Origin of the sequence: Paenibacillus profundus (assembly GCF_021369635.1) — a bacterium.
GTDB lineage: Bacteria > Bacillota > Bacilli > Paenibacillales > Paenibacillaceae > Paenibacillus_B > Paenibacillus_B profundus.
Map to the genome: position 1 here is coordinate 1 of NZ_JAJNBZ010000006.1, position 57,671 is coordinate 57,671.

A 57,671-nucleotide genomic window follows, 5' to 3' on the forward strand; every position below is an offset into this window, starting at 1 on the left:
CAGTCTGTTGCTTAAACTCTCCATTGCGGTCTCGTGGAATGTTGAGATGCAGATCGCCATACTCCGTGTGCAGTGTACGAGTATATCCACCATTACGTGAGTTTCCTGAATTCACCCCAATACGGTCGTACTTTTCATAATCTAGAAACGAAGTTAATTCGGTTTCCAACAAACGATTCATAGCCAATTCGAGATGAGCACGAAAAACTTCTGTCACATCTTGTTTCGTAACTAGAGCTTGGACTAAATCTGATGTAAAATGATTCATAGGGAAGACCTCTTTTCTGTGAATTGTGTTGTGGTGACTTAATTCTACAAGAAAAGGTCTTCCTTTTTGCTATTTATCTATTTACACAAGATATTTTACGCTCTCAAATAGATGTTGAAAATTGATATATTAAATAGAAGACATACTATAATTAAGCCATATATACATACAGGTTTGGAGGTATTATTATGGCAAGTGTTAATTCTTTGATTTCAGATATTCAAAAACTATCAGTATCTCAACAAGAACAGTTGCTTTCCTATTTAGAAGAACTGCTTGTATTAGGTACACAAGTAGGTCAAGTAACACAAGAAGTCAAGGAATTTAGATTTGCCAAGGGAAAAATCTGCCCACATTGTAGTGCTGAAACTGTATCAAGAAACGGCAGGTATAAAGGGAAGCAACGATATATTTGTAAATCCTGCAATAAGACTTTTACTGACTTCACAAACTCTGCCACTTACAAAAGCAAGAAAACATTAGATAAATGGCTTAAATACGCTAAATGTATGATTGCAGGTTATTCCATTAGAAAGAGTGCTAAAATTGTAGAGATTAATATTGCAACAAGTTTCTTTTGGAGACACAAAATACTTGATTGTATAAGGTCATTTTTTGGTGTAGGCTCTGTTGAGGGAGTAATTGAGGCTGATGAAGTATTCTTTGCAGAGAGTTTCAAAGGTACAAAACCTTCTAAAATGCCGAGAAAATCTCGTGAAAGAGGCAAACAGATTAAAAAGAGAGGTATATCTAACGAACAGGTTTGTATTGCTACTGCTATTGATAGACAGGGTAATCTAATTATGGAGTTACTATGTAGAGGTAGAATGACACACCAAGAAATAGAAAGACTCTATGACGGTCGTGTAGGGGATAACTCTATCTTTTGTACTGATAGTCATAAGAGTTATGTTCAGTTTGCCAAAGATTGTTCATTGGAACATAAACGTATACAAAGAGGAAAACATAAAGAAGGAATTTACCATATTCAACACATTAATGCTGTACACAGCAAATTAAAAAAGTGGATGAATAAGTTTAATGGTGTTGCAACTAAATATATTAGCAATTATTTGTATTGGTTTAAATGGCTACAATTATTTGAAACTGACAAAGAAGTTGTTAAAATCAAGAACTTTATGGTTCAATGCAATGTAGCCCATGCTTATACAAGAATAACAGATTTTAAAGAAAGAGAGCCAATATTTATTTAGGTATATACATTTGTAATATTTGGAATGACGAATTATTTATATTTTAGGAGGATAAATTGTAATGATAAAAAATAATTTTAAAATAGAAAACATTCCAGCAATTTTGTGGGGTGACAAATCAGATAAGTTATTTGTGGTGGTGCATGGTAACATGTCAAATAAGGCAGATGACTCGATTATTGTATTTGCAGAAGAAGCAACAGCAGTAGGTTATCAAGTGCTTAGTTTTGATTTACCTCAACATGGTGACCGTAAGGATGATACTTATCTTTGCAAAGTTCAAAACTGTGTTCAAGACCTTAATACAATTATGACCTATGCAAAATCGTTATCAAATAATATAAGCATTTTTGCTTGTAGCATGGGAGCATATTTTAGCCTATTAGAATATAGTCATGAGCCGTTGAAGCAGTGTTTGTTTCTCTCTCCTGTGGTAAATATGGAACGTATCATAAATAATATGATGACATGGTTTAACGTAAGTGAGAGTAGACTAAAAATAGAAAAAGAAATTTCTACACCTATTGGACAAACTCTCTATTGGGATTACTACTGTTATGTGAAAGAACATCCTATTGTTGCTTGGAATAATCCAACTTCAATTCTCTATGGTTCAGAAGATAACTTATGTGAGTTTGACGTTGTATCTGAATTTAATAAACGTTTTAACTGTAATTTGCAAGTAATGGAGAATGGAGAACACTATTTCCATTCTGAGGAACAGTTGCAGTATTTCAGACAATGGCTGAAAAAACATATTTACGTTTAATGATAATAAAAAATGATTGATGTATAAATTTCTTTAAAAGCGAATTAAGGGAAGTCAAAATGGCTTGTTGGGGATATCGGGCTAATCGTTTTTCAATGCCAGGCATTCCAATTAATATCATCGCAATGTCATTACGATCGTAGATATCCCTGAGCTGTTCTAAATTTTGCACTTTTAGTCGATCTATTTCATCAACAATTATTAAGTCGATATCCTCGTAAGCATCGGTGGAATAATTTTCTTCTTCTCCTTTAGTAAGCACTTTATACATAGTTCTTGTCAACCTCTTAGGGAGTAAAAAGTTGCGTGTTCAGAAAAGGACGAGTTTTGTAACATATATCTAGCTTGTAAGATATTAACATGTTATTATTTTGATTAAAGGGCGCTTTTTAATTTTGTTCAGCAATCTTTTGCGGAACAAGGATTAGAAATCGCAGGAGAAAAAGAGTTAGCATTGGTGAATAATTTGTGTACCCTATTTTGAGAATTATGGAAATGATATTTGGAATGTTTTAGGCCATGTATGAAAGTGGCTTGTCTTAGGAGAGGAGATAAAAAAATGATTGAATTACGAAAAATAACCGGGGATAACATAGACGAAGTAATAGCACTTGAAGTTGGAGAAAACCAGAAAGACTTTATACAAACTACTAACCTCAGAAGCTTTGCAGACGCTCATATGTTGAACGCAGACGGGATACCAGCGACTCCCATTGCCATTTATGCCGATGGAGCTGCGGTTGGATTTTTGATGTATATTTACGATACGTTGGATCATGAATCATTTGAAAATGAAGTTTTTTACGGGAAGAAGAGCTATTTTATATGGCATATTATGATTGAAAAGAGTTATCAGGGGAAAGGATATGGCAAACTTGCCTTTGAAAAAATGTTGTTGGATATTGAAAATATGCCATATGGGGAAGCAGAATATGTAACCCTCTTTTATCGAACAAGTAATGTCATAGCTAAAACATTATACGCTTCATTTGGTTTCGTAGATACAGGAATCATTCAGGATAATTCGATGTTGGCGATTAAAAATCTAGATGGGAAAATAACAGAAGCCGTAGTGGAATAGGCTCTCTCGGAAAGCCGGTTTTGTTAACTCTGTCTAAGCAAAAATATGATATTTACACCGCAATCGGGCGCGTTTGTGAAGTAAGCAACTGGTCCAATTTCTTAATTTTAATGTTGAGAAATTGGACTTTTTATATTTATTCATAGTGCAAAATAGCACTTAAAACAGGTGCAAAATAACTCCAAAAGTGACACGTAAGATGCTCCCAAATAACGCCATTAGGGAAATAAAACAGAAGTGACTGCAACAAATCGAAAATAAACTGCTCCATCAGCGATAACGGCTGGCCCAGCACCCTGAAAGAAAGAAGGGGTACAATAATTCAAATTACATGTACTCATGGGATTCAACGAAAGCAAGACCTAAATAGAAAGAGAGTATCGGCACTGCCCAAAACGGAAATTCTATCATTAGATTTATCGTAAATAAATATAAAAGCACTGATGAGGATGATGATTCGACATCAGATACAGTCATTCCGTTTCAAGTTGCGTATGCTGTATCTATCCATAAAGCACAGGGTTTGGAATATAACTCTGTAAAAATTGTTATTACGAATGAGATCGAAGAGCTCACTCGTAATAACATTTTATATACATCAATCACGCGAGCAAAAGAAAATCTAAAGATTTATTGGACACCTGAAACAGAGCAAAAGGTATTAAATAGCTTAGAATTTAAAAATGGGAGAAAAGATGTTGCGCTTTTAAAATCAAAATATAGTTTATGAGTATTTTGGTGTTACTACCAAAACGTTATGACCACCAGTGGACGACAAAATAATAAAAGTTACCAGTAATCGATAGACAGCATAAACCTGGTAAAGAGGAGGAGCTTTTTTAAATTGAATAGTGGTATATCTAACATTCAATTAAGCATTAAATTTAATCCTGAAAGGGACGCCCTTTAATCAAAACTACAATTTCATATGTGAATAGTCATTTAGTTAACTTAAGTGAAAACTAAAAAGTATTGCCATCTGCAAGAAAGACACAATCATATAGGCTGTGTTTATTATTGATTAAATGTGTAACATCTTAATTCTAGAAAAAGGAGCAGTTTGCCACGGCAGCTGCTCCTTTTTGTGTGCATCTAGAAAGGGACATTGAACAAAACTCCACAAAGTAATGTTAATAGAGAGAAAGTTAAAATCACGTACTAAAGTAATGGGTTATATGATGTGACACATCATATCTTATTTTTTCATCCGAAAAGAATGGGGTATATAATGTGTCACATCTGTCACAGGACTAGAATATAGTCCCATAAGAACCCGCGCCCAGCGCGGGTTTTCTTTTTTAAGGGATCAAGTTCTTGTCCTTTGTCCAGGACAAGAACTTGATCCCTTAACCGATAATGGACAAGAACATGGTCTCATTGCCGATTAGATAGTTATTAAATTATTTTAAGGGAAAAATCAGTCGGTTTACCCCACACATCATGGATTCTTAACTTAAAACAAGCATACTTCTCACAAGGTAGTCGGGATTAACCTGTTTACTTTTGTATAGGCAGGATATGTTGATATCCCTATCGAATAATTTCCTGAAAGCAGAATTCTCTCACAATTCAACAAAAGGATGGATCACACTAATGTTCTTACAAGACTGACCCATCAACTAATTTTCACATGAGCACGAATCCTTGGCTCCAGGTAAACAAGAGTTTTATCCTCTCCGGAGACAATCCCTTTGCTCACCCCATAAAAAGGCTCTCTTTTCTTTAGGCCCTGGTCCATGATCAATGATTCCAGTCGGCGTATTTCAAGGAGTGTGAAACAGCGTATAACACCATATTCACGCTTTGGTTTATTGGATTCTCCCATAGTATTTCGAGGATTGAAGTCAGTTCTTCATTAAGCTAACGGGACACGATAGTTCAATTCTGATGGTATGCAAACAACCGCCAACATCTTGCAAACAGCCCCAGCCCATCCACCCTTTGTGGGATAAGAAGCTAGAGCGATTGGATTAGTTATGAGGGGAATCCGGTGGCAACCTGACTAAGCATATGATTGCTAGACCGGTAAGAATAAATGGGAATCTTATCAGCAGTGGACTCACAAACCCATTAAAATATGTTACACTATTCCATATTTGTTCATCCATGGAGGAACTTATGAAGCTGTTGATCGTAGAGGACGATATTGGGATATCGTATACAATTGCAAGAGTTATGCAGGATGAAGGGCATAAGGTTACGGAGTGTCATAACGGAGAAGAGGGCTTGCATCACGCATTGTACGGCGAGTTCGATTTAATTATTTTGGATATTATGCTGCCTAAGGTTGATGGATTTACGTTCATCCAAGAGCTGAGGAAGCAAAGAGTGGATACCCCGATTCTTTGTCTGACGGCAAAAGACGGATTGAACGACCGGGTAAAGGGGTTAACGATCGGAGCGGATGATTATGTGGTGAAGCCATTCGAGATTCCAGAGCTGATCGTCAGAGCTAAAGTGCTGCTGCGCCGTTATGGCAAAGTTAATCAAGAAGAGCTGATTAGCTACGGCCCGATTGCTATTCAAGTTAGAAATCGAGCAATAACGGTCACAGGAGAAGAGCTGACTTTGACAGAAAAGGAATATGAGCTGCTTGAGTACCTGCTCATGAATAAAGAGCAGATCGTGACGAAGGAGCAAATCTATAACCGAATTTGGGGACTCGATTCGGAAGCGGGAATTGGCATCGTGGAGCTCTATGTCCATTATCTTCGGAAGAAGTTGTCTTCATGGCATGCCGATCAATATATCCAAACCGTAAGAGGTTTGGGCTACATACTCAGAATAAACGAGTAGTTTTTCAAAGGGAAATCAAAGGTTCATCTTATATATTCTTCTTATACTCTACAAAGGGGAGATTAATGCATGAACCTTGTAAGACAGATGTTTAAGAACACCAGATTGACTATTTTATTGGTAGCAGGATTACTTGTCTTGCTGACTGTAGGTGGTTTGTTATGGCGGGCTCAACATAAATCAGAGGACTTCGGCACCATGATTCAAAAGATGGCGGTTGCCACCCTGAATGAGGACCCCGAGTTTCAGCTTTATTATGGTGCGGAAGAAGTGAATGGTCTTCGATGGGATCCCACTAAGCTTTCCGACTACTCGGATGCCTATTACCAACAAATAAACGATGATACCGAAGAATTTTTGAAAAAGTTGAATGCATACGACGCTGCCAAGCTTTCCTCAGAAGACAAGCTTACCTACGATATCTTCAAATGGCAAATAAGCACGGCACAACAATTGAACAAATATTCGGATTTGAACACAGGCGGATATCATTCCCTAATCAATTTCTCGCCGTTTTTCGCTAACAACTATCCGATTCGTAACCAAGCAGATGCAGAAAATTATATTGTTGCGCTGAATGGGTTTTCGGACAAGGTCGCACATTTCATAGACAGAATTCAGGACAAACAAGAGAAAGGATTCATCCCCACTTCTGAATTTTTGAAGGAAATACTCATGGGTTATGATAATTTGAAGAACACAAAACCGGAAAAAACGGTTTTGTACACTTCATATGTAGAGAAATTATCGGAGATAAAGCTCAAACCGTCCAAAGAACAGGAACTGAAAAAGGCGTTACTACAGACTTTAAGCGATCATGTACTTCCTTCTTACGGCAAACTTGCCGATTTGATCCAAAACGATCTTCTGAAGCAAGCATCCGTGGGTCAGGGGGTTTGGAGTCAGCCGGGTGGCGGCGAGTATTATTCTGCTCTGCTTAGACTTACTACGGGTACGGACCTCAGTCCTCAGGAAATTCACGAGATCGCCAAACGCAAAGCGGAAGAGATCGTAAAGGAGCTAAGAAGCCCAGTCCCGGAGAAAGCACAAGAGACTACAGTTGTAAACCAACGCGTAGCAGGAGATGAATTACTGCAAACGGTTAACCGCAGTTTGTCGGAAATAAAGCCCAAATTGTCCGATTGGTTTGAAGAAGCGCTTATTCCCAACAATCCAGTGGATGCGCGGTTATATCCGGCTCCGGTCTCGAATGTAGGCGCATTTTATATCCCCCCATCTATTAATGGCGATAGGAATGGAAGATTTTTTTTTCCGCCAGGCAGACTGTTTTTCGAAGAGGAAGCTAAAATGTTTGCGATGCATGAAGGCGTTCCAGGACATCATTTTCATTTTTCCATCGAATACAACCAACCGGCAATTCCATTAGCCCGTAAAATTACTAATTTACCCGGATTCTCAGAAGGATGGGCAATCTATGCGCAAACTTTAGGCGTAGAGATGGGCTTGCTTGATCAGAAGACGGTACAAAATCATTTGCTTTATTTTTACCTTGAAACCGTTATCGACACGGGTATTAATGGGCTGAAATGGACAAGAGAACAAGCTTATGAATATCTGGTGAGCATGGATAGAACGGAATTCAGTGCCTTGATTGACAGCGCCATTGCTTTTCCCGGACAAACAATTTCCTATGCCATCGGATATGATCAATTTCAATCTCTTCGAGAGAAAGCGGAAAGCGAGCTCAAGGATCGTTTCGACATTAAAACTTTTCATTCCGTTCTTCTTCGAAACGGTAAAATGCCATTTCCGATATTGGAGCAGCAAGTGAATCAATACATCAAGTCCGCCAAATAAAAGGAGTTCAGACCCCGATATGATTAAACGCACGCTAGTACGAATGACGATATGGAACAGCACGGTCGTATTTTGCTTGCTCATCATACTGGGGGGAGCGTTATACGGGCTGGCGCGTTATCGGATATATTCCGACATTGACCGTCAGCTGGTTTTTAATATTGACCACATGCATCAAATTACTCTAAGTAGTGGGGCTCAAGTCATTAACATTGATTCGAAGGAACCGGAACGTTTTATGATGTTATTTTATTGGGATTCCAACGATACCTTGCTTCAAAGCTTATATTATAAATGGCCATTTATCGAATTGAGTTCGATTCTTCGGGAAAAACAAAACCACATGGGACCCGAGTCAATACGCGTGGATAAGAAAACCTATCGATTCGTAAGCAGACCCTATCAGGGCAATTTGCCAGTAGTCGAGGAGCTGTCTAACACGCCTTTGAAAACAGTTCAGTTATATACGGAAATTTCTGCCGAGGCGTATTATTTGAATCGGTTATTATGGAGTATTAGTATCGGAATCGGTATCGGCGCGTTAATATCTATCATCGCAGGTTACGCATTGGCTAGACGGGCGCTCATTCCGATTCAGAAGGCTTGGGACAAGCAGCAGCAATTCGTTGCAGATGCCTCTCACGAGTTGAGGAGTCCGCTTTCGGTCGTCCGAGGGCAAACACAAATATTGTTACGCCATCCCGATCATACGATCGAGGAAGAAAGCGCTCCAATTTCAGCCATTCTGAAAGAAACCAAAAGAATGAGCAACATGGTAGACGGGCTGCTTCTTCTGGCAAGAGGCGATTCACATGAGGAAGTCATCTCATGCAAACCTGTGCGAGTTGACGGGATCATTAAAGAGATTGCAAAAAATATAGAGCCGATAATGGATTACAAGCAGTTGCGGTTACAGCTTCATGTCGAAGGCTCGGAATTGCTCATGAATGGAGATGAGGATCGTCTCATACAGTTGTTCATGATTTTGTTGGACAATGCTATTAAATTTACTCAGGCAGATGGGCAAATCGATCTTGAGTGTCTTAGGCAGGGGAAGTCAGTTCTCGTAACCGTCAAGGATAACGGAGTGGGTATTTCGGAACACGAATTGCCACTCGTATTTAATCGCTTTTACAAGGGAGATTCCTCTAGAAATAGAGGGGATCATGGAGCGGGTCTAGGGCTATCGATCGCGCGTTGGATCGTCGATCAACATCAAGGTTCTGTCCACATTAGCAGCGGGGTAGGGTGTGGTACGACCGTTATGATTCGTTTTCCAGTGATTAGTTAAATAATAGAGTTGATAGGATACCGCGGCAGCCGACCAGACAATCGGCTGCCGTTTTCATTAAGCTAAAGGGCAAATAAGTTGACGATCAATTGCGGTGAACCTTACCTCGAGTCAGTGGTTGTAATGCGGAAAATAGAATTGAAGGTTGAAGAAGGAGCAAATCTATAACCGAATTTGGGGACTCGATTCGGAAGCGGGAATTGGCATCGTTGAGCTCTATGTCCATTATCTTCGGAAGAAGCTGTCTTCATGGCATGCCGATCAATATATCCAAACCGTAAGAGGTTTGGGCTACAGACTCAGAATAAACGAGTAGTTTTTCAAAGGGAAATCAAATCCTAAAACACATATAAAGGGGATATAAGCTATGAACCTTTTACCACAGGTATCTAAGAAAAATCGTCTGGCCTTCTTATTGGCTGTGGGACTTCTCGTATTGCTGATTGCAGGCGGTTTGTTATGGCAGACCCAACATCAGTCAGAGAGTTTTGACGCATTGATTCAGAAGATGGCGTTTGATACGCTTAAGGATGACCCTGAGAAACAGCTTTATTTTGACTTGAAAAATGTGGAGGGAATCCGATGGGATCCCACTAAGCTTACGGACCTGTCGGATGCCGATTACGAACAATTAAACGAAAAGAGAAATGGTTTTCTTAAACCTAGAAGGGATTATGTTCTTGTCCTCCGACATGTAACATCTTATAGAAGGATGTAGATTGACAAGAATATACTTGAATACATAACTACTAGAACACAATGATCCATGTACTTATAGACAAGAATATGCTTTAATAACACTCGAAATGTACTTGGATCTGTTTTAGTACAAAACAAATTACATATCGATAGTTCACTGATAATTAAGTTGTGAATCCAAGTGATTCAACACAATTCGACAAATTTCATTTTCAGTCTGGGTTATACTTAGTTTAATTAATTCAGTAAGATTTAATAGTTAGGAGTTCAAAAATCTTATGATACTAGGAGAATAATATGTATTTAGACAAAATAAGAATTTGGAATTGGAGAAAGTTTGAATTACTAAAAAATGGAGATCCAAGTATTGAAGTTTCTTTCAATAAACATTTAAACGTTCTCGTCGGCGAGAATGATTCTGGTAAAACAGCAATAATAGATGCAATTAAAGTTGGATTAAATACCAACAGCCAAGATACTAACTGGATATTAGAATCGGATTTTTTTGATACTTCTGTTCCAATTAAAATAGAATATATTTTTCGTGAAATGTCAGAAGATGAGGAAGCTTTTTTATATGAGTGGATTCACTTTTCCGAGAATGAGTCAGTACTAAGAATATTGCTCGAAGCCGAAATTATTAAAGATCTTAATGGTAAGACCAGAGTTATCAAGTCTCTTTTGGGTGGAGAGGAAGATAAAGAAAGTTTAATTAGTGACAATGTGAGACATCTATTATCAGTGACTTATTTAAAACCACTTCGCGATGCTGAAGCAGAATTAAGTCCTGGTAATAGATCCAGGTTTGCTCAAATCTTAAGAAGTTTAAGTGTTTTTCAACAGAATGATGGAGCAGCTAAAATAGAAATTGAGGAAATATTAACTAAAGCTTTTTTAGAAGTTCAAGAAAAGATAGATAAGCCTGTTCTAAAGCAAATGGATAGTGTAATACAGTCTTTTTTCGATAAAACCCGTGCGAGACAACCAGTAATACAACCGAAGCACATGAAATTTGACGAGTTTGTAAAGAAATTAGAGCTCAATTTAGGTGAGGTAGGTCCAGGTTTGGGAAGTTCAAATCTCTTGTTTATGGCTGCAGAGCTCTTATTGCTAAGCGAAAATAAATTAGGGCCACAATTGGCATTAGTTGAAGAGATAGAAGCCCACATTCATCCTCAATCTCAATTAAGATTAATCAAATATTTTGAAAGGAAAAGCAAAGAAGACGGTATTCAGTACATTTTAACATCTCATAGCCCTATACTTGCTTCATCAATTTCTCTAGAACATATAATTTTAATTTACAACAACTGGGCATACTCAATGCAGTCGGGTCAAACACGTCTTAATTCTGATGATTATAAATTTTTAGAACGTTTTCTAGATGCAACAAAATCCAATATGTTTTTCGCAAGGGGTATAATCTTTGTTGAAGGTGACGCAGAAAACTTATTGATACCTGCATTTGCAGAAGCAATTGGAAAGCCATTACATGATTATGGTGTATCAATTGTTAATGTGGGCAATTTAGCGTTTAAGCGATATGCTTCGATTTTTTTAAGAACAGATGAGAAACTTTTGAATTTTCCGGTTTCTATTGTGACTGATTTAGATTTGAAACCTATTTCTTACTTTAATGAAGGTTATATATCTTATTTTGAAGTAACTCCCCAAACTGAGAGTCAAATTACAAACCTTTTTGATAAAGATTTCACTGGGAAACTTGTTGGATCATACATCACGATTGATCAACTGATAAAAAAAATAAAGCAAGAGAGTGTTGAAATTGATACCTCTACGTCAGAAAAGTTAATAATTATTCTGGAGAAATTGAACAATCTATACAACAAACAAATTATCGAACAAAAAATTAAATTCTTAAATGCCAATTATTTTAACAACATTGAAAATACAAAGGTGTTTATATGTTCACCTTGGACTCTAGAATATGCAATTGCAGAGAGTGATTTATCAGAGTTTCTGCAAGATGCAATACTAGATGTCCATTATGAATTAAAAAGCTATAAAACTAAAAAGAAAACAGAATGGAGTAATATAGACTGTAAAGAAAAAAGAGCAGTTGCAATCTACAAATTTATGTTAGATAAAGAAATATCAAAGCCAGCAGTTGCCCAAATGCTTGCATATAAGCTAATCACCAGAAAATCAGAGATTAGTTCTAAACTGAAGAATGATTCACAATTAAAATATATATATGATGCTATCCTTCACGTCACGGGAGGAGAATAACGATGTTTTTCACTGAACAAGATTTTAAAATGGTAGAAGCAGCCACACTGAGCGGTAAAACATTTAACCCAAAACAAAGAGAATTCATTGAATTGGTTGAGTCAAAGTATATTATTGCCGGGCCTGGTGCTGGTAAAACAACAGCTCTCTCTGCAAAAATAGTTCTTCTTTTGCTTAATTCTATGAGAACTAATCAAAGAGAAGGGATCTGTATTATAACCAAGACAAATGTTGCTGTTGAAGAAATAAATCGGATTTTGAGAAATGTTGGACAATCAAAGATGAAGCATCCTCATTTTATAGGTACAATACATCAATTTTTCAATACTTATTTGGCCACACCATACATCAAAAAAGTCTTAAATCCAAAACGCATACGTTTTGGTAAAGAGGAAGATTATACTTCTTTGCTTAATGAACTTGCTGAAAGAAATGTATATTTCAAAAACTGGAAAGACGCTCCCCGGAATATTGCAGTCCAAAAGACAAGTAAAAGCAAACTAATGTTTGATAAATCTAGTAATAATTTTTTTCTCGAAAATACCACTGAATGGGATAAGTTTGATCGACATGGCAAGCATATGTTTAACCTAAAATGGAATCTAAAGAAATTAGGTTTTTTTTCTTTTGAAGATATATTTCTTTTTTCTACAGCTGCGATAGAGGATAAAAAAACACTGTCATTATTAAGAAAGAGATTTCGATATATCTTCATTGATGAGTTTCAAGATACAAACTCTAGTAGTATTGAACTTGTAAATCGCATATTTAAATATCCGGATAATGTCTTGCAGTTTATAGGTGATCCTAATCAAACATTGGACTTTGATGGTGAAATGCCCGTTGTAGATGAATTGAACGTTTTTGAGTTAAACATCTGTAATAGATTTGGAAACCAGATTGGTAAGCAACTTTCTCACATCATTCATGATGTAAACATTAAATGCTTAGATAACAGACAATCCTTCAATCCCCTGTTATTGATATACAAAACTAAAGAAAACTTAATCCCTCACTATAAAAAAATTTTTAACAAGTATTTATCTGATGAAGATTTTGCTTCAGTCAAGAAAAAAGATTCGATATTAGCAATTCAAAACAATACTATTGATGAATTTCAAAAAAATTTAGCGACAAGAATTAGTCCAGGATTTAAAGCGAAATCCTCTGAATCATATACTAAGCAGATACTAAGCCAACTTCATGACGTATTGTTGAACAATATTTCTCTGGCAAAGAAACATGATCTTAAGCTTCCTGATTGGCTGAATGAACACCCTGATTACAAAAATTTGAAAATTTACTTGGTTAGAAGCATCAAATCACGTAAGTTGGAAGTAGAGCAAATCGTGAATCATTTAAATAATCTAATTGAGGAAAAGGAGGGACAGAAAATAACAACACGAGCACGTGTGTTTCAAAATATAGCTGCAATCATTGAACAAATAGGCAAAAAAACATCTATAGAAAAGATAGATGACTTTCACGTATTTAGCACCATTCACTCAGCTAAAGGCGAAACGCATAGATCTGTGCTTCTTATCGATTCTGAGAACGATAAACACTCAAAAATACACACAACATTATTAAAATCTTATTTTTGCGAAGAGAGAGAAAATATCTCTGATTACTGGGTCCAAAGAAATTTGTTATATGTAGCTATGAGTAGACCAACTCATCTTTTTGCCTTTGGAATGGACATAAATTTTATTACTGATGAAGAAATTGAATTGTTTCGAGAAAAGGGATGGGATATTGAATTTACTAATGAATAGTCATGGTATACAATACCTATATAAAACATGATATTTTATTTTAGAGGTATCTAACTAACAGATACTCCTCAAAATCCACCTCTATATCTATTAGTGGTGGATTTTTTTATTTATATAATTGGCAATACTAAATTGATAATCGTCATGGGGGGGGAATAAATGTATACACCTATATCAGGAACTAGGAGTACAAAATATGGTAGTAACTATTGGACTGCGCTTAGTTCAAAAATAAAACGAAGAGTTCAGTTATTTAGTGACTTAGAATACGATCATTGGGTTCTTGTAGAGTCAGACCCTAATGTAAAGACATTTTGTGAGCAGCCTCTTAAAATTCAACATCTTATTAATGGTGAAATTGTTAATTCAGTATTTGATATGTGGATACAGTATGTGGATGGAACGGAAAAATTCATCGAAGTTAAATATGAGAGGGATCTCGATCCCATTAATCCAAAATCTTCAAGAAATATCAGACAAACAGGGGCGCAACAAGATTGGTGTCGAGCTAACAATAAATATTACGAAATTAGAACAGATAAAATGATACGAGGCAATCCATTGTACCTGTCAAATCTCAAGCAAATCATTTCGTATACGAGGAATCGGGGAGCTTACAATGAGGTAGATAGTCACAGGCTTATTACGTTTATTAATATGAAAAGAATAACCCTTGGGGAAATTGAAACTGAATTCATTAATCTCACTCCTCAGCGTATTCGCGAGATTGTTTGTAACCTCATATATACAGGACAAGTTGAAGCAAATATATCAAATTGCATCATTGGATCTTCTCTGGAGGTGTGGTTGAATGTCAAGACGAAAGATAACTGAAAGTGAGGCACTCCCGCCGGAAGCTTTAGATGTTAAAGAGTGGGCAATTGTACTGATTGACAACCTTAATGAGAATGATAAAGAGGTTTTCCTCAAAAGAAAAAAAGCTATTGATATGTATATGAATAACCAGCCAATTAAATTAATTCGTACAGAGACTGGCATCGATTTCGAGTCGTTAAGGAGACTAGTCCGGCGATGTATTACGATGAATGATGAAAACGGTGTTATGTTAGGATATCGAGGACTGATCCCTAACAAAAGAATACGAGGCTATACTCGAATATCTCAAAAGAATAGCAATTACTCTGGTATGTTTACTCAACTTCTCAAAACACATTCTAGTCTTAAAGATATCATTGAAAAATACTATTTTCAAAATAATAAACGTTTGATCACCGATCCAAAAATGAAAGCAAAGCACATCCACAAAAAATTTCTGGAAGAATGCAGAAGAATAGGTATATCAGAAGCCAGTTATCCATTCAATACAGAAACACTTGCAAAGCGTTCATTAGAACGGTATCTAAAGAAGCTTGATAATAAGAGCTTTGTTCAAGCTGCTGGACGTTATGGAGAATCCGCCGCAAGAATTGCCAGTTCAACCGGAAGTGGCTCAGAGCATCATATTTCTATAGTGCGTCCACTGGAACGTGTTCAATTTGACGGTCATTGTATTGATGGTATCTTTTCAATTACATTTCGAACTCCTGAAGGCGACGAGATCACAAGAGAGCTGGAACGAATTTGGCTACTTGTCATTCTTGATGTTGCGAGCAGAGCAGTAATTGGCTACCATCTAAGCACAAGTATTGAGTATTCGGCTGTTGATGTAATGCAGTGTATACGCAATGCGGTTGTTCCTAAAGAAAAAAAGAAACTTACGATTCCAGGTTTACATCACAAAGAACGAGGAGGATTTCCAAGTGAATGTATTCCCGAAATGAAATGGGGTCTTTGGGATGAATTACTGTATGACAATGGTAAAGCAAACTTATCAAAACTCGTTACTGATCGATTAGTCAATGTTATAGGCAGCTCGACGAATGCAGGCCCCGTCGCACTACCTGTCCGGAGAGGCTACATCGAACGATTTTTTGGTGTTTTAGCCGAGAATGGATATCATCGCATGATTAATACAACTGGAAGCCATCCAAGAGATCCAAGAAGAGATAATCCCAAGGAAAAAGCGATTAAGTATGCTATTTCTTTCGAACACCTCGAGGAATTAACGGATGTCCTGATATCTGATTACAATGGTACTGTAAATGAGGGTATCAATAATTTAACTCCACTTGAAGTGTTGAGGCAAAGGATAAATAGAGGCCTTTTACCTCGTGTTATGCCTGAAGAGCAAAGAGGAGAGACTATTTTCCTTTCAATGAAAATTCAGCGTAAAATAAACGGGAGTGTAAAAGACGGTCGACGTCCATTTATTCATTTTGAAGGTGTTGATTATAGAAATGATGTGCTTTCGAGAAGTCCAGGTCTAATAGGTACGAAGTTAGATCTTCTGGTTAACGTGGATGATTTAAGGGTAATCAATACTTTTTTACCTGATGGAAGCGAGTTTGGCGCTCTGACAGGAACGGGTAAATGGGGAATTACTCCTCATTCACTAGAAATGCGTCGTCAAATAAACGCTTTGAGAAAGCGAGGTCTAATTCATTTCACTTCAGAAGATGATCCGATCGATTGTTTTCATCGTTACTTGGAAACACAATCTGTTAGCAAAAGATCAAGTCGCAACAGATTAGCGGAGCAACAACGAAGAATTAGAAAGCACACAGAGACAATAGGAGAGTCTAATTTAGGCGAAGTTAATGTTCCAGTACTTAAACCTGATTCGTCGAATATAAAAGACTCACAGAGAGTTAATCGGATAACGAAGAACTTCAAGACGATTACATTTTAGAAGAGGTATAGGATGGCAGAGCGTGCGAAATCACAAACAGAGCAGATAGTTGAAGATAATCGACCTTTTGTACATCCCCAATCACATCCAATTGAAACCGGACGTTATTTGTTGCAGACAAACCAGATTGAATTGTTAAAGACGACGGTTACGAGGTGGGTGAACAACAGGGTACCAGGTGGTATTGTCTATGGAAGACCACGACTTGGAAAAACGCGTGCAATAAATTATCTAGTTCATGTATTACCGTCTGAATTCGATCGGAATATTCCAATGTATAGTCTAAGGTGTCGTCAGTATAAGCTTCCCAATGAAGGTGTATTTTTCGAAGATGTGTTAAAAGATATTAAGCATGCATTTCCTTCCTCTGGAAAGGCCTCGCAAAAAAGGATCGAGTAATAAGGTTTTTACAAGAATGTGTAGAGTCTTCTGGACAACATCAAGTTATCTTTTTTCTGGATGATGCGCAGAGGCTTGTTGAATTGCAATATGGATGGCTCATGGATATTAATAATGAGTTAGATAGTCTCGGGATCAGTCTGACAGCAGTATTGGTTGGACAAAAAGAGTTGATTCATCAAAGGAGTGCGTTTCAACAAGCAAAAAAGCTACAGCTTGTTGGGCGATTCATGATTGATGATTATAAATTCATTGGGCTTAAAACACTTGATGACATGCAAACGTGCTTGGCAGGTTACGATCAATTTTCCGACTATCCAGTGGGTTGTGGATGGTCCTTTACAAGATATTTCTTTCCAACAGCATTTGCAAATGGGTTCCGCCTGGAAGATTGCGCAGCTGATCTTTATGATTGTTTCTTGTCTGCTAGAACGGAATCGGGCCTGTACAAGGCTCTAGAAATTCCTATGCAATATCTGACTCTTACAGTCGAATATGTATTACGACGCTATGGAAGAAACGGAGCTGACCTTGAGCAACTTAGCAAGACCCAGTGGAAAGATGCCATCAAAAACTCGGGTTATATATTAGCTGAAATGAACCAAGGGGTGGCCGAATGACTTCGAAAATCACTCTTCTACACGATAAGCCTTTAGATATTAACTTCTACACATGGAATTTACAGTGGGTAAAAGATTATGAATCTCCTTGGAGCATTTTTGAAAAGTTTAAATATGCAAATAACATTGGAACCAAAGATTTCTTGAAAACATTTGGAACTGATGAATTGTTAGCCATCAAACATCTTGCCTTATCAGAGAAAAATTGTAATGTTGTGAGGATGGAGCGCCTTCAAGATGATAAGATAGAGCAGATCTTAAAAGTACCTGTCAAAAAAAATGCGTACAACATACTAGCATTGGTGAATAGATGCTTTCCCTCAATAAATCTTTTACGCAGTAATCTTGCATATTGCAAAATATGTATTCGTAAGGGTTATCATAGTATATATCATCAACTCACTTTTATTCATAATTGTCCCTTTCACCCCAGAGCAAAACTATATGAAGCGTGTCAAATATGCAATGGAAGGTTCCGTTATGTATTGAATGATAAATTTAATCCTTATAGCTGCGAATGTGGAGCTAAAATTTTTAATGCTTCTTATCCATTTCAGCTAGTGTGGAAAATTCATAAACCAAAAATAGTATCTCCAACATTATTAAAATTATTATCACTGACGGAAGATGAGATTTTTAGATTAAAGGAAATGCATTTCATACACAACGAGAATGTTGCATCTTATGAGAAATTTCTTGAGATATGCCTAAATCAAATTGATAAGTCTTTCACAATTGATACGCATATTAATCATCGAATTACCGTATCTCACAGCAACTTATTTTTACACGGAAATCGAAAAGAAGAGTATAGTCGCGCCGAAAAAGTAGCAGATGTACGTTCTATGAAGATAATTGATAGAGAGATAGATGCTGATATTTACAACAGTACTGTTAATACTTACAATGCGCTATGCTCTAGATTACGTAAAACAATATTAAAGGATCATTCATCGTGCATAAAAAAATTATTCAAACAGAAAGAGATATGTCCGTATGCGTATGCCTATATAAATTGGCGAGTATGTATTGAAGGGCTCAGTAATCACTCTAATATCTTAAAGGTGTATAATCGTAAAAAATCATTTCATGATTATGCTCGTCTTGAAACAATATCAGTTGAGGATATTCCTATTTTCCAAAAGCTAACACATGAATGGGAAAAGAGTTTATTTTTCCATGAAAAAAATAAACGATATTTGAGCACAACAGCTACAAAGTGGGTAACAAATCACTTATTATACTGGTTGTTGTTTAACCATTTTATGAACTGGCTTGATTTTGCTTCAAAGAAAAGGTATCGGGAGAAAGGAAAAGTCTATTTTTATTTTAAGATCCCGTTTGGTTATAATAATTTGCCGTTATTCGGTTTTTTTCAATCAGGCGAGAACATTGAGTTTCATGTTTGGGAAAACAAATGGATTCGCAAACAGTCACCATGTATTTGTCCGTTTGAAAAGAAGAGAAAGAAAGCAAATGCAAAAACGGTCTGACTTTTGCGTAGTTCAACCGTTTTTGCATTTTTGCTTGTATATCAAATAAAAAGTAGGTAAGGATTATTTATGAATGTTATTTATGAAAAATATTCAAGCAAGTTCTTGTCTATAATTAAAGTATGTTCTTGTCGCTACACAAAGGATAGGCGGGACAAGGGTTTGATAAAACTTTTATACATATGTACAAAATACGGGTTTTGTGAAACAGTATGATCGAAAATAAGCGGATCTGGTTAAATCGCACTTCGCATCAAACATATTCATTAATTTGGTTTTTATTCATCATTGCTTATACAGAATTAATTTATTTGTCTGTTACGTTTTGTTTGTTGCGTTTTGTATATTACATGTTTCATTTGTCCAATTGTTATGCTGCTTTTAAAATGTGTTTCACGCATATTTTTGCTGATTACGTTTATTTGGCTGTCGGATTTGTGAATTATATTCAATTTGTAACATCGCTCATGTCGAGCTGCTTAACATCAACTTCAGTCTGGATTCCGTGTTAAGCTACCATCATTCAATATGTGATTTATTTCTCAATGTAATTAATGATGATTGAAATAAGACTTTACCCTCTTTTGTTTCTTGTTTTGTTTAGCATCCAATATAAAAAGGCGGCCGGCTGTCTTTGTTAACAGCCGGCCGGTTCTCTACTCGGACCGAAAATGAATTCTTATATTCGATTATAGTTTAAAGCGATTGACTATCACTTGCAATTCCTCTGCCAATGCCTTCAATTGGTCGATGGACGCGGTAATCGTCTCGATTGAAGCAAACTGTTCTTCCGATGCGGCCACCACCGTTTGTACCGTACGTGACGTCTCAGCAGCGATCTTTGCCATTTCATCCACAGAAGCCGTGACTTCCTCGGTACCCGCTGACATTTCTTCCGTAGCCGCAGATGACTCTTGCACTTGTCCAGTAACTTGCTGCACGAGCGCCATAATATGCTCAAACATTTGGCCTGCTTTTTCCACGACCTCCATACCGGATGCTACATCTTGACGGACATATGCCATGGAACTGACCGTTTCTTGCGTGCTTTGCTGTATTTCTCCGATTAATTCGGCGATTTTTTGGGCAGAATCACCAGATTGTTCGGCTAATTTGCGAACCTCTCCGGCGACTACGGCAAACCCTCTGCCGCTTTCCCCTGCTCTTGCCGCTTCAATCGAAGCATTCAACGCGAGCAGATTCGTCTGCCCGGCAATATTTGTAATCACATCGATTATTTTCTCAATTTGCAAGGAGCGTTCATTCAATTGTTCAACGGCCGTCTCGGTCGTCTTCACCGATTGACTAATCGATTTCATCTGTGCCATAGCGTCTACCAAGGTTGCGTTGCCTTGCTCAGCTTGAACAGCGGAATGACTAGACAATTCCGCAACGCTTGACGTATTATCAACGATCGATTGAATGCCTCGCGCAAACTCTTCGAGAGCGATCGCGTTTTCCTCCGATGCACTCTGCTGCAGCTTCGATCCAGACGCTACTTGCTCCATGGACGCGGCAATTTGTTCAGTCGCTTGCGTCGTTTCATTCGCGTTGTCGGCTACCAGGCGCGAATTGTGAAGCAGCACTTCCGCTCGTTCGTGCACCGTTCTCATAATCGATGACAACCCATCCATCATCTTGTTGAAGTCTTTCATCAGCACCCCTATTTCGTCTTTCGATTCATAGGTGCCGCGGACGGTAAGATCGCCCTGCTCCGCCCTTTCCATCAGACCTTGCATTTGTCTAAGCGGCTTCACGATGATGTTGATAATGAAGTAGCCTACGATGACGCAGAGAAGGAGCGATACGACACCTATAATAACGCTGGTTGTCGTTGAAGCATGCGTTAATTGTGTCGCTTCCTTCGCTTGCTGTTCCGCCAGATCTTCGTTCCATTTGACTAGCTCGGTCAACACCTTTTGCACTTTAAGGCGAATACCTCGCACATTTTCGACATAGTAGTCATACGCTTCTGCGTTCTTGTTCGCAAGCCCCAATTGAATCGACTGAATATAACTGTCGCGGTACGGTTTCAACAATTTGTCGTACTCCGTAATCAGCTTCTGTTCCTGTTCCGTCTGCAAAACCGACTTATAGTTCTTCAGCAAAGTATCACTTTCGTTTTTAAACCCTTCGATTGTCGTTTGCAGTAGACTGTTTCTGCTGTCATCGCTGCTCGCCATCAACTCGAAAAGCGCGGCGTCAACGGAACGATTGTTGACCATAATTTGCTTTAGCCACATAATCGACATCAGATTGTGTCCGTAAATGGTGTCGTTCTTGTGGTTAATTTCATTCATCGATTGGTACGAAGTAAATGTGCTCAGCACTAATAAAGCAATGCCGACCCCAACAAGTATAAAGATTTTAATAGAAGTATTTAAGTCTCTAAATCTAAACTTCATGGTTTACTCTCCTCTCTATAGTAGCTTAATAATTATCGACAAAATCAGACATGTTTTTTATAGCTTAATGCAGTTAAATAGTGACTATTTATAAAATTTTCTGAAAACTATTGCAATATTTCATTATTGATCAGCCAAATGGACTACATTGTTTCCTATCAATGCTCGGATCCAATATCCGAAAATTTTCTTAACGCTTTTTGTCAGACATTAGTTTTATTTGGCGTCAATAATAATACAGGCTGAACACCTGCATACTTTCTCAGCTCTGAAATAATACAGACGAAGGGAGAATGGAAATAGCGGAAAGGAGCATCCACTGATGTCACCTGTTGTTGCCGATAACTGAAGATTTGTTAAAAGTAGATATTCATTAAATAATTCGAGAGGGTTGATTATATGACGATATATCAAGGAAATGGTGCTTATTGTTATGCAAACTCAGCTTCAATGCTGCTGTCAACGATCGGAGAAAATATTTCCCCAACATTGATTGAAGTTCTTACCGGTTTTGCATTGGGGGCTTCCCTTTCACAAAATAACATGATCTTTTTCGATAATGGCGCCAGCAGCCCGGATCAAGGCATTAATCGCGCATTTGAGATATTAGGCTTTCATGTTATTGAAAAGGTGTGCGGGGAAAAGGAGCAAATTCCATTGGAGGAATTAAGGAAGGATCTCTCCAAATCACCCGTTATGTTGGGACCTTTTGATATGGGCTATTTGACTTATATGCCGAATCATCAATATCTCGGTGGATGCGATCATTATGTTCTTGCATTAAATATGAATGAAAAAGAGGTATTACTGCATGATCCAGCGGGTTATCCTTTTGTGTGGTTACCGTTTGAACAGTTGGAATTAGCATGGAAAGCTGAACAAATCACATGCAGTCAGGGGTCTTATCGTTGTTGGGTGTCGCCGAAACGAATATCGAATCCATCATTAGATGACATTTACGATAAAGCAATCCAATTATTCAGATCGAGCTACGACGATCAACACAAATTTGCCTTGCAGGGAAATCATTTAACGGGCAGGAACGCAATTCGCTTCAAGGCTGAACAAATCAGAAATGAACGTTTTGTCGATGGAGAAATCGGACATTTCATTCATTTTGCTTTTCCGCTCGGAGCACGGCGGGCGCTAGATTTTTCACTATTTTTTAGCGGCCGTCATGAAGAACTGAAAAAATTAAAGGAACAACAAGCTCGATTGTTTGGCACATGCCAAACGTTAGCCATGTCAAAAAAGTGGGCTGAAGTTGCTGAAACGCTTGAGTTGCTTGCAGATGTAGAAGGAAAAATCGAATCAACCATTTTAACTTTGTAACATCACGAATGTTATATGTTTGTGGGTAGTATCAACTTTGCTGATACTACCCCATCGTATAGTTCATCTATAAATTCCCTACTACTGTCTCTTGACCGAAATTCTCTGTTGCGACATACAAAATCAACCGAATGGTTGATTCCGTTGGGACGCTACCTTCGTAACCGACTAGTAGCCATTGGTATTTATCATGAAGCTTCTACATGACTATTTCCTATGTTTTTGTTATGGTATATATAGGAATGTTCACTATTAGACGAAGCAAATCCATTTTGCAAGGAGACAACATCATGGATGTGGCAGCCTTTTTACAGAACGAAAATGAAAATGCGCAGCAGGTATATGTACAGGTAAGTCATGCAGGCTGGATGGCAACCTCTACTGGAGAAAAAGAGTGGAACGATCGGCTTGAAGCGGCACAAAATGAATGGAAACGCTACCTCTCCGATCCCCGCCGGTTTGAGAAGATCAAGAAATATAGAAGCGATAATCAACTTTCCCTGCTCCAGCAACGCCAGTTGACTGTTCTATACAATTTGATGGCGAGCTATCAACAGGATCCGGAGCTATCGGCGCGTTCGACGAGAATGACGAAGGAGCTTGTGCAAGTCTTTAACACATACCGTCCGACCTTGGACGGCAAAACAGTATCGAACAACGACATCCGGACGATATTGGAGACGAGCAGCGATCAAGCTGAACGCAAGCGGGCCTGGTTGGCCAGCAAGCAGATCGGAAAACAGGTCGAGACTGGCGTGCTGCAATTAATACAACAGCGCAATGAAGAGGCGCGTGCGCTCGGTTACGATAACTATTATCGAATGAACTATGAACTGCAGGAGTTGGATTTGGACGACACGTTCGCCATCTTTCATGATCTGCTCGCCCGAAGCGAAGAGCCCTATCGCCTCGTCAAGAAGGAGATTGACGAAGGCATCGCGCGCCGGTTCGGGATAGATGCGAAATCGATCCAGCCTTGGCATTATTCGGATTCCTTCTTCCAGAGCGCTCCTTCGGTAGGCGACTGGAATTTGAACACTTATTTGCAAGGCCGGAGCATGGAGCGTATAACGGAAGAAACTTTCCGGAGCATGGGACTCGATATCAGTGACGTCATGAGCAGCAGCGATTTATATCCGCGCGAGAACAAATATCCTTACGGTTATTGCACGGATATGGGACGAGAAGGCAAGCCGCGCGTAATGATGAGCATCGATGTGAATGAGTTCTGGATGAGCGTCATGCTGCATGAGTTCGGGCATGCGGCTTATGAGAAATATATCGATTCGGCGCTCCCGTTTCTTCTCCGCCGGCCTGCCCATACGTTGACGACGGAAGCCATTGCAATGCTGTTCGGAAGAATGACAATGCATCCGGAATGGATTGAGCGCTTCGTGCAGCCCGGCAGTGCTGCGCTTAGCCCGCATCTATCCTCGTTGCAGGAGACGATGCGCCGCCAGATGCTAGTGAGCATGCGCTGGTACTTAACCTTTACGATGTTTGAACGCGAGTTGTATGAGCAACCGCTACAGCACGTCAACGAACGCTGGTGGCAGTTGGCAGGACATATTCAGCATTTAAATGCGCCTGAGCATACGCACTATCCGGATTGGGCGGCGAAAATGCATTTTGCGCTTGCACCCGTCAGCTATCAAAATTATATTTTGGGTGAATTAACGGCGTCCCAGCTGCTCCATTCTATAAAAACCAACATCTCGCAAAATATGTTCACACACCAAGCAGGCGATTATTTAAAGGAACATTTTTTCGCCAGCGGCGCGACATGGAGATGGGATGAAAAGCTCGTGAAAGCGACAGGTGAATCCCTGCAGCCGCGCTACTTCGTCGAACAATTCATCGGCTAAGCAAAAGAGAGACCCTGACTGCCACGTGCAGTTGGGTCTCTCTATACGAATCGTGTATTGCTTTACTTATTCAATGGCTCCGTTCTCCGTCAATATCTCCAAGTCATAGAATTTGAAGTGACGGTTCATGGAAGCTTGTATCGCCGGGCCGTCTTCCTTCGTAAAGGTGTAATAACAGGTTCCCTTCTCCCGCTCCACTTTGTAACCGTTCAGATCAATGTCGAACAGCTTCTGCACGTATGGAGCGGCAGCCTCAAGCACCTGCTCGTCGGTGAATTTGCGGAAGATGCCTTCCGTTGCATCCGTTCCTGCCTCCAATTCTTCTGACGTATTAACAGATAAGAGTCGACCCGAGCGGAATCCAACTTCGATTCTCAAATCTTCCTTCTGGTCCCTAAAGACATATTCGTTTACAGACTGCCCATTCCGAGCATACAGGTGATGTTCAGCTTTGACGAGCGGCACATGCTTGCCCTTCAGATCCCGGACAGCTTGCTCTGCTACCGCCAACGCTTTGGCATCCACTTGATTCATAGGCACAGTGACAAACATGCTCTCAATCCGATTATCTTCCAATGTCATGGTCATGTCGCCTTCCAGCGACGTGCGGATGAGCCGTTCATTCGCGGACTTGGTCCGGGTGAGCTTCTTCACTTCCGCTGCCAGTTGATCGCCGTTCATGCGGGTTTCCGTTTCTAGGATGCGTTTCAAGTCAGAAGGAAGCTCGTCATAGGACATGGACACATGCACATCAGCTGTTCCTTTATTCAGATCGAGAGCTACGCGGCTCTTGTGGTCCTTGCTGTATACGGTGACGTTATGATAAGCCGCTCCCTTGTATTCTTCAACACCGTACAATTCGATGTCATGCCCGGCCACTTCTCTCATCTCACGCCGCGCTTGTTCGACGGTTGAAACGTCCAAATCGGCCACTGTCTTCGCATGTTTCGGTTCCAGCAACGTCCCTTCCTGTTCATCACCCGCTCCAGTAGGCGGGATTGTAAACTCTATCTTCTGATTGATCGTGACCGGATCCATGAAACGCCGAATCGAGATCGCGTATTCCTCCAGTTTAGGTGCAATAACTGCAATATCATAAACAGGCTTCTTGTCATTCGCATTCCATCGGTCGTAATTATCGACTATCATTCCGAGCTCCGGACTCCACGTCAGACCGCCAACATCTTGGTAGTGTTCGTACAGCTGCTCTCCGGTCAATGGGATGGCCTTCGTCTCCGGTGTATGGATATCCAAGCCGTACTGCTTCCATGTTTCAGAACTATCTGTCTCCTGGAGCTTCAAATAGTATGGTTCGTACGTCAGAAAGGCAGTATCCCATGGATTAAATCTTTGACCGCACGTTCGGCAGCCTGGCGGACCTTCGCATCCACGGTACTTGGATCGTACTTGACTGCAGCGGCTGTCAGCTTTTCATTATCGAACTGGACACTCGCGTCCTTGCCGTTTATAAAAGTCAAGACGATACCGTCATACGAGCTCTTCCCAAAGTTCGAAATACTGCGTGAAACACGATCGAAGGTGAACTTTTTCGATGCTTCTATTTTCGTCAGCGCATCCAATGCGTGCTTCTTCATATCGGCATTCAATTCCTCGAATGACAGCTCGACCCCGGCGCTTGTTACCTTGCCCGTCTTTTCCTCTATGACGACTTGGCCCTTCTCTTTCCCTTCTTTGGGATAAATGAACCATGTACCGTTATATTCCGATGCGCTATCCAGCTCAATATCCTTGCCTGCCAACTGGCGCATCGTTGTCTGCGCTGTCTTGAGCAAATTGGCATCCAGATCGGCAATCGTCTTCTCCTTCTGCTCCTTCGTTTCTTTGCCCACCGCCACCGTCCATACCGATCCCATCGACGCAAGCATCATGCTGGATACGGCCAACGCCGTAATCATCTTTTTGTACGATTTCATGTATTGTTCCTCCTGTATCTAAATTGGTTTTCGTCTCTTAGATGCAAGAGGATCGGATTTAGTTCTCATTCACCAAAGAACCATCGCAATATGCTGAAAATCCTGTCCAGATAGTTCACATCTGTTTGTTCCTCTAAGGGATGGTTCATCAAAACATCCTTTGCCTCACTCTTCCGCTGCCTCAGAAAAACAAGACTGTAGTCATACGGGTTTTCATCTCTCGGCTGAATCTCTGCTTTACCTCATATCATATGCGATCTGAGGTATTGGGAGAGTGAACAAAAGGGGAAATCAAACAGGGTGAGTGTGTGCAAAAAGCAGTTTCGATATGACCTCCCAGGAACAGTTCATCAAAAAAAGCCCACGAAACAATATCATGGGCTTCTTCTTTGCCGAATTGTTCGCGGTGTCATCCTCATCAACCAGATATTATTGAATAGTCGGCACGATGCTCTGGTGGCCTAACAGATATGAACCTCAACATCATTGGGTGCAGGAGCGCAAAGAGAATCGAACATAACGCCGCACATACGATATTACTGGAAAGCGGCATCGCCGTAAACAGGAGATGAAACAGACTCGTAAACAGCGTAATCGGCAATATAGCGCATAAAATAATGGCCCACGCCCGATTCAACATGCCCGCCGGATGTTTCCGTCTCATTGCGCATCCGACAACGATAGCATGAACACAGAGCGGCAAGGCGAACAAATAGCTCGCTCCCGGAAGGAACCAGGTCGTGCCGACGAGCAGCAGGATAAAGAACAGCATGCCTGACAGAACCATTTCCATCTCGTTCACTCTACGCTTAAAAAATCGCGTAACTATAAGGTACACGAATAAGGCCAGCAGCACTATCCCGATATTATAGAACGTTGGATTGACTGCTGGCGCAGGGCTTCCCTGCTCCGGTTTCAATATTCCTAATACATCAATGACCTTGTAATAAATATAGGCTGCAGCCAGCGACAATAGGATGCCCGCCACTATGGCCAGCAGACCGGATGCGACCCCTTTGAGCGAGACCGTCTCTTTACGGATATAGAAAATGAGCGAAAATACCCACATCGCGCATAGTAGCAGCGTCAATGGCAGCACCATTGACTGTGGATAATGAATCAGTATACCGAACCAATTGAAATAGACCCGATTAGCGGACGCCACATCACTCAAATCCACATTTCCAAAATGCTTGGCGGCAGCCAGCGCATTATCCCCGTGGTGCTGCAGCGTGGCTAGAGATACATATTCAGGCGTATCCAGCGGGCTATGATACTTATCCCACCCATCCGCATGGGCGAAGTTCAATCCAGGGATGCCTGCCTTCAGCGACACCGTCAAATCAGTGTCATTCGGCATCGTCTTATAAATCTCCCCGACCAGCGAATTGCTGACCGGTGCAGGAGCGAATGAGGCAAACTCGGAAATGAGCGTACCGTTGTCGTTGCTCGTCTGGAACATGATAGCCGGTCCTTTCGAGCCTCGCGCTTCGAAGTTGGCCACGAGTCCGATAGTTTCACGGTAATTCCCCTCATTCCAGAACGCTGTCGCACCAAGCAATCCCGGCTCCTCGCCATCCGTCAACACGAACCACACATCGTTGGCAAGCTGCGGCCCTGCCTGCAGGGCACGTGCCGTTTCCAGCAAAGCGGCGACGCCGACAGCGTCATCGTTCGCTCCCGGACCAAAGGGAGTCGAGTCATAGTGCGCGGTCAGCATAAGCACTTTACCTCCCTGCGAACCTTTCAGGACGCCTATGATGTTGTGCAAATCGAATGATTCCGTAATGTCATTCCGTTTTATGGTCCATGGGTAAATGTCAACCTTAGGATTCAGTCCGAGCTCTTCCATCTGCTGCAGCAAATATTGCCTCACTTTCTCATTTTCCGCTGAACCGACGGGGTGAGGGTGCTGTGCGATCACTTCAACATGCTTGAATGCTCTCTCCGCTGAAAATTCATGTCCCTCGGCATCTGCCCCTTTCGTTGCCGGTGGGCTCTCCCACCATAGAGTGAGCGAAATGAGCAGCAGGATGATAATCGCCAACGCGAAGGAACTCCAGCCCCTTGATCCTATTTTTTTCGTAGTTCGAACCGAATGAACCAAGACATAACCCCCCTCTTTTTATACAAGCACCCTATCCATACTTGGATTCCAATCTGGAAAAGGTTCATTCTGCGCTTAATATAGTACGCGACCATGTTGCAAAGCATCCTATGAACAACGATCAGAATCAGCCACAGCAATGCGTTGACAAAACACTAGCAGCACGATTGCACCGTTTATAATGAAAAGACTGTTTGTACTGTAAATAGGGAAATGCTATTATAGAACTACTTTTTGCGAAAAGTGAGCTTCATACATACTAATAAAGAAAGGATTTTATCGTATGGCCAGAACACATAAGAAGTTAACTATCCTGGATTTCTTGAAGAGGTTTATTTTTATTACCGCAGGCGCTGTATTAATGGGGGTCGCGCTTGAATTATTCCTCGTGCCGAACAATGTTATCGACGGCGGAATTACAGGTATTTCCATCGTCATCTCCAAAGTGACAAATCTGCCCCTCGGGCTATTCATTTTTATCATCAATCTCCCGTTCCTCATCATCGGATACAAGCAGATCGGCAAGACCTTTGCCTTTTCCACCTTGTACGGTATCGTGGTCATGTCGGGAACGACCTTGTGGCTGCATCATGCCGATGCATTTACGAATGAGAAAATATTGGCCGTCCTGTTCGGCGGCTTGATCCTTGGTCTTGGTGTCGGTCTCGTGCTTCGCTTCGGCGGTTCGCTTGACGGAACTGAAATTGTGGCCATTCTCTTCTCGAAGAAGACCCGTGTGCCTGTCGGGCAAATTATTTTGTTCATCAACGTATTTATCTTCATCGTCGCAGGATTCGTGTTCGGTTGGGATTCGGCGATGTACTCCATTTTCACGTTCTACATTGCCTCCAAGGTCATGGACGTTGTCGTTGAGGGCTTGAATGAATCCAAATCGGTTACGATTATATCTTCCGAATACGAAGAAGTATCGCAAGCGATTCTGGATCGTCTGGGACGCAGCACGACGTTCCTCTACGGCAGAGGCGGCTACAGCAAGGAGGATACGCAGATTATATACTGCGTCGTCACGCGTCTGGAGTTGGCCAAGCTGAAAGCGGTTGTGCAAGAGATCGATGAGAAGGCGTTCATCGCGATTGAGAGTGTATCCGACGTGCTCGGCGGCAACTTCCAGAAGAACAGCATTCATTAATGAAAGAAAAGGCAGGCGCTCGTTACGAGCGCCTGCCTTTTTGATGTTTACCGCTTGCGCAGCACCCGGGCGAACACGGCCAGAATCGGCGACAGCAGCACAGCCGCGACCACGAGCGAAGCCCGGACGGAGATGCGGTTCCCTACCCAACCGACCAACGGACCGCCTGCCGCTTGGCCGAGCGCGTCCGACTGACTAATCATCGACAAGACGGTGGCGCGGGACTTGTTCTCAATGTTCATGTTCAGCCAAGTATTATATATCGGTTCTTTGAGCGTGCGAATCACACCGATCGCAAGCAGCGATCCGAGCGCCCAGGCGAAGCTCGGCGAGAAGGCGAACGACAGGATGGCGGCGATATGTGCCGCAGTGAGCACGAACATGCCATAGAAGACCGATCGCTCGTTGCTCATATCCAGCCGCTTCTCCGTGGCACGAACGGCCAACATTCCGATGATCGTTGTCAGGACGGAGATGAGGCCGAACCACATCGCCATGGAAGACAGCACGCCTTGCGGGAATCCGATATCGGTAATGAGATGCGCCTCCCACAGCCGGTCGTAACCTTCGGACGCCGCGCCGCTGAACAGCGTGACGGCAACGATCATCAGCAGCACCGGATGACGGCGCACGACCTTCGCGCCCGTCACCCAAGTCGTCTTCATCTCATGCCAGTGCGTGGAATGAGCGGTACGCTCCGGACGGACAAACTTCGTCTCCTTCATGAATAACATCAAAAAAACGCCAAGTCCCAAATAGAACAGACCCGCGGCCACAAACGGGAGATTGGGCGCCACCGTAGACAGCCCGACACTCAGTGCGATACCAAGCAAGGTCGCGATCAACGATACCCGCTTCGCCCGCATGAACAAATGCCCGACGTTCTTCTCACCGACTTCATCGACGATCCAGGCCATATCCGCCCCGCTGATGAAGGTCCAGCCGAAGCCGCTTACAAATTCCGCAACCAAAATCCACATAAACACCGAAATGAACGGGGTCAGCGCGCCGATCCATTGCACGCTGCCTTCCAACACAAATCCGGCGCCAAGCACGAACATACCGATGATGACCGATAACCGACGGCTGTACGTATCGGCGACGACGCCGGTGACACCTTCGAAGATGAGTGCGGTACACTCCATTACCGTTCCCATCATGACAAGCTGGAACGGGTTCAACCCAAGCTCCCCGATTAAATAAATCCCATAGGTCGTAGACATCGTGGAGATGGCAAGGGCCGTCATAGACATCATAATCATATACACTTGTGACGCGCGTAAGTTCATCTCAATCAGTTCCGCCTTTCCGGCAGACGGCACGTCACATGAGGCATACGCAGCTTCCTTAATACCTGCATGCGCGCATACGCGCGTGCCGTTCTACCGCTCGTTTTTTTCTAATCTCCGTTCGTTGATTTGCGATTACGTTGTAGCATTGCCGCATAATCTGAACACCTCCAAAATTAAGTAATTCCATTATAACTACGCACCCATCCATAAAGATACAGTGAATCTTGTCCACACCTGAATGATAACACCAAAAACACCGGCAGTGCCGTACTGCCGGTGCGTCATTCACAGTATGTTATATCGGTACAAAATATTACTTTCCCTCTTCTTGTTTCATTCCAGACGAAGGCGGAACTTCAATAGGGAACGACCACGCGTCGTCCTCGTAGTAATACCGTGTCGTAATGACAGGAGCGAGAAGCTGCAACTCCTCGTTCTCCCACTCCGCTTCATAGCCTTTAATTCTTAGTTCATACTTCAGTGGAATCTTGCCCGTATTTCTTACCGCTTCTCTAATTTCGTACTCGTTGGTCTTCGTCCCGACGGAAATAAAGTTCGCTTTCAATTCCGAGCCTTGCGCGAGAACCCAATGGGCAACGCGATAGAGCGGCGCCGGCATTACTCCTTCGATAACCATGACGGCGTTGGTTTGGCTTGGATCGCGCAGATCCGGTTCCAGCTTGAACGAGCTCAACATGAATTCCGTTCCGCCCGCTTTCAGCTTGACAGGCCCCTTGCGTACGTCGGCCGGACGGAACGTCAACGACAGATCCGACAGTTCGTTATGCTCCTCGTAATCAAGGCGGAACGTCAGCTTTTGACCTTGCGGCCAACGGCCGAGCTGCGCGCTTGACGTGCTTGTATCGTTGACGACCGCGCCCGACTCGTCCACAAGCTGCCACATGAAGGTGCGTTGGTTCAATTCGTACATGTTGCGCTCATCCTTCTGCAACTCGTTCCAAAACAGCGGCTTCACCCGGTATTTTCGCTGTTCCGCTTCCTCTGTCAATTGGTGGGACAGCCCTAGTTGCGTCTTCGTCGGCGTCAAGACCAGATTGCGCACATTGATGCTCAAGCCTTGCGGAGTCGTATAGGAACGATCGATTGGAATTCGGATTGTCGCTTCCGTGCTTTTCGCGAACGAGAACGGAACGCTTACTTGCCAATGCCCTTCTACCTTCGGGTTCGGCTCCTTATCCAGACCTTCGATAAAGGGAACCCCTTCTCGCCTTCCGCCCACTTCAAGGATATCCATATGAAGGGTCAGTTGTTTATGTTCTAGCCCGTACGGCAGCTTAAAATTGATATACGAAATGGTCGTATCCGACGTGCCGCCACCGATCGAGTCAACTTCATATTCATTACCGTCTTCATCCGTCACGTATAGCCTGTTGCGTTTGCCATCTATCTGGAGCATAGGTTCGTACACCTTGCCGTCTCTCATAATTTGATAGGCAACGTATACGCGCGGCGAATCGGGAAGAATTTCGTGAATGGACAACGTGATTCGTTGATCGGTGTCGCTGCCCTCCACCCGTTCCGAGAACCCCATTTCTGCCGCATGATCCACATTTACATAATATCCATACCCGAACAGCGACTTCAACATTTCCGCGAATGTCGGCGAAGCCGCCGCGCCAACAGTGACGGTGAATGCTATGCCGGCCGCAATCAGCCCGACGCGCTTATGTCTCCTTCTCCGGCGTTGTGACGCATCTTCCAAGGCGAGAATTTCTTGCATGACGTTATCCGTGAACCCTTCGGATAACGCGGCTTCCGGCATGTCTTGCCCGATGTCCCACTCATTCGCCTCATCATCCGACTCCAACAACGCGGCGCATGACAAGCATGAATCGGCGTGCTGCTCCACAGTGGCCAGCTCCCTCTTCGTAAGCGGGCGTTCCTCATCCATCAGCCGATGAAAGTCCGTGCAATTCAAGCGAATCCCCCCTCTTGAACGAGCATGTCTCTCATTTTCTTTTTCGCTCGGTGCAGATGTACCTGTACCGTCGTCACTGGCACGCTCAACGCGTCGGCGATTTCCTTGTAGCTCATGTCCATATTGTAACGCATGAATAGCACGGTCCGATATGGAGCCGTCAAGCGATTCATCGCCTCATTCACTTGCTGTCTCTTCTCTTCCTGCAGCACTATATCCTCCGGCGTCGGCTCTACGGCTACGAGCGTCTCCTGAAGCTCCGTCCACTGCCTGTTCTTCTGTGTGCGCCATTGCGACACGCTCAGATTGACGGCAATCCGGTAGAGCCAAGCCGAGAATGAGCGCTCCGGATCATACTTCTTCAGGTGCTTATAGGCGTTGACGAACGCAGTCTGTGCGATGTCTTCCGCATCGGCCTGCGAATTGCCCATGCTGACGAGCAGCGCGCTTAGCCTTCCTTTATATTTGTTTACAAGGTGGGCGTAACTGTACGTATGACCGGCCAATACTTGAGACACCCACTCCTGATCTTCGTTCACCACTCGCATCCTCCATCTCTGTCTATAGTGCGAATTAATGTATCATTGCTGATTCAATCTGTCTCTATCTATTTTCTCATTCAATCATGTGACATCCGATTCATCAATTCATCCCCGATCCTTCTGCTGCATATTGAAGTTCCACTACTTATACGAAAGGGCGGTCGATTATCTTACATCATATACGAAAAAATATTTTAAAAAAAAAGAAATGCCAGCGAGTCAAATGACATCACCAGCATCTCATAGAGACGATTCAACCTCAGGTTCCGCGCAATCTGCATATTGACATTGACATGAGAGAAATACGTCTTATCTCTTGCCATATTATGATGAATCGGGCGCGCGCGACAAAACAATGCGTAACATGACTCGCTCCAGAAGTATAAGCCTGCTGTGCTTCCTCATATGTGGCTGCGCATCTCCTCTAAACCTACGTGGTCAATGAATGAGTTACAGCCGTTAGAGAATAACTCCTTTTTCAGCTCGACAGATATAATCGCATAAAAAAAACCGTGCGATTAAGCACGGTTGAGACCATTTGCATAAAAGAGCTATTATAATAAACGGGATCGCTGTTTTCAGAACTCATAAAGCACCCTTGGTGCTAAATTATTACTTCGTAATGTATACTTTCTGATTATTCGTATTATAGTACCATACACTCAGTTTATAATCACGGTCGTTGGAGTTTTTATCGAATTTTTTAGTGGATATTCTGAAATAATAGTTTTTTCCGGCGATAAAATTGGAATAGATACCTATATCCCCTTGGTCGAGCGTTTTTTTACTAGAACTACCCTCGTATAATTGAACTTTATATACAGAAGTTGAAGGGCCATGTAATTGGAAATAAAGGGTTTTTCCGATAATTTCATAAGGGTTAAAGTTCAGTTTGTCATAATCGCCGCTCGAAGTTAGTACTCCAAAAAAATTACCATCTTTGAGGTCGAAATTGAATTCTTTAGCAAAAACACTTGTTCCTAAGGAGAAAAATACAGCAAAAACCATCAGTAATACAAATAGCTTTTTTCTCATTTCTGCGTTCCTCCTAAACAATTAGTGAATACACACCAAGGGCACTTTATAAGTTCTATAAGCGAACCCTGAAAAATAACACAGATGATAACTCTCATATACAGTTAAATTGGTTTATATATCTATGTACTTGCTCTCGTTCCATAGCCAGAAACGTTCTCCTTGAGCAACAATTAATCGATCAAGCCAAGTAGTAAAATCAATTTCCATTGAGATGATATTGCCTACTGAAACGTTAATCATACAGCGGTTCTCGCCATCCTTAACTTTTTTGCTATCAATAAAAAAATATTCCCCATATCCGCTATATTCCCCAATCATCACCCATTCGGGCGGATATGTTCTCAAATATCCGTCTCCTTTGGCATAATCTTCGTAGTATTCATTTATTTCATTTACACTGTAAAGTTCTACTCTGCTTTCATCCATTTTATTGCAAAATAAAGAAGCTCCATCTGAAACTAACAAAAACTCTATAAAATCTCTAGGAAGCCTCCACCCGCTATTCTCTTGCAAAGTATTGATTTTATCTTTATTAGCAGGCTGCCTCCAGGAGAAATAGGTCATATATAATTCTCCGCCCGCATGCTGCACTTTTAGAGTGCTGTTTTCACATAGTCTGTCTTTTAATGATCCACAAATACTTCCAATCGACATATAATCCTCCAAATGTTGTGATGATAGGGCGTGATTTTAGTGTTTTCACTCTCGTCCTCATATTAATATGACGACCACCAAGGTGTCACTACTTTTCGGTGAAAATCATAGGGTAACGGTATAAGATTATCATAAATATTGGTGCCGCCATAATTACACGGTCTAATGTGATGAATTTCATACTTAACCCTGCCTAGATTATCTACCCATGTTATACTGCCATAACTAGTGTCATAATAGTCTCTGTACTTTATTCTCTCTGTCGGCGTTAAACCGCAACCTATGTTCCCCTTCGTCCAAGTTGTAGAAGCAGGTTTTGTTAGCACCAGCTTTGAATTATTATCGGTATATTCAGGATACTTTACACCCTTTTTATTTAAGAGGAAAGGGCCTTCAGTTCCAGAAGCCGCCAGATTCGAAGCGTCTTTAAAATTAGCATAAGCTGTGGCGTCAGACTTCCAGTAAAATGTGGTATTGATTCTGGTGACTATATTAACATCCTCACGAATTTTCACAGTTTCAATTTTTTTAGCAAATTCAGCATAAATAGTACCGTCAGTACTTTGGTATACGGAGCTATTTATTGTATAATCTTTCGGAAAACTACAACAGCCTAATGCTGAAGTTACAGCGGCAGAATGGACAAAATCGGCTTCGGTTGTATTTGGATTTCCTATAAAATCTGTAATTTTCAATGTATAAAATACCAGATTTAATGGTTTTTCTGTATCCGCGGGACCATTGTCTAAAATAAGTTGATCAATATCAATCGTCTTATTTGTATCCGTATCTAAACCGACAAGGACGTAGGTTTCCGCCAATAATTCTACATTGTCGTAGCTGGCCTGCTGCTGACCCGGAAGATTGATTTCATTCAGACTACTTTCATCTCCTATGTAACCTCGCCTTTGGAGCTCCGAAATCTTTTCTTTAATTTCATCGAGATTGGATGTAACTTCCGGATTACTTTCATAAGTTAAATCCGTGTCGTAGTCCTCGTTCTGTGCTTGGACCGGGGTGCCAACAAACATGGTGAGTAATAAAGCAACAAATAAAACAAGTGACATAACTCTTTTCAACCCATCAACCTCCTATTTTGCACATGCTCCAAACAATTTCCTGATTCATAATATTGTAATGATATTATTTTTATTCCATTATTTTGTATTCGATGTTAGACTGTTAGTCCAACGGCTACCATCTCCGTTCAAAAACCTATATAATACAAATGTTATATCTCTAAGTTAGAAGGACAGGCTGGAAATGGGAGAGTGAAATTTTGAATTGGTGGGAAATGTTTGTCGGCTTTATACTGGGACTTGTAGAAGGCTTGACTGAATTTGCTCCGGTCTCTTCGACTGGACACATGATCTTAGTGGATGATTTTTTGCTGCACTCCAAGGAACTATTCACTCCTTCGATTGCGAACACCTTTAAGGTTGTCATCCAATTGGGCTCCATCCTGGCGGTCGTCGTCGTGTTCTGGGATCGATTCATGCATCTCTTGGGCTTGAAGAAAGGGCCGGTACACCCGGAACTTGGCAGAGGACGCCGGCTGAAGCTGACGCAGGTTATCGTCGGGTTGATTCCGGCGGCAGTCCTCGGGCTCCTCTTCGAAAACTATATCGATGAATATTTGTTCTCTATCCAGACGGTGCTCATCGGTCTGGTGCTCGGAGCCATTTTGATGTTAGCGGCGGACTGGTTCCGCCCGAGCAAGCCATCCGCGAAGACGGTCGACCAGATCACGTACAAGCAAGCATTAGGTATCGGTCTGTTTCAATGTTTGGGCCTGTGGCCGGGATTTTCCCGCTCCGGATCGACCATTTCGGGAGGCGTTCTATTAGGCATGAGCCACCGCGCGGCAGCCGACTTCACCTTCATTATGGCCGTACCGGTCATGGCGGGCGCGAGCGGCTTGTCGCTGCTGAAGCATTGGAAGGATTTCACCGTTGATGCGCTGCCGTTCTTCATTATCGGATTCATCAGCGCCTTCATCTTCGCATTAATCTCGATCCGCTTCTTCCTGAAGCTGATTAACAAGGTGAAGCTGGTTCCGTTCGCGGTGTACCGCCTCGTGTTGGCCGCTGTTATCTATTTCGTATTCTTGTAATCGTACAGACAGCCTTTGATCCTCGCGATCAAAGGCTGTTTTGCTTCTATTCCGGTTCCATTTTTCAATCTTGTCTAATCATCCGATACGGATATTGCAGAAACTGAGCATCATTGCGGACAGAGTCGCGCAACACAATTTCTATCGGATGGATCGCTGCGTACTTGTCGGTGCCGAACCATTTCCGCTGCGTAGAACATAGAATCAACAGCCCTTCCTCATTGCCTAGTGGCGCAAAGAGCGGATAAGCCGCTATGTACACGTCAGCCCCATAGCGCTCCTTCAGGACTGCTGCCGCTTCTGGCACATCCTCGACCGGCAGGCCGATCTCACTGATGCATTGAATGTCCGGCACACCGAACGAAGCGGATTCGCCTGCTTCTCTGTCCTGACCATTATGCCGCGCAATGAATTCGATAAGGTTGCCTGCGGGGTCATAGAGATATACGGCATGCGCATTCCAGTGCGATAAGTGCTGAATATCTTTCCCTTCTATACAGTTGATAGCCGCCTGTTTCCGTTTCAGCCATTCCACGCATTGCTCTATTTTACTCTCAGTTATGTTGAATGCGAAATGATAAAACGGACGTCCAGCCTCAGCCTCGTTATTGTGTACGAAGGTAAGCTGTGAGGCACCTGCTTGAAACGTGATGCCTCCCCCGTGTTCATGCATAATTGGCAGTCCTAGCACTTGGGAATAGAACCTCTTGATATTCTGCAAGTCGCTCGTATGCAACCTGATTTCTTGTATTTTCATGGCAATGTCCTCCTCTTTAATATGAAATGGATGTTCAGGAGCACCGACCGCATTCGGAAGGTACTCCTCATGCTCTTCTTGCTCGACTTACATATGACGCTGATGAAGATACAGCACATCGATTTCGGCCGACGCAAGGATTGGATTGTTCCCAATCAACATGTCCCTGTATTTCCACAGCCATATCCATGCTCTCGGGTTAGGCTCTACCATCATTATTTTCAGCTTCGTGCGCCCCCCTTCTATGCGCGCTCCCTGATCTCTAAAAAGTGATTGCTGCTTTCGATGCCGCCTCGATGCCCATTTCAATGATGCGTTGCTGCTGCTCTGGATATTGATTATGTCCTTCGACGATAACGGTGACGATATCATCGATACCGAACAGCTTCAGATTATGCTTCATGAAGCGCACCGCCATCTCCTCTTCAACGGCCGGACCACTGGAATAGACGCCTCCTCGCGCATGCAAAAGGGCGACCTTCTTGTTATGCATGAGCCCTATCGCTCCGTTCGGTGTATAACGGTACGTCGTTCCCGGCTGATTCAAGTAATCCATATACGTGTGCAGCACAGTCGGAACCGTCGTATTCCACATCGGGAAAGCGAATATGACCTTATCCGCCGCGACGAATTGGTTTAGATAGCGCATGATTAGGTTGACGTTATTTCGTTCCGTTGGCGACAGTATTTCGTCCTTCCGGAGCTTGTACATGCCGTTCATCATGTCATTGTTATAGTAAGGCAGTTCCTCGACATATAAATCCAGCTCAGTGATGCGATCAGACGGGTTTGTTTTCTGGTAGCATTCCAAAAACGCATGATACAGTTTTACGCTGACGGACTGTTCAACGGAACGGCAATTGGCTTTCACGAACAATACTTGATTCATTTGACTTTCTCCCTTGCGTTCAATTTCCTAGAGCGGATTATGCCGGGTTATGGTATTACAGCGGAATTGCATTTCGTCCTGTAACGTTAGCATAACAGGTTCCGGAGCGGGTTCGCGTCGGCGGGCAGACGGACACCGGCATACCAAAAAAGCCCGATCTTTGATCGGACTTTTCTACGACTTTAGTTGTAGTTGAACTATTCTGCTAAGCCCTTTTTCACTGCAAATATCGCCGCTTGCGTGCGGGCGGACATTCCCAGCTTGCCAAGCAAATTACTTACATGCGTCTTGACGGTCTTCTCCGTGATATGGATATCAGCGGCGATCTCCTTGTTGCTCTTGCCCAGCGAGATCAGGCGCAGCACTTCCTTCTCCCGATGCGTGAGCGACTCCAGATTAGGTTCGTTGTCCTCCGGCTCCGGACGACAGGCCAAGTGCGACATCAACTGCTCGGTCACTCCCGGATGAAGCTGAACTTGACCTTGATGCACGCCGACGATGGCCTGCACGAGCTCATCCGGCATAATATCCTTCATTAAATAGCCGTTGGCTCCGGCTTGAATGGCCGGAACGACGTGATCTTTATCGAAATAAGACGTCAATACAAGCACTTTCGTGTCCGGAAGATGCTGCCGGATGTGCCGTGTCGCTTCGATTCCATTCATCTGAGGCAGCATCAAATCCATGACGACGACATCCGGCTTCAACGTTTCCGACATTCGTATTGCATCAATCCCATTCAACGCTTCGCCGATCACCTCGATATCTCGCTGCATCCTTAAGAAGAAGCGGAGCCCGCGCAGCACCACCGTATGATCATCCACTAGCAATACCTTAATCGCCATATCGATTCCCTTCCTTCTTCAAAGGCAGCATAACCCGTATAAGGGTCCCCTGGCGGGAGCCGCTCTCCATACTGAACATGCCTCCGTACGCTTCCGCCCGCTCGCGCATGCCGGTAATGCCTACCCCTGCGCTCTGCTGCAGCTCGGACGCGACGATGCCAGCCCCTTCATCCGTAATTTCTAGCGCAACCTGCCCGCCTTCCATATATAGACGCATATGTGCCGTGTTCGTCCGTGCATGCTTGCGCACATTATTAAGCGCTTCTTGCCCGATGCGGAATAACGTCTCCTCCAAATAGCGGGGCAACTCCAGCATGATCTCGGAGTGAGCGATCACCAGCACGCCCTGCGTCTTGCCGTACCGGATCAGCCCCGTAAGAAGGCCCTCCTCCAACCCGGCGGGGCGCAGCTGCCAGATGAGCGAACGCATCTCGCATACCGCATCCTTCGTCAGCTCTTGCATTTCCGTCAGAACGGACATAATGGACTCCCCTTGGAAGCCGGGTGAGGAGGCTGGAACCGACATCAAGCTCTCCATCCCTCGCGCCGTCAATTGCAGGGCGAACAGCTTCTGGGATACCGAATCGTGCAAATCCCGGGCCAATCGGTTGCGTTCCTGCCACATAAGCAAATGGAGCTGCTGTTCATGATACTGTGCTGTCTCATAGGCGCGGGACATATGCTCAGCCACCAACTGAAGCATTTCCATCATCACGGCATCGATATGCTTCTGTTCCGTACTGCCCGCGTGGATGACGCCAATTGGCTTATCCCGCAGGAGGACGGGTACGGCTGCTTGCGAAGCCATATACCGGTATGAGCTGGGGCGCTCATCAGAACGGTCATGGAACTCGTTCCAGACATGAGGCTTGCTCTCTGCATATGCGGTCCAGATTGGCCCCAATGCCGTTGAGCCCGAACGCTGGACCCGCCGCGACATCTTTCCGTTCTCCAACTTGATATGCCGGGACAGCTTGCCGCCCTCCGCAATATATACGGCTGCAGCCGGACACCCTAGGTGCTCCCCGACGGCGCGTACGACGATTTCCGGAATCTGCTTCACATCGACCACGCCTCCCAGACTAAGCGACAAACCGCTCAACCGATTCAATAGCTCAGCCCGCTTCAGGCGGGATTGATAGAGCAAAGTTCGTTCGATTGCGGTTCCGATCTGATAGGCGACCGACTGCAGCAGCATCAATTCTTTGGCATGGAACTGTTCCTTGCCGGGCGCAGCCACATTCAGAATTCCGTATAGCCGTTCTCCTGCGTGAAGCGGGATGGTGGCATGATGCGTAATGCCTTCGGTATCGCCCCACCGATATTTCACGGCATCCTCTAACCGTTTGCAATTGAGCGTATTGTCCGCTTGCAGAATCTTTCCCTTCCGGTACCGGTCAATGCACCAGCACGAGCCTTGCTTCATATGATACTTGCCATCCGCATCCAGCGCCGGCGGAAGCTGGTAATCAGCCGCCAGCGTATAATCTGACTTCTCCTCAATGAGAAAAATCCATCCGGCTTTGAGCCCCGTAATTTCCACCAAAGTGCGCAATACATTATTCAATAACGCCGGAAGCTCCGTCGAACGGTTAATCGTTTCAGCTATCATCTTGAAGGCCTGAAGTTCATCAATGGCAATCTCGCTGCCCATATTCGCTCCCTCCGTCTGCGATCTTTTTTATTTATAACCATTATAAACAAAAAATAGGGTATTCGCTCGTCGGTTTCGACGAACAAATACCCCGCTTTACGGGACACAGCCTATTATTCTACGAGCAGTTGAAACCCTTCTAATTCTTCCTCCGCCTCACGGAACAGATCCAACAGTTGGTGGCTATAGTCTCCCAGATGGATCTCGCTCTGTTCGAAGTGAGTCCATTGAATCATAAGCGGAAGCTCAATCCACCCGGTCAGACAGTCCCACAACGCATCAAGATTGCAGCCGTAATAATCCGGAAGCTCCAGCTTCTCCTTCAATGCGTCGTGCAGCTGATCGCGGGTCTCATAGTGATGGCCATCCAAAATAATGGTGCGCATTCCCAACCTTCCTCTCTGCCGCTCTTCATTCAATTCATCGGTTCAAACGTCTCATAATGATTTTCTGTCTTATATATGAGGCCGTCACTGGAATATAAAATGCGGTCCTTCCCCCGAAAGCCAGACTCATAGTTGATGTCGGCTTCGTACCAGACCCGGCCCTTCTTCTTCGGCAGCTTCCCTTCCCGATTGCGGAACACATCTCCGCCGATGCTCTTCCCCGGGGCCACCTCATGCAAATTGCCTTTCTTCGCTTGCCACCCGAGCGCTTCGGCTTCCTTCTTCGTAATGAAGCTTTCCGGCAGCGCCTGATGGGCCTTGATATAGTCCGCTACCTCCTGAAACCCGGTTAATGGCTGCGTGTCCGATATAGGCGCAACGGAAGGACTGCAGCCGGCCAGCACAAATAACGTAAGCAGCAGCAGACACAAGGACTTCATCCACTTCAAGTTGGTTTCCCCCTATCTCTGACGATTTCACTGTACTATCTTACCATCTTTCCGCCAGCACATCACGATCGCACAAAAAGAGAACCCTCCGACAAAGTCGAGAGAGAGTTCTCTTCATTTACATTGCTATTGAATTTGAATCTTGGCGAGATCATACGTAAAGTTGCGGTATGGAGACATGTCAAAACCTTGAATGCGTGCGTTCGTACCGAACATATCGCGACGCTGATACATGAAAATGTAAGGCAAATCTTCATTCAGTTCTTGATACAGCTCTTTGAAGATTGGTTTGCGTTTCTCGACGTCAATTTCCTTGCCTGCTTTCGTGAACAATTCGTCGACTTTCGGGTTGGAATAACCGACCTCGTTCTGCGAGCCGCCCGTCTTGAACACGTTTTCGCCGGATTGCGGATCCGGCGTCAATTGCCATGCCATGAACAGCATGTCGAAATCGCCCTTTTTCCGCTTTTCGACGACGGCATTGAAGTCCATCATTTCAGCGTTGAACTCGATGCCGAGTTCTTTGTAATTGGCTTGCGCGACCGGAATGATGGCGTCATTGACCGGATTTGGCGTCGTCGCCGTGAAGTTGATTTTGAATTTCTTGCCGCCCTTCTCACGAAGGCCGTCCGCTCCGACCTTCCAGCCGGCTTCATCCAGCAATTGCTTTGCTTTATCAAGGTCAAAGTTATAATGTGTCACTTCATCTGTATAAGACCAAGATACTTTGGACTGCGGTACATCGATGACTTCCGCATAGCCTTGATAGATGGCATCAACGATTTCTTGACGGTTCAAGCCGTATGCCAACGCTTGACGGACTCTCTTATCTTTGAATTGATCGCGGTTATGGTTAAACGTAATATATCCATATCCGTTAGTAGGGAACAGCGTAATATCGAGGAAGCCCATTTCTTTCAATTGTTCCACCTGATCTTTGTTTACGCTAATATCGTCCATGTCCGTCTCGCCCGTTTGCAGCAGTTGGACGTTTGTTTCTTCTGTTGTAAATTTGTAAATCATATTTTCGATCTTTGGCTTGCCTTCGAAATACAGCTCATTCGCTGCGAACACCGCTTCCTGTCCGGCTACGAACTTAACCAGCTTGTAGGGGCCGGAACCGAGCGGCAAAGTGAACAGATCTCTCATATAGCCGAGGCTGCCTTGCTTATAATCTTTTCCATAATATGCTTTTGGCATGACACCTACACCACCGATGGTGGAAAATGCCAATGCGCTGATTTCGGTTGTCGTTATTTCAATCGTTTTCGGGTCAATAACTTTGATGCCTTCAATTGAGGTTGCTTTGCCGTTTTTATATTCCTGACCGCCTTTGATACGGGCATGGGCAATGACGTCGGTAGGACCGTCGTAGGATTTGTCGTGCAGCAGCGTGATGGAGAAGGCCACGTCTTCAGCGGTTAACGGCGTGCCGTCGCTGAACTTGACCCCGTCTTTGAGCTTGAATGTATATCTCAGCTTGTCTTCCGAAACTTCGTAGCTTTCCGCCAAATCTTCGGAATACGTGCCGTCCTGGTTTATTTTGAGCAAGGAATTAAACACTGCGGAGGTCATATAATTGTCATACACGTTCTCCGCAAAAATTGGATTGATGATGCCGGACGGAGCGGTCATTCCAACGATAATCATATCTTTGCGGTTTGTTGCGGCTTCCGGAGATTTTGCCGGGTCCGAAGCTTTGATAACGCCTTCAGAGATAATTTCGCTATCCGCGCCTTGCTCCTTGTCATTGCCTTCATCCTTTGACTGTTCGGCTGCTTGATCATTCGGCTTGTCGCCGGATCCCGCATTGCTTCCGCCGCCGCATGCGGACAGGACTAATGTCAATGACAGCAGCAAGCACATGATGGTACTGAATTTCTTTTTCAATAGATTCTCCCCCTACGAAAAAATAATCTTTCTTATGTTAAATAAATTATGTACATAGGATGGGTATAGCTGATATACATAACGTTCGTAACATAGATGCAGGGCATATTAATAGAACATTGGGCGAGTGAGATTCTATGAAGTTCATTACCAAAATGAGGTATCAAATTATCCATAATACTACTTTAAAATTTTTCATTTGTAAATCCTATATTTATTCTAAAAGAATGAATTTCATGCATAAGAATCCGCCTGTAATCACCACACTTGATATACATTATATGGTTATTAATTTGTGGGATGACACCGTATTGCCGCGGCTTTTCAGGGCACACAAACGAATAAAAAATGCCCAGCCAAATCGGCTGAGCATATGCAGTGTAATAGACTTATTGAATTTGACTGGCGTTAATCCAAATGCGAAGAACATCATCAAAGTCGCTTTTTTTGCGTTTGTCAAAAGCAGCGTTAGCGAATGCCAACGCGTTTACCTTCGTCGTTGTCACCTCAATCGTTCTCGGAACGAGCACCTTGATGCTTTCAACCGAAGACGTTTTTCCTTCTTTATACTCCACTCCGCCTTCTAGCACACTTTCAATATATTAATGCCATTAATATTTAATCGTATTATTTCTATTAATAGTCTATTTGGGCATTACACTTTGAACCAGCCTTTTCTCCGAAACCACAAGTACATCCCCACACCGATTAGAACCATCACTATCAATACGATAAAGTATCCGTAATGTGATTTCAGCTCTGGCATGAATTCAAAGTTCATCCCGTATACACCAGCGATAAACGTTAACGGAATAAAAATGGAAGAAATAATCGTGAGCGTCATCATGATGCTATTCATCCGATTGGAGTTAAAAGAAGTGTAACTGTCACGTATATCTGCCGTCATTTCCCGATTGGATTCGATCAATTCAGACAGACGCAGCAAATGATCGTGAATGTCGACAAAATAGACATGGTGCTCTTTAAAAGCAGCCAGCCGCTCAGAATTCAAAATACGGTACAGTAAATCACGCATCGTATTTATCGTCCGCCGAAGCTTCAGCAAATCTCCGCGGATGTCGAACAGTTCGTCCATCAATCGATTCCCGTTCGCTCTCTTCAGATTGTCATCCAGCTTATCGACAGCTTCTTCGATCAGATACACGGCAGGGAAATATTGATCCACCAGTTTATCCATGACGAGATAGGCGATATAGACGGGCCCTTTTGCCCATATCGCTTCATTCACTGATATTTTCTCCCACACCTCTTCAAGCTCCTCCGATTGCTGCAGGTGAAAGGAGACAACATAGTTGCCCCCGACAAATAAATCAACTTCTTCCGCATCCAAAGTCCGTTGGTTTAAAGCATGAAGCACAAAAAAATTGTAATCTCCGTAATAATCCATCTTCGGGCGCTGCAGAAAGTGAAGACAGTCTTCAATCGCTAACGGATGAAAATGAAAAACACGGTCCAATAAGGCTGCTTCTTCATGGCTTGGACTATCGAAATCAACCCAATACCATTCGATATCCGCAGCTCTCAATCGTTCGAGCGGCAAATTATGCAGCAGTGTGGCGTCCTTCGTCAGCGCGAGTGTACGAATCAATGCAGTTCCATTCCTCTCTATTCCCATCTTGATGAATCCATTGTACACGCTGCACGTGAAAAATGAAAAAGGCAGGAACACTCCTGCCCGGACCACCCGATTTTCATTTACTCTTCGTTGCCTGTGCGCCCGCTGTAGGCATGACTATGCGGAATCATGCCGTTAACCGTCGTGACACCCTCGAACAAATGGTAGTGTCCTCCACCTGAAAGCGGGACGGCTGGGCCGGTCACTCCCTGGATAATATGAGTATGGCCATCATCGAACGAAGTAACAGTGTAGTATTCGTGCATGTGAGGGACTCCGCTCGGCGCAGGCGCTGTCGTACCGGCATATTGATGACGATGACCGACATCAACCGACGTCTGCCCTGCAAACTTATGGGTATGGACAGGTCTTCCGTTCCATGACGTGATATACAAACCGTGCGAATGATGTCCGGACCCATCTTCCGAATGAACGACGAACCCGGTAACCGGTATTTCCATTACGTTACACATCCTTCTACTCAGATCAGTAACGTATTATATGTGCGATTGTAATAGTTGGTTAATGACCTAGTTCGTTCATGATCCATCGTTTCACATCCACAAGTCGGAATATATCCGGACGAGTCTCTGAGCCGCTGATGAGGAGCGGAACGTGTGAATCCTGCTTATGTAGCGAACCATGTCCGGCGCCGCCGCTATGAGTTGGAGAGCTCTCTCCAATGAATTCACTGCCCGGCGCGGCTGTGACGATGACGAAATTGCCTTCGTGCGAAGAAAGCGCGCTATGAAGCCGCATGAGCGCATCGGGATAATCGCCGTACTCTAGCCTCTTATCCGATTTCCGCAGTGACATGTCAAGGAGCCCTATATCACCTCGTATGTTCCATGTTTGCCCGTATCTGTCACGAACGTTTCCATTCGGCCGATAAGTTAGTTCTTGTTCGTTACGTCCGGATCGAACAAGAATGTCTCCGCCTTCCATCCATGCAATCACATCAATCCGTTTCTCTTGCTGCAAGCGGCGGACTGCTTCTGCTTTTGCTACTTTCGAATCGTTGATATACACATAGGCCATCCGTTCATTCACGGCGAGCACGATCTGATCCTGCTTCGTGACGGGCTTGCTCAATGCGGCGATGCGATACGAATTCAGCACCTGCCTCAAATCGATGATGGAACGCTCGCGTTCCCGTTCGATATAGGTCTGGCCGCTGTCTCCGGCAATGATCCACACGTTGTCTTTCATGGCCGCATCCCAAGAACCGAACGCTTGAAATACCCGCTGCAGTTGCTTGTCCGCCCGTTCGATGCCACGCGTCTCCGCTGGCCCTTTACGGTGAACATCATGATCATTGTTCGGCAAATAAACGAGGGTAAATGACGGAAGACGATCTTGCTCAATCAAATAGATGAGCTCGTCAGCCGAGAATTCATCGTTCAGACCATAGCTTTGCCATGCATGAGTATTCCGCACATCGTCCGGCTTCAGTCTGGACAGAACGCCCAGAGAGAACCATTTCGGCGCTAACGTTTTCAGGTCCCGTGGCAATGAGGTGCTGTCCGCGAACGCGGCTGGCACCTTCAGACGATGTTCTGTCGTTCCCCGATACACCATTCCGTTGATAGACGCCGTCTCTATTCCTCTTGCGGCCAACTCTTCATGTATCGTCTTGACTTGCTTATTCAGGTGAACGTTGTTCAACCGGTACAAGCTGTTTTTGAACACATCGCCCACACCCAGCTTCAACGTCTCCCACAGCGCAGTCCCATAGCTGACTAGTCTGCCTTCTCGTGAGTTGTACCAGACGAGACCGGGCACGTGATGCCCATCCGGACCGGATCCGGTTAGTATCGTGCTGTCGATCGTCACGGACATCGTTGGGAACGAGCTGACCGCATCGGGCTTATAATGCCCTCGTTCCATCAGGAACTTCAATGCCGGAGCCTGTCCGTTCCGAATCGCTTCCTGCAGCGGTTTATCCATCATCGAATCGAGGATGACGAGGATGACACGTTTGGTTGATGAGGTGGGCTGAACCGACTTGATGCGGGGCTGTGCACCTTGCTGTATCTCCCCTTTTTGGCAGGCAGACGGCACAATGCTTATGAACAGCAACAGCACGATCAATATCCAGCGTCCCCGGTTCATCGTATTCCCCCTTTTATCGCCTAGATTAGGCGGATTTCGTGATGATCGTACTCGTCTCTTGCTAATCCATCTCAATCGACACAGCATGCGCGATGCAAGGAATGCTCTCCCCTTGCTGGTAAGAGAGCGGCGATAACAAGGCTCCTGTCGCAACGATCAACACCCGCTTCAGCTCCCCCTTGTTCATCCGTTTCAAAATGTGTCCATACGTCACCACGGCGGAGCATGCGCTTCCACTTCCACCGGCCTGCACGGCTTGCTTCTCGATATCGAACACCATCAGCCCGCAATCGTTAAATGTCGTGTTGTCGATATATATTTTTGTTTTCTTCAATAAATCTTTCACAATCGGATGACCGACGGACGCCAAGTCGCCTGTAACGATTAGGTCGTAATCCTCAGGCTTCCGCCCCGTGTCATGCAAATGGGTGCGAATCGTATCCGCAGCAGCCGGCGCCATCGCTCCCCCCATATTGAACGGGTCTTTCAAGCCCATGTCCATCACTTTGCCAATCGTCGCCGAGGTCACTCTCGGGCCCGTTCCCCGGCTTGAGATGACGGCGGCTCCCGCTCCGGTCACTGTAAACTGCGCAGTCGGCGGCTTCTGTGCTCCATATTCCGTAGGATATCGGAATTGTTTCTCCACCGTGCAGTTGTGGCTGCAGGTGGCTGCCAGCGCGTAATCCGCATTGCCTGAGTCGATGAGAAGCGCAGCAAGCGCGAGCGACTCCATCGATGTAGAGCAAGCGCCAAATACTCCGATAAAGGGCATATTGAGGGAACGAGCGGCAAAGCTGTTGCTAATGATCTGATTGAGCAAATCTCCGCCGATGAAGTAATCGATATGATTGGCGGTCAGGTTCGCCTTCGTGATGGCCATGTGCGTCGCTTGTTCCAATAGCTTACGTTCCGCCTTTTCCCATGTTTGCTCCTGCAAATCCAGCTGTTCATGTATCAGATCAAAATCGGTCGCGAGCGGCCCCTGTCCCTCTTCCGGGCCGACGATAGCCGACGTCCCGATAATGACGGGCGGATGTTGAAACTTCCACGTTTGCTGTCCTTTAAGCATGCCAGCACCCCTTCATGCAAAATGTGTGCAGTATATAATTTTAATATTTGAGCCTCTCTCTGCTATCGAATCAAGTAAGGTCTAAGGTCTGTAATGATAGTTTGCAGCGTTTTTGAACATTGCTCATACATCGATTTTGCCTCTTCATTTTGAGTCGACAGACTGAACAATTCCAAGTCAGCTTCACATTTTTTCAATTTGGCGAGCGCTTCGGCCTCTGTCTGTGGCATCGTCACCTTGATTTGATCGTTCATCAGGTCCACATACAGCTTCCCGTAACTGTCGATTTGAGCCAAATAGACGTCCTTCGTATCTGTGACACCCAGCTTAGCCAGCTCTTCTTCCAGCCAAGTCTCGTCTCTTCCGAGCGCGATTAACGGCTTCTCCAACACTTGACCGTCCATGACGAGCGCCAAAGGTTCTTTCTCCGGTGCGACTTTAATCCCGAGATGACTCGGCGTGAGTGGCGTGTGTTCCAGCTTCGGCATCACGTTCACTTCACCGCTCGTTTCCATGATGGCGAATTCCACGTCAGCCGTACTGAAAACATTTTTCTTGCGCAACAATTCCAACAATTCGTCGGAAGTGATGCGCTCTTTCTTCAGATTATCCTCTAAAATTTTACCGTCTTTGATGAGCACGGTAGACTTCCCGTCAATAATGTTTCTCATCGTCTTGCTCTTAAGCTGCAGAAATTCGATGCCCAGCGATACGGCAACCCACACCACCAATGACACCAACCCCAAATACCAGTTTGCTTCCAAATCCAAAGAGACATAGGCGGCAAGACTCCCGATCGTGATACCCGTTATGTATTCGAATACCGATAACTGAGAGACCTGCCTCTTTCCGAGAAGCTTGGTCAATACAAATAGAGTGACCACGGCGACCAACGTTCTTAATGTAATTTCCAGCCATTGCGGCATAAATGTCATCCCCTTTGAACGAATGAAATTGCTATAAGTAATTATTTGTCTAACAAGCGGATTTTATGTTGCGTGGAATGAAACGCAACCGGAGAGTATGTTTCCGGAAACTTTCGGACAACTTATTATTTGTGATTCGATGATAAAGGTGGTGAAACCATGACAGTAGGATCTCAAGTAAAAACCTGTTTGGCTTCGTTGAAAGGCGTCCAAGCCGACCTTGAGCAGTTTGCCTTAGGCACACAAAATCAGGAAGCTAAAAATATGTACACCAACGCCGCCCAACAAACCCAGCAAGTTATTCAGCAGGTAGAAGGACGAGTGCAGCAGTTAGAAGCGGAAGAACCACAGTATAAGGGGTTTTAAGCCATGTTAACGCATGGGTAGTAGCAATAGAAGGGGCAGGCCTCTAGAATCATCGGCCTGCCCCTTCGACTTTCATCAGAAAGCCTATCTTCATAAAGATCATCGCATTGGGAATGGAATTATGGCGCAAATATAGTTTTTGCAGACAAAACCCCGCAAGTGTCCAATCAAGGTCGATATCAAGTACATACAAATATACGGTAATTCAATTTCTCCACACGAAAGGGGTTATGAGCAGATGTCCGACGTTAGAGGCGGTTTTGGTTGCGGTTTTACAAGTACAGGTGTCATCCTTGTACTCTTCATTTTGTTGGTCATCATTAGCCGTTCCTTTTTAATCTAGGATCGGGCAAGTAAAGTTCGAGCCACCTATGGCCTTGACTGTCAAGCCCATAGGTGGCTCTCTTTCTTATTGTTCAGATTTATTTTCCGTCAATGCAGTCGTGGACGCGTATACATATTCCTCCAGCGTCAGCTTGCGTTCCGCCATCTCCGCTGCTCGCTCCACACCGACATACCGCAAGTGCCAAGGCTCATATTGATAGCCCGTAACCATTTCTTTGCCTTTCGGATAGCGCAGTATGAATCCGTACTCAGGTGCATGTCGAGCGATCCATTCGGCTTCTGCGGAGCCGGCAAAGCAATCTTGTACCGCACACTTCCCATCGCTCCCAGATACGTCGATCGCAAGCCCCGTCTTATGCTCGCTGTGTCCAGGCTCGGCGCTATAGGACATTGCTTGCTCTTTGCCGTGCTTTTTCACATATTGACGATAAATCCACGATTGCGCCGCTTGAGAACGATATGCTGAGACGCCCGCCAAAAAGATGCTGTCCTTCTCCGCATCAGCGAACATTCGTTCCAATGCCCGCGCCGCTTCTCGACGCATGAGACGTTTCTCTGATTTTTCGCGGAAAATAAATCTCACCTTCGGGTCCACCAAATCATCTGGCTCATATTCTTCCGGCAGCGCATGCTGTTTATTGACAAGAATGGCCATGCCGTCATGACTGATTGGAGTGGGCTGCATGTCCGCTGCCCGTTTCGTCTTCGGCCCTTCTGAAGCAACGGCGAGCAGTTTCCCCGATTCGGGCTTAACTGACAATGCATTCGATGATTCAGTTGAAGATGCGGTGGATAAAGTGCTCGGTGATCTGGATAATGATGCAGCTGATGATGTGCTTGATTCAGTTGATGATAGGCTCGCTGATCCGGTTGAAGATGTGTTCGGAACAGGCGCTTCCGCTATTGAACCGCAGCCCGCAATCATCGTGATAACTACCATGCAACATATATATAAGTGTCTATATCCTTCATTCGACATGTGCTAACCCTCCTCGTCTTAGTATGGAATAACTATCCTCTTACCATGTACGCATACGCACAGATACCGTCCATTTTATAATTACATTGGTGTGTCTAGGGCGAGAAGTACTGTCATGTTGCCTTTTGCTCCACTATCCCATATCATCAGAAAACGTCATTAGGCTGTAATTTTCCGTATCATGCTTGCTATGTTCCGATTACTGTTGCTCTGCGAGTTATGCTTATAATGTCTCGCTAACTGTTGCTCATACGTTTCCTGCGCGCAATGTTGGATGACTGTGGCTTTTACCTTCCGCACTCGCAGTGTTTGGACGACTGCTGCTTTTACCTTTCTCACTCACATTACTCGGGCGACATTTCTTTTAACTTCCTCACTCGCGGTATCCAGATAATTGTTGGTTTTAGAAATTGTACTCCCAGTGTTCGGATGATGGGACTATGAGAGTTTCTGAAGGAACGGGAGAATGGGCAAAGGCATCAATTTATAAAGGATGAGAGTCTCCTTAAAACCAAAAGAAGCCTGCTGAAAGAATCTCAACAGGCTTCCTATATTTACATGAATCAGGATGGTTGCTCGTCCGCTGCATCGACAGCCCCATCGCCCGTATCAACACCGCGTGGTACGATGATGGATACAAGCAATTCATCCTTGTTCGAAATGAGCTGAATATCGTCAGGCAGCGCTACTTCATGCGCCAAGAGCTTGTCCCCCACATTCAAATGGGAAATATCCACTTCAAAAACAGAAGGCAAATCGGAAGGAAGACCTTCGATTTCCAATCCCGTTTCCTGGCTCTGTATAATTCCGCCTTTCTTCGTACCGGCTGGAGTTCCTTGATATTCTATCGGAACGCGTACACGAATCGGCTTGTTGTCCGATACCTGTTGAAAGTCGACATGAATCCAGGCTCCATTTTTCTGTTCCATTTCTTTGATTAAGGTCTGAATCGGCTTCATCCCCTCAATCTTCAAGTGAAACGTTTCTGTTCTACCTCTGCGCGCCAATTTTCCGATTTCCTTCGAATCGACATGTACCGGTATGCTGTCCATGCTCGAACCGTAGACGACTGCTGGAATACGTCCTTGTTGCCGCAAGCCCCGAAGGGCGGAACGCTTGAAATCAGTTCTTCTCTCTGCTTTCAATTCGTACATGTTGCTCTGTGCGTTCATAACGTAACAACCTCCCTCTCGCAATCCTGTCATTCTACAAAAATGCCCTGTCTGTTATAGCAAGGCATAGAGGTTATTACCCGTCTTAGTTGTTTTGTAAACAGTAATATTATAATGGATTCAATCGCAACAAAAGTTCACCACGATGAAACAGGTTCGGTTCCATTGGATTTCGTACAATAGAAATGAGTCATTTAAAGCTGAACGTAACGTTTCATTGGATTGCATACAGCAGAATCCACTTGAAGCAGTTGCTTACAGCACGAACAACAGATTAGATTGGATGCTATCCAACCAATCGATCATTACCGCTCGATTACGCAGCATTCCACTGTATATTTTCCAACGAAATCTATCCACAAAAATTTAAAATCTCTGAAGCCACAATCAATAACTAAGAGACGCCGATCATCAGAATGACCGGCGTCTTAATAACTATAAAGAAGTCAAGTGGATATAGACCTGACTAGTTATGTTTAAAAGGCGTCACGACAAGCCGTTCCGTTGCCGTCTTACCCTCGTATCCAGCGATGATCGTCGCTTTTCCTTTCGCGATCGCACGGAGCTTGCCGCTGTCGCGGTCGATCGCAGCCACCTTCGAATCCGTGCTGTACCATTGCACGCCCGAGCTGACGACTTGCTTCGTGCCGTCCGCGTAGTAAGCGGTAATCTGCAGCGTTGCCGAAGTCCCCGCCTTCATCGGCTTCAGCTTCCCGATCTCGATGCGCCTCGGCTGCTTGACCTTGGAAGCCACCTCAATATCAAGCGATGCCTTCAGGAACGGGCCGTAGCGGGCCGTAATTACCGCCTTCCCCGCTTGCTTCGCCGTCACAATCCCGCTGCTTCCGTCAACTTGAGTGACCCGCTCGTTATCGGAGGTGAACGTCACTCCGGCCGCCAACGGAATGCGATTGCCGCTGCCGTCGATGCCGATGACTTGAAGGCTTTGCTGTTCTCCTGCCTTCATCTCCGCTTCGCCGCTCAATTCAATACTGACGATAGCCCGATTCAATACGATTATCGGATCACTCGGCACACTCTCATTATGAAGGCGATCGACTGCCGTTACGGCATACGTGTATGTCTCGCCTGTCACCGCGCTTGTATCCGTAAACAGGAGAGGACCGCCGCTCTTGCGCACCGTCAGTATGATCTGACTCGGATCGTTCACATTCGGAGTCGAGCTGCCTACCGTCCGATAGAGCACATAATACCCCGCATCACTGTCCTTGTTGTCCTGCCATGCGAGATGAATTCCCCTATCCGTCACATGAGCGGCCGTCCATCGCGGCGCTGCCGGAGCCTTCGCATCAAGCCAAGGCATCACGGGAACAAGCGCTTGGAAGCGGTAGCTGTCTTGTATGAGCCGATCGCGCAGCCCGAGCGGATTGTCCAGTACGCTTGTCGCGCTAAAATGCATACTGCCCTTTACCGCATCGTAATTCAGTATATATTTCAGCTGATTCGGCAGTTCGTTCGGATTTTTCCACACCGGGTCGTCGTTGGCATTAATTTTGTAATCGGCGTGGCCAATGTAGAGCTGCGTATGCGTCCCTGTCACCTCTTTGCTCCACCAATCGACGAGCTTTTCGAACGCAGCTGGTGTAAAGCCGAAGCTCCAATAAATCTGCGGCGCAATGTAATCAATCCAGCCTTCCTGTATCCATAAGCGGGTATCCGCAAACAGATCGTCGTACGTCTGTACGCCAGCCGCCGTATCCGAACCTGCCGGATCCGTCGACATGTTGCGCCATACGCCGAACGGGCTGATGCCGAATTTCACATATGGCTTCACCTGCTTGATTTCAGAGGAAAGTCGCCGAATGAACGAATTCACATTGTCACGGCGCCAGTCCGCTATGTCGCTGAAGCCCGCTCCGTATTTCCGATATGCTTCACCATCTGGAAATTCGACGCCCGATACTTTATACGGATAGAAATAATCGTCGAAATGGACGGCATCGATATCATACTTGCGTACAACTTCCATGATGCTGTCCGTGACGAATTGCTTCGCCTCCGGGATGCCGGGATTGAAATACAGCTTGCCGCCGTAACTTATGACCCAATCCGGATGCAGCCGTGCCGGGTGATCCTCCACCAGCCGGCTCAGGTCTGCCTTCATGCTAACGCGATATGGATTGAACCAGGCGTGGAACTCCATGTTACGCTTGTGTGTTTCTTCAATCATGAAGGCAAGCGGGTCATAGCCCGGGTCCTTCCCCTGCACGCCGGTTAGCCACTCCGACCATGGCGCATACTCGGAAGGATAGAACGCATCTGCGGTTGGCTTGATTTGCATGACGACGGCGTTCATGCCGCTTGCTTGCAAATCGCCAATTAAGTTAACATAATATTTTTTCTGTTCACTTATAGTGACAACGCCTTTCTTCGGCCAGTCAATATTTTCGACCGAGGCAATCCACGCCGCTCGCAATTGGCGTTTCGGTGCTGTAGTCTCCGCATTTACGACAAGCGTGACAGCAGCTGACTTTCCCTCATACGTTGCCGTAATGACGCTCACCCCTACTTTCAATGCGGTAATGAAACCGTTCGCGTCAATGACGGCCACTTGCGTATTGCCGCTCTTATAGGCTACGCCGGATGATACTTCAATTGGTTCGGTCTGGTTCTCATAGGTCGCCAATACCTTGCCTTGAAGCGTATCTCCCACCGTCATCGAATGCAAGCCGCTCAGTTCAATGCGCTGTAATTTTGGCAGCGCGGGCTCGATGGTCAGCTCATACGTTGACGAGAGAGAGCCATATACGGCCCGCACTACGGTCGTGCCTTGCTGAAGTGCGGTAACCAGTCCATTCGCATCGATGGAGGCCACGTTCGCTTGGCTGCTGTCGTATACCACGCCATTCAGCATCTTCACTGGTTGCGGTACACCGTAATAATTAGCGAACGCTTCGGTCTGATTCGTCTGGCCAACAGGCAGATTCGGCAAGCCATAGAAATCAAGCTTATCGATAACCGGCGCCTCAACACCCACAGCCAGTTCATATTCTGCTGTGGAAGCTTGACGATATCGAGCGGTAATGTGCGCTGTGCCTTCCTTGAGCGCCGTGACTGAACCGTCCAAGTTCACTTGAGCGACAGCGGGATCGCTGCTCGCAAGCTGTGCGTCACTCGTCACATCGATGGGTTCCTTGCTGCCGCTGTACGTTGCCAGCACATTGACGCGCTTCGTCTCACCGACTTGCATCGGCGTCAAACCATTCAGCGTCAGCTCATACACATCCGTATCACCGTAAAACACGCGCAGTTCATCAAAGTAAAGCGCACCTCCATTTTTATTGCGGTCGCTCGTCTCCACAAGATAGATCTGGTTCAGCCTGAGCGGTTCAGTAAGATTGGACGGGATGTTAGCTGTTATATAGCGCCAGCCGTTCCAGTTCAACCCTCCACTCGCGGTGAAGTCGACTGTCGGCTTGGCGCCGCTGGCATCCTGAAGATGTGCGCGCAGCCAATGGTCGTTGCCGTCACCATATACCCAGATACCAATTGTCTTCGGATAACCGTCAATTGGCCTTCCGGCAGCGCCGGAAACATCCTTGAAATTCATATAAGCAGCCGAGGTGCCTTCCGTGCCCGTAAAGTCATACGGCAGCTTGGCGGAATGAAGACCATGCCGGACCGGCTGCGGGCGTGACGACGGTACCAATGTGACGGAACCCGGCACCGCTCGTACGGACGACACGGCGATGTCCTGAATCTGCTCAAAATCTTCGAGCAATGCTGCGCGGGTACCGATAGATGCAATTGCGTCTGCTTGAGGTTGTTCGATAATCCATGGTTGGGACGGTGGTGTCTCGGTTTCATCAGGGGAAGTTAATGCGAAAGCGCTTGCAAAAGTGCTGAACAGCATGAGGAGTGCCAACATCGAGACCATCATTTTACGGGCGGTGTGCCTTGTCGGAAACAATACATCATTCCCTCCTTCATAATAGGAAATTATGCAGGTCGTCTCTTGAGGTCTGAAATAATATTTCACCATTCGTGGCAGATATAAGTTTATAATATTTCAAATTTGCTGTACATAGCGAAAAATGATTCATTTTGTTGAATTCGGAATACCACCAACATTTTAATGGAAAATGCGCAGGATTGTTCCGGGGTACGAAGAAAATTATTGACCTTTCGTTCCATTAATCATTATTGACTGTTCATTCCAGACACACTTCCCCTCTCCATTCAATAGGTTTAACTAGGATAAAAGGTTGAACAGCACAGAAAGGAATGGAACTTGGGCCATCCCCTCTGCTCACCGTCCTATTCCTTGCCCAGCTTGTAGAACCGCTTTCCCGTCTGCGGATGGAAATATACGGTGATCAAATCTCCGGTTGTTGGGTCATACGACACTTCCCCAGTAGAAATAAAGCCGGAAGGCACCACCGTGCCCTGCCTGTCGTCAAGCCGCCTATCCTTTTTCGCGGATGCGATCAACAGCCCGACGAAGACGATCAATTGAATCGCGCCATAGATGAGGATGAACTTCATCATCGCGGCATCTTCTCTTTCTCCACGACGACGGCTGTGCCGTAAGCCACGATTTCACTCATGTTACTGCCCACTTCGCCGGAATCGAACCTCATCA

General features: G+C 44.4%; 52 protein-coding genes and 1 pseudogene (1 of these 53 running past the window's edge). 23 read left to right on the top strand and 30 right to left on the bottom strand.

What is annotated here, in order from left to right; all coding sequences use genetic code 11:
* Window positions 1-268 (bottom strand): transposase (locus tag LQV63_RS10085; RefSeq protein WP_233696595.1); only part of this gene is annotated, 268 nt, incomplete at its 3' end.
* A gap of 188 nt (window positions 269-456) precedes the next feature.
* Here LQV63_RS10085 and LQV63_RS10090 point away from each other — a divergent pair.
* A complete protein-coding gene (locus LQV63_RS10090; protein ID WP_233696596.1) occupies window positions 457-1,482 on the top strand; it encodes an IS1595 family transposase in 1,026 nt (341 codons plus the stop codon).
* Between the two features lie 61 nt (window positions 1,483-1,543).
* Window positions 1,544-2,251 (top strand): alpha/beta hydrolase, encoded by a 708-nt coding sequence (locus tag LQV63_RS10095; RefSeq protein WP_233696597.1) that lies wholly within the window; start codon window positions 1,544-1,546, stop codon window positions 2,249-2,251.
* A 67-nt stretch (window positions 2,252-2,318) separates the two neighbouring features.
* Here the strand turns inward: LQV63_RS10095 and LQV63_RS10100 are convergent.
* Window positions 2,319-2,534: pseudogene (locus LQV63_RS10100) on the bottom strand (AAA family ATPase); the annotation flags it as partial.
* A 276-nt stretch (window positions 2,535-2,810) separates the two neighbouring features.
* Here LQV63_RS10100 and LQV63_RS10105 point away from each other — a divergent pair.
* From LQV63_RS10105 to LQV63_RS10170, 14 genes are all read left to right on the top strand, one after another.
* Window positions 2,811-3,332, top strand: coding sequence for a GNAT family N-acetyltransferase (locus LQV63_RS10105; protein WP_233696598.1), 522 nt, complete (start codon window positions 2,811-2,813; stop codon window positions 3,330-3,332).
* A gap of 475 nt (window positions 3,333-3,807) precedes the next feature.
* Window positions 3,808-4,062, top strand: a complete 255-nt coding sequence (locus tag LQV63_RS10110) for a helicase C-terminal domain-containing protein (protein WP_325175871.1) — start codon at window positions 3,808-3,810, stop codon at window positions 4,060-4,062.
* Between the two features lie 1,388 nt (window positions 4,063-5,450).
* Window positions 5,451-6,128, top strand: coding sequence for a response regulator transcription factor (locus tag LQV63_RS10115; protein ID WP_233696600.1), 678 nt, complete (start codon window positions 5,451-5,453; stop codon window positions 6,126-6,128).
* 69 nt (window positions 6,129-6,197) lie between these two features.
* A complete protein-coding gene (locus LQV63_RS10120; protein ID WP_233696601.1) occupies window positions 6,198-7,946 on the top strand; it encodes a DUF885 domain-containing protein in 1,749 nt (582 codons plus the stop codon).
* Window positions 7,947-7,965: 19 nt separating this feature from the next.
* On the top strand, window positions 7,966-9,237 hold the full coding sequence (locus LQV63_RS10125) for a sensor histidine kinase (protein ID WP_233696602.1): 1,272 nt from the start codon (window positions 7,966-7,968) through the stop codon (window positions 9,235-9,237).
* 145 nt (window positions 9,238-9,382) lie between these two features.
* Window positions 9,383-9,553, top strand: a complete 171-nt coding sequence (locus LQV63_RS10130; RefSeq protein ID WP_233696603.1) for a winged helix-turn-helix domain-containing protein — start codon at window positions 9,383-9,385, stop codon at window positions 9,551-9,553.
* Window positions 9,554-9,604: 51 nt separating this feature from the next.
* Window positions 9,605-9,955, top strand: a complete 351-nt coding sequence (locus tag LQV63_RS10135; protein ID WP_233696604.1) for a hypothetical protein — start codon at window positions 9,605-9,607, stop codon at window positions 9,953-9,955.
* Between the two features lie 278 nt (window positions 9,956-10,233).
* Window positions 10,234-12,186: an ATP-dependent nuclease gene (locus LQV63_RS10140; RefSeq protein ID WP_233696605.1), complete on the top strand. Its 1,953-nt coding sequence runs from the start codon at window positions 10,234-10,236 to the stop codon at window positions 12,184-12,186.
* 2 nt (window positions 12,187-12,188) lie between these two features.
* Window positions 12,189-13,961: a UvrD-helicase domain-containing protein gene (locus tag LQV63_RS10145; protein WP_233696606.1), complete on the top strand. Its 1,773-nt coding sequence runs from the start codon at window positions 12,189-12,191 to the stop codon at window positions 13,959-13,961.
* Between the two features lie 159 nt (window positions 13,962-14,120).
* Window positions 14,121-14,795 (top strand): TnsA endonuclease N-terminal domain-containing protein, encoded by a 675-nt coding sequence (locus LQV63_RS10150; RefSeq protein ID WP_233696607.1) that lies wholly within the window; start codon window positions 14,121-14,123, stop codon window positions 14,793-14,795.
* Entirely contained in the window at window positions 14,773-16,710 is a 1,938-nt protein-coding gene (locus tag LQV63_RS10155; RefSeq protein ID WP_233696608.1) for a hypothetical protein, read from the top strand. The genes LQV63_RS10150 and LQV63_RS10155 overlap by 23 nt, the downstream gene beginning before the upstream one ends.
* 12 nt (window positions 16,711-16,722) lie before the next feature.
* Window positions 16,723-17,109, top strand: coding sequence for a hypothetical protein (locus tag LQV63_RS10160; protein ID WP_233696609.1), 387 nt, complete (start codon window positions 16,723-16,725; stop codon window positions 17,107-17,109).
* 101 nt (window positions 17,110-17,210) lie between these two features.
* Complete coding sequence (locus tag LQV63_RS10165; RefSeq protein ID WP_233696610.1) at window positions 17,211-17,729, top strand: hypothetical protein; 519 nt, start codon at window positions 17,211-17,213, stop codon at window positions 17,727-17,729.
* Entirely contained in the window at window positions 17,726-19,222 is a 1,497-nt protein-coding gene (locus tag LQV63_RS10170; protein WP_233696611.1) for a hypothetical protein, read from the top strand. The genes LQV63_RS10165 and LQV63_RS10170 overlap by 4 nt, the downstream gene beginning before the upstream one ends.
* Before the next feature lie 689 nt (window positions 19,223-19,911).
* On the opposite strand, the gene LQV63_RS10175 is transcribed toward LQV63_RS10170, so the two are convergent.
* Window positions 19,912-21,627 carry a methyl-accepting chemotaxis protein gene (locus tag LQV63_RS10175; RefSeq protein WP_233696612.1) on the bottom strand — a complete coding sequence of 572 codons (1,716 nt, stop codon included), beginning with the start codon at window positions 21,625-21,627 and terminating at the stop codon, window positions 19,912-19,914.
* Between the two features lie 399 nt (window positions 21,628-22,026).
* Between LQV63_RS10175 and LQV63_RS10180 the strand changes: the two genes are divergently transcribed.
* On the top strand, window positions 22,027-22,959 hold the full coding sequence (locus LQV63_RS10180) for a hypothetical protein (protein WP_233696613.1): 933 nt from the start codon (window positions 22,027-22,029) through the stop codon (window positions 22,957-22,959).
* 290 nt (window positions 22,960-23,249) lie between these two features.
* Complete coding sequence (locus LQV63_RS10185) at window positions 23,250-24,824, top strand: M2 family metallopeptidase (RefSeq protein ID WP_233696614.1); 1,575 nt, start codon at window positions 23,250-23,252, stop codon at window positions 24,822-24,824.
* 66 nt (window positions 24,825-24,890) lie between these two features.
* Here the strand turns inward: LQV63_RS10185 and LQV63_RS10190 are convergent, their stop codons facing one another.
* The 3 genes from LQV63_RS10190 to LQV63_RS10200 form a co-directional block, all read right to left on the bottom strand.
* The gene (locus LQV63_RS10190; protein WP_233696615.1) at window positions 24,891-26,078 is read right to left on the bottom strand and encodes a hypothetical protein; all 1,188 of its coding nucleotides are present in this window, start codon (window positions 26,076-26,078) and stop codon (window positions 24,891-24,893) included.
* 65 nt (window positions 26,079-26,143) lie between these two features.
* Entirely contained in the window at window positions 26,144-26,758 is a 615-nt protein-coding gene (locus LQV63_RS10195; RefSeq protein WP_233696616.1) for a hypothetical protein, read from the bottom strand.
* A gap of 418 nt (window positions 26,759-27,176) precedes the next feature.
* Window positions 27,177-28,805, bottom strand: coding sequence for a M28 family peptidase (locus tag LQV63_RS10200; RefSeq protein WP_233696617.1), 1,629 nt, complete (start codon window positions 28,803-28,805; stop codon window positions 27,177-27,179).
* Window positions 28,806-29,148: 343 nt separating this feature from the next.
* Between LQV63_RS10200 and LQV63_RS10205 the strand changes: the two genes are divergently transcribed.
* A complete protein-coding gene (locus tag LQV63_RS10205) occupies window positions 29,149-30,015 on the top strand; it encodes a YitT family protein (RefSeq protein ID WP_233696618.1) in 867 nt (288 codons plus the stop codon).
* Window positions 30,016-30,062: 47 nt separating this feature from the next.
* Here the strand turns inward: LQV63_RS10205 and LQV63_RS10210 are convergent, their stop codons facing one another.
* The 6 genes from LQV63_RS10210 to LQV63_RS10235 form a co-directional block, all read right to left on the bottom strand.
* A complete protein-coding gene (locus LQV63_RS10210; protein ID WP_233696619.1) occupies window positions 30,063-31,304 on the bottom strand; it encodes an MFS transporter in 1,242 nt (413 codons plus the stop codon).
* A 316-nt stretch (window positions 31,305-31,620) separates the two neighbouring features.
* Window positions 31,621-33,246 (bottom strand): DUF4179 domain-containing protein, encoded by a 1,626-nt coding sequence (locus LQV63_RS10215; RefSeq protein WP_233696620.1) that lies wholly within the window; start codon window positions 33,244-33,246, stop codon window positions 31,621-31,623.
* On the bottom strand, window positions 33,243-33,794 hold the full coding sequence (locus LQV63_RS10220) for an RNA polymerase sigma factor (RefSeq protein WP_233696621.1): 552 nt from the start codon (window positions 33,792-33,794) through the stop codon (window positions 33,243-33,245). Before LQV63_RS10220 ends, LQV63_RS10215 begins: the two co-directional genes overlap by 4 nt.
* Window positions 33,795-34,400: 606 nt before the next feature.
* The gene (locus tag LQV63_RS10225) at window positions 34,401-34,823 is read right to left on the bottom strand and encodes a hypothetical protein (RefSeq protein ID WP_019423221.1); all 423 of its coding nucleotides are present in this window, start codon (window positions 34,821-34,823) and stop codon (window positions 34,401-34,403) included.
* 114 nt (window positions 34,824-34,937) lie between these two features.
* Window positions 34,938-35,480, bottom strand: a complete 543-nt coding sequence (locus LQV63_RS10230) for an SMI1/KNR4 family protein (RefSeq protein ID WP_233696622.1) — start codon at window positions 35,478-35,480, stop codon at window positions 34,938-34,940.
* Between the two features lie 62 nt (window positions 35,481-35,542).
* Window positions 35,543-36,559 carry an HNH endonuclease signature motif containing protein gene (locus LQV63_RS10235; protein WP_233696623.1) on the bottom strand — a complete coding sequence of 339 codons (1,017 nt, stop codon included), beginning with the start codon at window positions 36,557-36,559 and terminating at the stop codon, window positions 35,543-35,545.
* Between the two features lie 215 nt (window positions 36,560-36,774).
* On the opposite strand from LQV63_RS10235, the gene LQV63_RS10240 reads away from it, so the two are divergent.
* A complete protein-coding gene (locus LQV63_RS10240; RefSeq protein WP_192813630.1) occupies window positions 36,775-37,593 on the top strand; it encodes an undecaprenyl-diphosphate phosphatase in 819 nt (272 codons plus the stop codon).
* A 64-nt stretch (window positions 37,594-37,657) separates the two neighbouring features.
* On the opposite strand, the gene LQV63_RS10245 is transcribed toward LQV63_RS10240, so the two are convergent.
* From LQV63_RS10245 to LQV63_RS10305, 13 genes are all read right to left on the bottom strand, one after another.
* Window positions 37,658-38,350: a VOC family protein gene (locus tag LQV63_RS10245; RefSeq protein WP_233696624.1), complete on the bottom strand. Its 693-nt coding sequence runs from the start codon at window positions 38,348-38,350 to the stop codon at window positions 37,658-37,660.
* Between the two features lie 262 nt (window positions 38,351-38,612).
* Window positions 38,613-39,239, bottom strand: a complete 627-nt coding sequence (locus tag LQV63_RS10250; RefSeq protein WP_233696625.1) for an FMN-dependent NADH-azoreductase — start codon at window positions 39,237-39,239, stop codon at window positions 38,613-38,615.
* Between the two features lie 197 nt (window positions 39,240-39,436).
* Window positions 39,437-40,084, bottom strand: a complete 648-nt coding sequence (locus LQV63_RS10255) for a response regulator (RefSeq protein WP_233696626.1) — start codon at window positions 40,082-40,084, stop codon at window positions 39,437-39,439.
* Window positions 40,074-41,738, bottom strand: a complete 1,665-nt coding sequence (locus tag LQV63_RS10260; RefSeq protein ID WP_233696627.1) for a GAF domain-containing sensor histidine kinase — start codon at window positions 41,736-41,738, stop codon at window positions 40,074-40,076. The genes LQV63_RS10255 and LQV63_RS10260 overlap by 11 nt, the downstream gene beginning before the upstream one ends.
* Before the next feature lie 113 nt (window positions 41,739-41,851).
* Window positions 41,852-42,124 carry a barstar family protein gene (locus LQV63_RS10265; protein WP_233696628.1) on the bottom strand — a complete coding sequence of 91 codons (273 nt, stop codon included), beginning with the start codon at window positions 42,122-42,124 and terminating at the stop codon, window positions 41,852-41,854.
* Between the two features lie 29 nt (window positions 42,125-42,153).
* Complete coding sequence (locus LQV63_RS10270) at window positions 42,154-42,573, bottom strand: ribonuclease domain-containing protein (RefSeq protein WP_407672907.1); 420 nt, start codon at window positions 42,571-42,573, stop codon at window positions 42,154-42,156.
* 126 nt (window positions 42,574-42,699) lie between these two features.
* Complete coding sequence (locus LQV63_RS10275; protein ID WP_233696629.1) at window positions 42,700-44,463, bottom strand: ABC transporter substrate-binding protein; 1,764 nt, start codon at window positions 44,461-44,463, stop codon at window positions 42,700-42,702.
* A gap of 389 nt (window positions 44,464-44,852) precedes the next feature.
* Entirely contained in the window at window positions 44,853-45,038 is a 186-nt protein-coding gene (locus LQV63_RS10280) for a hypothetical protein (RefSeq protein WP_233696630.1), read from the bottom strand.
* Window positions 45,039-45,118: 80 nt separating this feature from the next.
* The gene (gene corA, locus LQV63_RS10285; RefSeq protein WP_026011236.1) at window positions 45,119-46,072 is read right to left on the bottom strand and encodes a magnesium/cobalt transporter CorA; all 954 of its coding nucleotides are present in this window, start codon (window positions 46,070-46,072) and stop codon (window positions 45,119-45,121) included.
* Window positions 46,073-46,179: 107 nt separating this feature from the next.
* Entirely contained in the window at window positions 46,180-46,560 is a 381-nt protein-coding gene (locus LQV63_RS10290; protein ID WP_233696631.1) for a YmaF family protein, read from the bottom strand.
* 61 nt (window positions 46,561-46,621) lie between these two features.
* A complete protein-coding gene (locus LQV63_RS10295; RefSeq protein ID WP_233696632.1) occupies window positions 46,622-48,211 on the bottom strand; it encodes an alkaline phosphatase family protein in 1,590 nt (529 codons plus the stop codon).
* Between the two features lie 61 nt (window positions 48,212-48,272).
* Window positions 48,273-49,280, bottom strand: coding sequence for a stage V sporulation protein AD (gene spoVAD / locus LQV63_RS10300; protein ID WP_233696633.1), 1,008 nt, complete (start codon window positions 49,278-49,280; stop codon window positions 48,273-48,275).
* 62 nt (window positions 49,281-49,342) lie between these two features.
* Window positions 49,343-50,206 (bottom strand): DUF421 domain-containing protein, encoded by an 864-nt coding sequence (locus LQV63_RS10305; protein ID WP_233696634.1) that lies wholly within the window; start codon window positions 50,204-50,206, stop codon window positions 49,343-49,345.
* A gap of 159 nt (window positions 50,207-50,365) precedes the next feature.
* On the opposite strand from LQV63_RS10305, the gene LQV63_RS10310 reads away from it, so the two are divergent.
* Together LQV63_RS10310 and LQV63_RS10315 are read left to right on the top strand one after the other, a co-directional pair.
* Window positions 50,366-50,572, top strand: coding sequence for a DUF1657 domain-containing protein (locus LQV63_RS10310; protein WP_019423204.1), 207 nt, complete (start codon window positions 50,366-50,368; stop codon window positions 50,570-50,572).
* Window positions 50,573-50,810: 238 nt separating this feature from the next.
* On the top strand, window positions 50,811-50,915 hold the full coding sequence (locus LQV63_RS10315) for a YjcZ family sporulation protein (RefSeq protein ID WP_233696635.1): 105 nt from the start codon (window positions 50,811-50,813) through the stop codon (window positions 50,913-50,915).
* 66 nt (window positions 50,916-50,981) lie between these two features.
* On the opposite strand, the gene LQV63_RS10320 is transcribed toward LQV63_RS10315, so the two are convergent.
* Window positions 50,982-51,602 (bottom strand): M15 family metallopeptidase, encoded by a 621-nt coding sequence (locus LQV63_RS10320; RefSeq protein WP_407672908.1) that lies wholly within the window; start codon window positions 51,600-51,602, stop codon window positions 50,982-50,984.
* Here LQV63_RS10320 and LQV63_RS32025 point away from each other — a divergent pair.
* Entirely contained in the window at window positions 51,601-51,903 is a 303-nt protein-coding gene (locus tag LQV63_RS32025; RefSeq protein ID WP_407672909.1) for a hypothetical protein, read from the top strand. The genes LQV63_RS10320 and LQV63_RS32025 overlap by 2 nt on opposite strands.
* A gap of 556 nt (window positions 51,904-52,459) precedes the next feature.
* Here the strand turns inward: LQV63_RS32025 and LQV63_RS10325 are convergent.
* The 4 genes from LQV63_RS10325 to LQV63_RS10340 all read right to left on the bottom strand — a co-directional run.
* Window positions 52,460-53,068, bottom strand: a complete 609-nt coding sequence (locus tag LQV63_RS10325) for a 50S ribosomal protein L25 (RefSeq protein WP_233696637.1) — start codon at window positions 53,066-53,068, stop codon at window positions 52,460-52,462.
* Window positions 53,069-53,534: 466 nt separating this feature from the next.
* The gene (locus tag LQV63_RS10330; protein ID WP_233696638.1) at window positions 53,535-56,999 is read right to left on the bottom strand and encodes a family 10 glycosylhydrolase; all 3,465 of its coding nucleotides are present in this window, start codon (window positions 56,997-56,999) and stop codon (window positions 53,535-53,537) included.
* A gap of 347 nt (window positions 57,000-57,346) precedes the next feature.
* Window positions 57,347-57,577, bottom strand: a complete 231-nt coding sequence (locus LQV63_RS10335; protein WP_019423198.1) for a hypothetical protein — start codon at window positions 57,575-57,577, stop codon at window positions 57,347-57,349.
* Window positions 57,574-57,671: the end of a YbjQ family protein gene (locus LQV63_RS10340; RefSeq protein WP_019423197.1), read on the bottom strand. Its footprint extends 235 nt past the window's final position; the window shows 98 of its 333 coding nt (coding positions 236-333); its start codon lies beyond the right edge, outside the window; its stop codon occupies window positions 57,574-57,576. The genes LQV63_RS10335 and LQV63_RS10340 overlap by 4 nt, the downstream gene beginning before the upstream one ends.

Coding starts and splice junctions, on each gene's coding strand:
- LQV63_RS10195 (WP_233696616.1), bottom strand. CDS start 26,758: ATGAAATCGTACAAAAAGATGATTACGGCGTTGGCCGTATCCAGCATG.
- LQV63_RS10290 (WP_233696631.1), bottom strand. CDS start 46,560: ATGGAAATACCGGTTACCGGGTTCGTCGTTCATTCGGAAGATGGGTCC.
- LQV63_RS10305 (WP_233696634.1), bottom strand. CDS start 50,206: ATGCCGCAATGGCTGGAAATTACATTAAGAACGTTGGTCGCCGTGGTC.
- spoVAD (WP_233696633.1), bottom strand. CDS start 49,280: ATGCTTAAAGGACAGCAAACGTGGAAGTTTCAACATCCGCCCGTCATT.
- LQV63_RS10265 (WP_233696628.1), bottom strand. CDS start 42,124: ATGCGCACCATTATTTTGGATGGCCATCACTATGAGACCCGCGATCAG.
- LQV63_RS10260 (WP_233696627.1), bottom strand. CDS start 41,738: ATGGGCAGCGAGATTGCCATTGATGAACTTCAGGCCTTCAAGATGATA.
- LQV63_RS10335 (WP_019423198.1), bottom strand. CDS start 57,577: ATGATGAAGTTCATCCTCATCTATGGCGCGATTCAATTGATCGTCTTC.
- LQV63_RS10185 (WP_233696614.1), top strand. CDS start 23,250: ATGGATGTGGCAGCCTTTTTACAGAACGAAAATGAAAATGCGCAGCAG.
- LQV63_RS10230 (WP_233696622.1), bottom strand. CDS start 35,480: ATGTCGATTGGAAGTATTTGTGGATCATTAAAAGACAGACTATGTGAA.
- LQV63_RS10145 (WP_233696606.1), top strand. CDS start 12,189: ATGTTTTTCACTGAACAAGATTTTAAAATGGTAGAAGCAGCCACACTG.
- LQV63_RS10240 (WP_192813630.1), top strand. CDS start 36,775: ATGTTTGTCGGCTTTATACTGGGACTTGTAGAAGGCTTGACTGAATTT.
- LQV63_RS10095 (WP_233696597.1), top strand. CDS start 1,544: ATGATAAAAAATAATTTTAAAATAGAAAACATTCCAGCAATTTTGTGG.
- LQV63_RS10135 (WP_233696604.1), top strand. CDS start 9,605: ATGAACCTTTTACCACAGGTATCTAAGAAAAATCGTCTGGCCTTCTTA.
- LQV63_RS10140 (WP_233696605.1), top strand. CDS start 10,234: ATGTATTTAGACAAAATAAGAATTTGGAATTGGAGAAAGTTTGAATTA.
- LQV63_RS10165 (WP_233696610.1), top strand. CDS start 17,211: ATGGATATTAATAATGAGTTAGATAGTCTCGGGATCAGTCTGACAGCA.
- LQV63_RS10155 (WP_233696608.1), top strand. CDS start 14,773: ATGTCAAGACGAAAGATAACTGAAAGTGAGGCACTCCCGCCGGAAGCT.
- LQV63_RS10220 (WP_233696621.1), bottom strand. CDS start 33,794: ATGCGAGTGGTGAACGAAGATCAGGAGTGGGTGTCTCAAGTATTGGCC.
- LQV63_RS10090 (WP_233696596.1), top strand. CDS start 457: ATGGCAAGTGTTAATTCTTTGATTTCAGATATTCAAAAACTATCAGTA.
- LQV63_RS10160 (WP_233696609.1), top strand. CDS start 16,723: ATGGCAGAGCGTGCGAAATCACAAACAGAGCAGATAGTTGAAGATAAT.
- LQV63_RS10245 (WP_233696624.1), bottom strand. CDS start 38,350: ATGAAAATACAAGAAATCAGGTTGCATACGAGCGACTTGCAGAATATC.
- LQV63_RS10255 (WP_233696626.1), bottom strand. CDS start 40,084: ATGGCGATTAAGGTATTGCTAGTGGATGATCATACGGTGGTGCTGCGC.
- LQV63_RS10170 (WP_233696611.1), top strand. CDS start 17,726: ATGACTTCGAAAATCACTCTTCTACACGATAAGCCTTTAGATATTAAC.
- LQV63_RS10295 (WP_233696632.1), bottom strand. CDS start 48,211: ATGAACCGGGGACGCTGGATATTGATCGTGCTGTTGCTGTTCATAAGC.
- LQV63_RS10310 (WP_019423204.1), top strand. CDS start 50,366: ATGACAGTAGGATCTCAAGTAAAAACCTGTTTGGCTTCGTTGAAAGGC.
- LQV63_RS10180 (WP_233696613.1), top strand. CDS start 22,027: ATGACGATATATCAAGGAAATGGTGCTTATTGTTATGCAAACTCAGCT.
- LQV63_RS10105 (WP_233696598.1), top strand. CDS start 2,811: ATGATTGAATTACGAAAAATAACCGGGGATAACATAGACGAAGTAATA.
- LQV63_RS10120 (WP_233696601.1), top strand. CDS start 6,198: ATGAACCTTGTAAGACAGATGTTTAAGAACACCAGATTGACTATTTTA.
- LQV63_RS10205 (WP_233696618.1), top strand. CDS start 29,149: ATGGCCAGAACACATAAGAAGTTAACTATCCTGGATTTCTTGAAGAGG.
- LQV63_RS10175 (WP_233696612.1), bottom strand. CDS start 21,627: ATGAAGTTTAGATTTAGAGACTTAAATACTTCTATTAAAATCTTTATA.
- LQV63_RS10125 (WP_233696602.1), top strand. CDS start 7,966: ATGATTAAACGCACGCTAGTACGAATGACGATATGGAACAGCACGGTC.
- LQV63_RS10325 (WP_233696637.1), bottom strand. CDS start 53,068: ATGAACGCACAGAGCAACATGTACGAATTGAAAGCAGAGAGAAGAACT.
- LQV63_RS10225 (WP_019423221.1), bottom strand. CDS start 34,823: ATGAGAAAAAAGCTATTTGTATTACTGATGGTTTTTGCTGTATTTTTC.
- LQV63_RS10250 (WP_233696625.1), bottom strand. CDS start 39,239: ATGAATCAAGTATTGTTCGTGAAAGCCAATTGCCGTTCCGTTGAACAG.
- LQV63_RS10315 (WP_233696635.1), top strand. CDS start 50,811: ATGTCCGACGTTAGAGGCGGTTTTGGTTGCGGTTTTACAAGTACAGGT.
- LQV63_RS10115 (WP_233696600.1), top strand. CDS start 5,451: ATGAAGCTGTTGATCGTAGAGGACGATATTGGGATATCGTATACAATT.
- LQV63_RS10320 (WP_407672908.1), bottom strand. CDS start 51,602: ATGCAGCCCACTCCAATCAGTCATGACGGCATGGCCATTCTTGTCAAT.
- LQV63_RS10210 (WP_233696619.1), bottom strand. CDS start 31,304: ATGAACTTACGCGCGTCACAAGTGTATATGATTATGATGTCTATGACG.
- LQV63_RS32025 (WP_407672909.1), top strand. CDS start 51,601: ATGTCCGCTGCCCGTTTCGTCTTCGGCCCTTCTGAAGCAACGGCGAGC.
- LQV63_RS10150 (WP_233696607.1), top strand. CDS start 14,121: ATGTATACACCTATATCAGGAACTAGGAGTACAAAATATGGTAGTAAC.